At 43.6% G+C, this 57,671-nt stretch carries 51 protein-coding genes (2 of these 51 running past the window's edge); 28 read left to right on the top strand and 23 right to left on the bottom strand.

What is annotated here, in order from left to right; translation table 11 throughout:
* Together ACXAGK_RS15750 and ACXAGK_RS15745 are read left to right on the top strand one after the other, a co-directional pair.
* Window positions 1-3,854, top strand: partial view of an EAL domain-containing protein gene (locus ACXAGK_RS15750; RefSeq protein WP_474856953.1) — the 3' portion only. The gene continues 319 nt to the left of window position 1, outside the view; the window shows 3,854 of its 4,173 coding nt (coding positions 320-4,173); the start codon falls outside the window, past its left edge; it ends in the stop codon at window positions 3,852-3,854.
* Window positions 3,855-4,071: 217 nt separating this feature from the next.
* Entirely contained in the window at window positions 4,072-5,751 is a 1,680-nt protein-coding gene (locus ACXAGK_RS15745; protein ID WP_474856952.1) for an AMP-binding protein, read from the top strand.
* Between the two features lie 211 nt (window positions 5,752-5,962).
* On the opposite strand, the gene ACXAGK_RS15740 is transcribed toward ACXAGK_RS15745, so the two are convergent.
* Complete coding sequence (locus ACXAGK_RS15740; protein ID WP_474856951.1) at window positions 5,963-6,616, bottom strand: dUTP diphosphatase; 654 nt, start codon at window positions 6,614-6,616, stop codon at window positions 5,963-5,965.
* 638 nt (window positions 6,617-7,254) lie between these two features.
* On the opposite strand from ACXAGK_RS15740, the gene recC reads away from it, so the two are divergent.
* From recC to recD, 3 genes are read left to right on the top strand one after another with little or no spacing between them, the layout of a single operon-like run.
* Window positions 7,255-10,872 carry an exodeoxyribonuclease V subunit gamma gene (gene recC, locus ACXAGK_RS15735; RefSeq protein WP_474856950.1) on the top strand — a complete coding sequence of 1,206 codons (3,618 nt, stop codon included), beginning with the start codon at window positions 7,255-7,257 and terminating at the stop codon, window positions 10,870-10,872.
* Window positions 10,869-14,705 carry an exodeoxyribonuclease V subunit beta gene (recB, locus tag ACXAGK_RS15730; protein WP_474856949.1) on the top strand — a complete coding sequence of 1,279 codons (3,837 nt, stop codon included), beginning with the start codon at window positions 10,869-10,871 and terminating at the stop codon, window positions 14,703-14,705. The genes recC and recB overlap by 4 nt, the downstream gene beginning before the upstream one ends.
* Window positions 14,706-14,757: 52 nt before the next feature.
* Window positions 14,758-16,932: an exodeoxyribonuclease V subunit alpha gene (gene recD / locus ACXAGK_RS15725; RefSeq protein WP_474856948.1), complete on the top strand. Its 2,175-nt coding sequence runs from the start codon at window positions 14,758-14,760 to the stop codon at window positions 16,930-16,932.
* Window positions 16,933-16,986: 54 nt separating this feature from the next.
* On the opposite strand, the gene ACXAGK_RS15720 is transcribed toward recD, so the two are convergent.
* Window positions 16,987-17,382 carry a hypothetical protein gene (locus tag ACXAGK_RS15720; RefSeq protein ID WP_474806277.1) on the bottom strand — a complete coding sequence of 132 codons (396 nt, stop codon included), beginning with the start codon at window positions 17,380-17,382 and terminating at the stop codon, window positions 16,987-16,989.
* Window positions 17,383-17,666: 284 nt separating this feature from the next.
* Between ACXAGK_RS15720 and ACXAGK_RS15715 the strand changes: the two genes are divergently transcribed.
* Together ACXAGK_RS15715 and ACXAGK_RS15710 are read left to right on the top strand one after the other, a co-directional pair.
* Window positions 17,667-18,047 carry a VOC family protein gene (locus ACXAGK_RS15715; RefSeq protein ID WP_474856947.1) on the top strand — a complete coding sequence of 127 codons (381 nt, stop codon included), beginning with the start codon at window positions 17,667-17,669 and terminating at the stop codon, window positions 18,045-18,047.
* Between the two features lie 29 nt (window positions 18,048-18,076).
* On the top strand, window positions 18,077-18,412 hold the full coding sequence (locus tag ACXAGK_RS15710) for a hypothetical protein (RefSeq protein ID WP_474856946.1): 336 nt from the start codon (window positions 18,077-18,079) through the stop codon (window positions 18,410-18,412).
* A gap of 40 nt (window positions 18,413-18,452) precedes the next feature.
* On the opposite strand, the gene ACXAGK_RS15705 is transcribed toward ACXAGK_RS15710, so the two are convergent.
* The 3 genes from ACXAGK_RS15705 to ACXAGK_RS15695 form a co-directional block, all read right to left on the bottom strand.
* The gene (locus tag ACXAGK_RS15705; RefSeq protein WP_474856945.1) at window positions 18,453-19,094 is read right to left on the bottom strand and encodes a DNA-3-methyladenine glycosylase; all 642 of its coding nucleotides are present in this window, start codon (window positions 19,092-19,094) and stop codon (window positions 18,453-18,455) included.
* 18 nt (window positions 19,095-19,112) lie between these two features.
* A complete protein-coding gene (locus ACXAGK_RS15700; protein WP_474856944.1) occupies window positions 19,113-19,331 on the bottom strand; it encodes a hypervirulence associated TUDOR domain-containing protein in 219 nt (72 codons plus the stop codon).
* 164 nt (window positions 19,332-19,495) lie between these two features.
* A complete protein-coding gene (locus tag ACXAGK_RS15695; RefSeq protein ID WP_474856943.1) occupies window positions 19,496-20,380 on the bottom strand; it encodes an EamA family transporter in 885 nt (294 codons plus the stop codon).
* Between the two features lie 277 nt (window positions 20,381-20,657).
* Here ACXAGK_RS15695 and ACXAGK_RS15690 point away from each other — a divergent pair, with 277 nt between their 5' ends.
* Both ACXAGK_RS15690 and ACXAGK_RS15685 read left to right on the top strand, forming a co-directional pair.
* Window positions 20,658-21,107 carry a GyrI-like domain-containing protein gene (locus ACXAGK_RS15690; protein WP_474856942.1) on the top strand — a complete coding sequence of 150 codons (450 nt, stop codon included), beginning with the start codon at window positions 20,658-20,660 and terminating at the stop codon, window positions 21,105-21,107.
* 198 nt (window positions 21,108-21,305) lie between these two features.
* The gene (locus ACXAGK_RS15685) at window positions 21,306-22,160 is read left to right on the top strand and encodes a hypothetical protein (protein WP_474856941.1); all 855 of its coding nucleotides are present in this window, start codon (window positions 21,306-21,308) and stop codon (window positions 22,158-22,160) included.
* Between the two features lie 17 nt (window positions 22,161-22,177).
* Here the strand turns inward: ACXAGK_RS15685 and ACXAGK_RS15680 are convergent, their stop codons facing one another.
* Both ACXAGK_RS15680 and ACXAGK_RS15675 read right to left on the bottom strand, forming a co-directional pair.
* Window positions 22,178-22,666, bottom strand: a complete 489-nt coding sequence (locus ACXAGK_RS15680) for a hypothetical protein (RefSeq protein ID WP_474856940.1) — start codon at window positions 22,664-22,666, stop codon at window positions 22,178-22,180.
* A 107-nt stretch (window positions 22,667-22,773) separates the two neighbouring features.
* A complete protein-coding gene (locus ACXAGK_RS15675) occupies window positions 22,774-23,964 on the bottom strand; it encodes a DUF3500 domain-containing protein (RefSeq protein WP_474856939.1) in 1,191 nt (396 codons plus the stop codon).
* Window positions 23,965-24,268: 304 nt separating this feature from the next.
* Between ACXAGK_RS15675 and ACXAGK_RS15670 the strand changes: the two genes are divergently transcribed.
* Genes ACXAGK_RS15670 through ACXAGK_RS15660 form a run of 3 tightly spaced genes read left to right on the top strand, consistent with a single transcriptional unit; the run spans window position 24,269 to window position 26,408 of the window.
* On the top strand, window positions 24,269-25,153 hold the full coding sequence (locus tag ACXAGK_RS15670; RefSeq protein ID WP_474856938.1) for a YHYH protein: 885 nt from the start codon (window positions 24,269-24,271) through the stop codon (window positions 25,151-25,153).
* 12 nt (window positions 25,154-25,165) lie between these two features.
* The gene (locus ACXAGK_RS15665; RefSeq protein ID WP_474856937.1) at window positions 25,166-25,771 is read left to right on the top strand and encodes a toxin-antitoxin system YwqK family antitoxin; all 606 of its coding nucleotides are present in this window, start codon (window positions 25,166-25,168) and stop codon (window positions 25,769-25,771) included.
* A complete protein-coding gene (locus tag ACXAGK_RS15660; RefSeq protein WP_474856936.1) occupies window positions 25,722-26,408 on the top strand; it encodes an SCO family protein in 687 nt (228 codons plus the stop codon). Before ACXAGK_RS15665 ends, ACXAGK_RS15660 begins: the two co-directional genes overlap by 50 nt.
* 154 nt (window positions 26,409-26,562) lie before the next feature.
* Here ACXAGK_RS15660 and ACXAGK_RS15655 read toward each other — a convergent pair whose 3' ends face one another.
* From ACXAGK_RS15655 to ACXAGK_RS15625, 7 genes are all read right to left on the bottom strand, one after another.
* The gene (locus ACXAGK_RS15655) at window positions 26,563-29,403 is read right to left on the bottom strand and encodes a TonB-dependent receptor domain-containing protein (protein ID WP_474806291.1); all 2,841 of its coding nucleotides are present in this window, start codon (window positions 29,401-29,403) and stop codon (window positions 26,563-26,565) included.
* Window positions 29,404-30,006: 603 nt separating this feature from the next.
* The gene (locus tag ACXAGK_RS15650) at window positions 30,007-31,749 is read right to left on the bottom strand and encodes a GGDEF domain-containing protein (RefSeq protein ID WP_474856935.1); all 1,743 of its coding nucleotides are present in this window, start codon (window positions 31,747-31,749) and stop codon (window positions 30,007-30,009) included.
* A 300-nt stretch (window positions 31,750-32,049) separates the two neighbouring features.
* Complete coding sequence (locus tag ACXAGK_RS15645; RefSeq protein WP_474856934.1) at window positions 32,050-33,090, bottom strand: methionine synthase; 1,041 nt, start codon at window positions 33,088-33,090, stop codon at window positions 32,050-32,052.
* 152 nt (window positions 33,091-33,242) lie between these two features.
* Window positions 33,243-34,232: a DUF1852 domain-containing protein gene (locus ACXAGK_RS15640; protein ID WP_474856933.1), complete on the bottom strand. Its 990-nt coding sequence runs from the start codon at window positions 34,230-34,232 to the stop codon at window positions 33,243-33,245.
* Window positions 34,233-34,403: 171 nt separating this feature from the next.
* Window positions 34,404-34,766, bottom strand: coding sequence for a DUF6768 family protein (locus ACXAGK_RS15635; RefSeq protein WP_474856932.1), 363 nt, complete (start codon window positions 34,764-34,766; stop codon window positions 34,404-34,406).
* Between the two features lie 5 nt (window positions 34,767-34,771).
* A complete protein-coding gene (locus tag ACXAGK_RS15630; RefSeq protein WP_474856931.1) occupies window positions 34,772-35,293 on the bottom strand; it encodes an RNA polymerase sigma factor in 522 nt (173 codons plus the stop codon).
* 250 nt (window positions 35,294-35,543) lie between these two features.
* Window positions 35,544-36,086, bottom strand: coding sequence for a GrpB family protein (locus tag ACXAGK_RS15625; protein WP_474856930.1), 543 nt, complete (start codon window positions 36,084-36,086; stop codon window positions 35,544-35,546).
* Window positions 36,087-36,401: 315 nt separating this feature from the next.
* Between ACXAGK_RS15625 and ACXAGK_RS15620 the strand changes: the two genes are divergently transcribed.
* Window positions 36,402-36,944 carry a hypothetical protein gene (locus ACXAGK_RS15620; RefSeq protein ID WP_474856929.1) on the top strand — a complete coding sequence of 181 codons (543 nt, stop codon included), beginning with the start codon at window positions 36,402-36,404 and terminating at the stop codon, window positions 36,942-36,944.
* A gap of 188 nt (window positions 36,945-37,132) precedes the next feature.
* Here ACXAGK_RS15620 and ACXAGK_RS15615 read toward each other — a convergent pair whose 3' ends face one another.
* Window positions 37,133-37,396: a DUF7218 family protein gene (locus ACXAGK_RS15615; RefSeq protein ID WP_474856928.1), complete on the bottom strand. Its 264-nt coding sequence runs from the start codon at window positions 37,394-37,396 to the stop codon at window positions 37,133-37,135.
* A 374-nt stretch (window positions 37,397-37,770) separates the two neighbouring features.
* Between ACXAGK_RS15615 and ACXAGK_RS15610 the strand changes: the two genes are divergently transcribed.
* Window positions 37,771-38,952 carry a pyridoxal phosphate-dependent aminotransferase gene (locus ACXAGK_RS15610; protein ID WP_474856927.1) on the top strand — a complete coding sequence of 394 codons (1,182 nt, stop codon included), beginning with the start codon at window positions 37,771-37,773 and terminating at the stop codon, window positions 38,950-38,952.
* A gap of 196 nt (window positions 38,953-39,148) precedes the next feature.
* On the opposite strand, the gene ACXAGK_RS15605 is transcribed toward ACXAGK_RS15610, so the two are convergent.
* A complete protein-coding gene (locus tag ACXAGK_RS15605) occupies window positions 39,149-40,324 on the bottom strand; it encodes a saccharopine dehydrogenase family protein (RefSeq protein ID WP_474856926.1) in 1,176 nt (391 codons plus the stop codon).
* Window positions 40,325-40,460: 136 nt separating this feature from the next.
* A complete protein-coding gene (locus ACXAGK_RS15600; protein WP_474856925.1) occupies window positions 40,461-41,684 on the bottom strand; it encodes an aminotransferase class I/II-fold pyridoxal phosphate-dependent enzyme in 1,224 nt (407 codons plus the stop codon).
* Between the two features lie 160 nt (window positions 41,685-41,844).
* Between ACXAGK_RS15600 and ACXAGK_RS15595 the strand changes: the two genes are divergently transcribed.
* On the top strand, window positions 41,845-42,072 hold the full coding sequence (locus ACXAGK_RS15595) for a type II toxin-antitoxin system CcdA family antitoxin (RefSeq protein WP_474806310.1): 228 nt from the start codon (window positions 41,845-41,847) through the stop codon (window positions 42,070-42,072).
* A gap of 47 nt (window positions 42,073-42,119) precedes the next feature.
* A complete protein-coding gene (locus ACXAGK_RS15590) occupies window positions 42,120-42,365 on the top strand; it encodes a hypothetical protein (RefSeq protein ID WP_474806312.1) in 246 nt (81 codons plus the stop codon).
* Window positions 42,366-42,436: 71 nt separating this feature from the next.
* On the opposite strand, the gene ACXAGK_RS15585 is transcribed toward ACXAGK_RS15590, so the two are convergent.
* A complete protein-coding gene (locus ACXAGK_RS15585; protein ID WP_474856924.1) occupies window positions 42,437-42,679 on the bottom strand; it encodes an HP1242/YdcH family protein in 243 nt (80 codons plus the stop codon).
* Between the two features lie 222 nt (window positions 42,680-42,901).
* Between ACXAGK_RS15585 and ACXAGK_RS15580 the strand changes: the two genes are divergently transcribed.
* Window positions 42,902-45,349, top strand: a complete 2,448-nt coding sequence (locus tag ACXAGK_RS15580; protein WP_474856923.1) for a zinc-dependent metalloprotease — start codon at window positions 42,902-42,904, stop codon at window positions 45,347-45,349.
* A 15-nt stretch (window positions 45,350-45,364) separates the two neighbouring features.
* Window positions 45,365-46,021, top strand: coding sequence for a hypothetical protein (locus ACXAGK_RS15575; protein ID WP_474856922.1), 657 nt, complete (start codon window positions 45,365-45,367; stop codon window positions 46,019-46,021).
* A 118-nt stretch (window positions 46,022-46,139) separates the two neighbouring features.
* Here ACXAGK_RS15575 and ACXAGK_RS15570 read toward each other — a convergent pair whose 3' ends face one another.
* The 4 genes from ACXAGK_RS15570 to ACXAGK_RS15555 all read right to left on the bottom strand — a co-directional run bounded on the left by ACXAGK_RS15570 (window position 46,140) and on the right by ACXAGK_RS15555 (window position 49,425).
* The gene (locus ACXAGK_RS15570; RefSeq protein ID WP_474806320.1) at window positions 46,140-46,436 is read right to left on the bottom strand and encodes a type II toxin-antitoxin system RelE/ParE family toxin; all 297 of its coding nucleotides are present in this window, start codon (window positions 46,434-46,436) and stop codon (window positions 46,140-46,142) included.
* Window positions 46,433-46,663 carry a type II toxin-antitoxin system ParD family antitoxin gene (locus ACXAGK_RS15565; RefSeq protein ID WP_012518842.1) on the bottom strand — a complete coding sequence of 77 codons (231 nt, stop codon included), beginning with the start codon at window positions 46,661-46,663 and terminating at the stop codon, window positions 46,433-46,435. The genes ACXAGK_RS15570 and ACXAGK_RS15565 overlap by 4 nt, the downstream gene beginning before the upstream one ends.
* Window positions 46,664-47,012: 349 nt before the next feature.
* Window positions 47,013-48,131 (bottom strand): peptidase M14, encoded by a 1,119-nt coding sequence (locus ACXAGK_RS15560; RefSeq protein ID WP_474856921.1) that lies wholly within the window; start codon window positions 48,129-48,131, stop codon window positions 47,013-47,015.
* 511 nt (window positions 48,132-48,642) lie between these two features.
* Window positions 48,643-49,425 carry a HesA/MoeB/ThiF family protein gene (locus ACXAGK_RS15555; RefSeq protein ID WP_474856920.1) on the bottom strand — a complete coding sequence of 261 codons (783 nt, stop codon included), beginning with the start codon at window positions 49,423-49,425 and terminating at the stop codon, window positions 48,643-48,645.
* Between the two features lie 124 nt (window positions 49,426-49,549).
* On the opposite strand from ACXAGK_RS15555, the gene moaB reads away from it, so the two are divergent.
* From moaB to ACXAGK_RS15520, 7 genes are all read left to right on the top strand, one after another.
* Entirely contained in the window at window positions 49,550-50,056 is a 507-nt protein-coding gene (moaB, locus tag ACXAGK_RS15550) for a molybdenum cofactor biosynthesis protein B (RefSeq protein WP_283645963.1), read from the top strand.
* Complete coding sequence (moaC, locus tag ACXAGK_RS15545) at window positions 50,053-50,532, top strand: cyclic pyranopterin monophosphate synthase MoaC (protein WP_474856919.1); 480 nt, start codon at window positions 50,053-50,055, stop codon at window positions 50,530-50,532. Before moaB ends, moaC begins: the two co-directional genes overlap by 4 nt.
* A 153-nt stretch (window positions 50,533-50,685) precedes the next feature.
* Window positions 50,686-50,934 (top strand): MoaD/ThiS family protein, encoded by a 249-nt coding sequence (locus tag ACXAGK_RS15540; RefSeq protein WP_269918022.1) that lies wholly within the window; start codon window positions 50,686-50,688, stop codon window positions 50,932-50,934.
* Window positions 50,935-50,936: 2 nt separating this feature from the next.
* The gene (locus ACXAGK_RS15535) at window positions 50,937-51,410 is read left to right on the top strand and encodes a molybdenum cofactor biosynthesis protein MoaE (protein WP_474806332.1); all 474 of its coding nucleotides are present in this window, start codon (window positions 50,937-50,939) and stop codon (window positions 51,408-51,410) included.
* Window positions 51,392-52,618 carry a molybdate ABC transporter substrate-binding protein gene (modA, locus tag ACXAGK_RS15530; protein ID WP_474856918.1) on the top strand — a complete coding sequence of 409 codons (1,227 nt, stop codon included), beginning with the start codon at window positions 51,392-51,394 and terminating at the stop codon, window positions 52,616-52,618. Before ACXAGK_RS15535 ends, modA begins: the two co-directional genes overlap by 19 nt.
* Window positions 52,619-52,620: 2 nt before the next feature.
* Entirely contained in the window at window positions 52,621-53,316 is a 696-nt protein-coding gene (gene modB, locus ACXAGK_RS15525; RefSeq protein ID WP_474856917.1) for a molybdate ABC transporter permease subunit, read from the top strand.
* A 1-nt stretch (window position 53,317) separates the two neighbouring features.
* Complete coding sequence (locus ACXAGK_RS15520) at window positions 53,318-54,559, top strand: ATP-binding cassette domain-containing protein (protein WP_474856916.1); 1,242 nt, start codon at window positions 53,318-53,320, stop codon at window positions 54,557-54,559.
* Between the two features lie 2 nt (window positions 54,560-54,561).
* Here ACXAGK_RS15520 and hemN read toward each other — a convergent pair whose 3' ends face one another.
* Window positions 54,562-55,938, bottom strand: coding sequence for an oxygen-independent coproporphyrinogen III oxidase (hemN, locus tag ACXAGK_RS15515; RefSeq protein ID WP_474856915.1), 1,377 nt, complete (start codon window positions 55,936-55,938; stop codon window positions 54,562-54,564).
* Window positions 55,939-56,018: 80 nt separating this feature from the next.
* Between hemN and ACXAGK_RS15510 the strand changes: the two genes are divergently transcribed.
* From ACXAGK_RS15510 to ACXAGK_RS15500, 3 genes are all read left to right on the top strand, one after another.
* Complete coding sequence (locus ACXAGK_RS15510) at window positions 56,019-56,813, top strand: SGNH/GDSL hydrolase family protein (RefSeq protein WP_474856914.1); 795 nt, start codon at window positions 56,019-56,021, stop codon at window positions 56,811-56,813.
* 101 nt (window positions 56,814-56,914) lie between these two features.
* On the top strand, window positions 56,915-57,583 hold the full coding sequence (locus tag ACXAGK_RS15505) for a DsbA family oxidoreductase (RefSeq protein ID WP_474856913.1): 669 nt from the start codon (window positions 56,915-56,917) through the stop codon (window positions 57,581-57,583).
* A gap of 27 nt (window positions 57,584-57,610) precedes the next feature.
* Window positions 57,611-57,671, top strand: partial view of an XdhC family protein gene (locus ACXAGK_RS15500; RefSeq protein ID WP_474856912.1) — the 5' end (the start) only. The gene runs 932 nt beyond the window's last position; the window shows 61 of its 993 coding nt (coding positions 1-61); it begins with the start codon at window positions 57,611-57,613; its stop codon lies beyond the right edge, outside the window.

Raw genomic sequence — 57,671 nt, 5'->3', positions numbered from 1 at the left:
ATCTAGATTTAGCTACTCAAAAAATCGTTCAAATAGAGCCTACGAGTTACTACGATATTGAAGGTGTGGTTCAACACGCCCAGACATTTCATTGGTACACCAAAAATAAATTGGTCATTGCGCTTCAAGAAGAAGTTCAGCTTTTCGATACTGAAAAAAATAAATTAACGAGTATTGCTAAGCTACCTACCGAGCTTTTAGAAAATAACCATATCATTCGCGCTGCTATTACTATCGACGACATTTTGTTGATAGCAACATCCAAAGGCGCTTATATAAAAAATATACACGATACAGAACAGCCGCTGGTTAGCCTAGATTACTTAGGTGAAACACTACAGAATATTGACAATATTAACGCAAAATTTCTGCTGTTGGATAAGCAAAATAGAGTATGGATTTCGACGGTGCTTGGCGTATTCGTCACACAGAAAGAAGACTTTTTAGCGCAAGTGAATGGCGTTAAAAGGAATGTATTTGAACAGGTAGTTCCTGATAGGAATGTGTGGACTATGGTTCAGCACAAAGACAATGCGTTCTGGCTGGGAACTAATAAAGGCCTGTATCAACTAGTCAAATCTTCAGAAGGTTGGGAGAGCGAACACATTTTAGAGCCTAACAACGGGTTCACTGAAATCTCAAATAAAAAAATTTCAGCAATAGCGAAAGATGAAGCTGATAACTTGTGGATGAGTTCCGTCTACGCAGGCGCGTTATATTTTGGCGTTAAAAGTGCTGACATGTTTACTATTCAGAACGAGCGAGCGGGAGCAGACAGCACATTAACCAGTCATATAGTGTGGACCTTCGCGGAAACCGAGCCCAATAAAGTATGGATAGGTACTGACAATGGGCTAAATCATTATGACTTCACAACAAAAACATCTGACAAATTTCTTTATTCTGACAACAAAGTTTATGGTAAGGGAGTGGTAGATAAACTTATTCCGCTGCAAAACGGAAAGTTATTCGTAAGTACTTATGACGGCATCCGACTCTTCAACCCGAAAACAGAGGAATTGTCTCGCCCAGAAGTACTTAGTGGAGGAGATAATGCTGTTTTTGATACTTATGTCCCTGGCATGGTTCTATCTAATAACGATGTTTTATACTTTATTGGATATGAGGGCTTTTTTAAGTATGACGTAAATAATAAAGCAATCTCTCCACTTAATTTAGACTCACGAGTTTTCGATATCAATTTCTCTTACGGCTTTATAGGGCAGTCTTCCTATCACAATAATAGGTTGTTCTTGGCTACCAAGGGAGGCTTGTGGTTAATAGATCCTGAGACTTCGCAACATGAACTTGTTTATCGTTTCCCAGAGTCGCAGCGCGGAAACGAGCGCTCAATATCATCTTGGGTCATTGACGATATGGGCGTACTATGGCTTGCCTATAGTGGGGTCGGTTTAATTGGCGTCGATGCCGATACATTCGAACCCCTATACAATTTAAACGACACCAATATTCTGTTATCAAACATAGTTTACGGGCTTCAAAAAGATGAGTTTGGGAACATCTGGTTTAGCTCGCATAAAGGCCTTCACCGGTACGATCCTTCCACTGCACAAATCAAGAATTTCATATACGGTCGTGAGTTAAGTGTTTCTGAATTTAATCAAGGTGCTTCATTGAAGCTTAATGACGGAAGGCTCGCCTATGGCTCAACAAGTGGTGCCGTAGTATTTTCGGCCTCCCAGCTTGAAAGTTTAGATACAGAGAGGAGTTTACTTAGCAAACAAACGGCTATAACTGAAGTTGCCGTAGACAATCGCGTTCTTAGCCAGCCCTTAAAAAACTTAAGTGGTCACCATTTTAATCTAGATTATGAAGACTATGGCTTAACCATTCACTTTTCTTCACTCGCGATGTCTGGAATAGGTAAAGTTAAATATTACTACAAGCTTCTTAATGGTGAGCGTGTAGTAACAGAAGGTGTTACCGACGATGCGAAAGTAACCTTTACTAATATTGAGCCTGGAGATTATGTGTTCACCGTGGCGCCGACGCCAGGTAGCTTCGAGTTTAACGTATTGCCGGCAGAAATAACGCTCTCCATGCCTTATGCTCCACTTCGTTCGCCACTGGCTTACTCCTTATATGCCACGCTTGTTTTTGGCCTTTTAGTGGCTTATTTGCTCTCTAGACAACGTCATTTGTTTAGGCTTCAGAAGGCGCAGCAACAGGTTACCCTATTTAGCGATGCGTTTAGACAAACTCGGGACTGGGTACTCATTTTTGATAAGAATAAGCGTTTGGTTGCCGCGAATCCCGCCTTCGAGCAAGTGTTTGGATTTAATAGCAGGGAGCCACTACCTAAACAGTTATCTCGTCTATACCTGCGTTATCCCAACCTTAATCGTCACCTTTCGGGCAAGTTGCCGGAAATGCAAGGCGGTGATTTTTGGAAAGATGAAACCGTTATTGATGGTGCTGACGGTAAGCGTTACGACGTTTTGATAGATATAACAGCGGTAAGTGGCGAAACTAATGACGCAGAACACTATCTGATTGTTATATCTGACATCACCGAGCAAAAAAATGCAGAACGCAAGCTGCTTAAAATTGCCACCTACGACAGCCTTACTGGTTTGGTCAACAGGACGTTATTACTCGATAGACTTGAGCACGCCATAGGGCTTGCGCGTCATCATGGGCATCGTGTAGCTGTGATGTTTGTCGACCTAGACAGATTTAAAGGCATTAATGATAGCCTTGGTCACGATTATGGTGACAAACTTTTGCGCATTGTTGCTAATAGAATGCGAAACCTGGTGGCAGAGTCGGGTACGGTTGCGCGTCTTGGTGGCGATGAGTTCGTGATTGTTATTGAAGAGGTGGGCGCCGACGATGATTTAAGTTCATTTGTAGCGCAAATTATTGAATCGGTAGAAACACCTATTTCATTGGCTGAAGAAGTGCTTCGTGTATCTTGTAGTATTGGTGTTGCTTTTTACCCAGAAGATGCGTCTGAACCTGCCGAGCTTATCAAGCAAGCTGATGTTGCTATGTACAGCGCTAAAAAAGATGCGTTGAGCGGTTTTACTTATTTTACAAGTGATATGAATGAGCGAGCAAAAACACGCTTGCAGATAGAAAACAAAGTAAAACGCGCTTATTCAGATGACTGCTTCTTTAATCACTACCAGCCCATCATAGATGCAAGAACTAATAAAACAATTGGGGTAGAACTACTGCTTCGAGGAAGATTAGACGAGGAGCCGCTATTCCCCGACCAGTTCATTCCTGTTTTAGAAGAGCTTAAATACATCATTGAAGTGACCCGGCAAGCCATGCGCCGCGCAGCTGAAGATTTGTCTTTGTGGTATGAAAAAGGCTTTGACGGTTATGTGTCAATAAACCTATCTGCCCTGCACTTTAAAACTGAGTTCGACTTAAGCGGGGTACTAAGCCTGTTAAGCGAGTTTGGTTTACCAAAAGAGGCATTTAGATTTGAGATAACGGAAGGCGTATTGATGGACGATAGCGATAATGCTTTGCGGCAGATTGAGCGGTTCGTAAAAGAAGGCTTTGTTTTAGCGTTAGACGACTTCGGAACTGGATACTCATCGCTAAGCTATTTAAAACGCTACCCGTTATCGGTACTAAAAATTGATAAAAGCTTCGTTAATGAAATGGCACCGGGTAATGCCAACGAAGCCCTAGTAACAACGACCATAGCGCTTGCAACGAGCTTAAAGATGAGTTGTGTTGCAGAAGGCGTTGAGACGCAGGCACAGGTTGACGAGCTTATTGGAAAGGCCTGTTACTTCCATCAAGGCTATTTTTACGCAAGGCCATGCACGGCAGATGAAATAGTGCCCATTCTGTTTAAAAAATGGGCTGAGTGACCGTATCTAGTTTCGGCTTTTAGCGTTAAACAATCATAAAGAGTGAAAAGCCGAATGTATAAAAAAACTAAATTTAGCGCTCAAATTGTTGTTATTCATCGCAAATAATGTAAACGCTTGTTTAAAAAGCTTGTTTTTCAATAAAAAATAAGGCTTATTAGAAGTCTGTGAAATCATTGTAAAAATGAGCTACATTATAACAACATATGAGTGACTTATGCCGCTAGACATGACAGTAAACGCAAATACCACGGAAGTAATAACATCGCCATTAAGTATGTTGTACCACTGGGAAAAAGAACGTGGCAACGACGTATTTCTTACGCAGCCAATTAACGGTGAATATCACGACTACACTTGGAAACAAGTTGCGGAGCAAGCCCGAAAGGTGGCGGCACGTTTACGTGAGCTAGATTTCCCACAAGGCAGCCGTATTGGTATCTTTTCTAAAAACTGTGCAGAGTGGTTTATTGTCGACCTGGGCATAATGATGGCAGGTCACGTGTCGGTACCTATTTTCTCTACAGCCGGCCCTGATACGGTTCAGTATGTGCTGAAACACGCTGATGTAGAGTTGCTGTTTGTAGGAAAGCTTGATAATACTGCTGAACAGGTAGCTTCAATTCCTTCAGAGTATCTTACTGTTGCCTTCCCTTATCCAAACATTGCTACCAAACAGCAGTGGAAAGAGTTCATGGATATAGCGCCAATTTCTGATTTGCCTGTACCTGACATGAACGACATGATGACAATTATCTACACATCAGGTAGTACGGGGCAGCCTAAAGGGGTAGTCCATAGCTATAATACGGCTTGTTGGGCAGCGCGACGTTCACTGGATCAGTTAGGCATCAACGAAAACGATCGCACTATGAGTTATCTGCCCCTTGCACATATTACAGAGCGCGTGCTTGTAGAACTTTCAAGCTACTATAGCGGTGGAAAAATTCATTTTGTGGAAGACTTAGCGACCTTCCAACGAGATGTAGGTCATTGCCAGCCAACGCTGTTTATTTCTGTGCCTCGCCTATGGACGAAGTTCCAAATGGGCGTATTAGCGAAAATGCCGCAGAAAAAGCTAGATACCTTACTTAAAATACCTATTTTAAACAAAATCGTTGCCAAGAAGATTCGAAATGGATTGGGCATCAATAATGCGCGCCTATGGGCGAGCGGTTCTGCACCATTAGCGCCAGCTGTTATTGAGTGGTTTGCGAAAATCGGTATCTATATTTCTGAAGGGTGGGGGATGACTGAAAACAGTGCCTACGGTACTGGTAGTGTACCTTTCAGGCACGACAAAATTGGTTGTATCGGTAAGCCTTATGACGGTGTTGATATTCGCACATCAGAGGAGGGCGAAATTCAGGTCAAGTCGCCGTGCAACATGCTGGAATATTATCTAGAGCCTGATAAAACCGCTGAAGTTTTCACCGAAGACGGTTACTTGCGTACTGGCGACAAGGGTGTCATAGATAACGATGGCTACGTCAAAATTACCGGACGTTTGAAGGACATCTTTAAAACGGCGAAGGGTAAATACGTAACGCCAGCACCCATTGAAGCTAAATTTATGGAAAACCCTGTCGTTGAACAGGTGTGTGTAACGGGGACTAACTTACCTCAACCGGTTGCGCTTTTGGTATTAAGCGAAGAAGCGCAGAAGAAAGATAAAGCAAGTATTGAAGCGAGCCTTAAGAAAACCTTTGAAGCTATTAACGCTAAATTAGAGAGCCATCAGGTAATGGATCGCGTTGTAGTAATGAAAAACGAATGGAGTATTGAGAACGATTTGTTAACGCCTACACTTAAGGTTAAGCGTCATGTGCTGGAAGACCGCTTCGTTGACATTATACAAGGTAACTACAGCGATAAATTGGTGTGGGTTGACGCGTAAATCGCCCGTTTAGCTATATTTTTCTGACTAGATTAAAAAAAGCTCTGTCCTTAGACAGAGCTTTTTTGTAGTAGCCTTATAAAAACAGTCAGGCGTTAAACAGGCTATTCCTTTCGCACCTCTAGCCTCGACACAGCACTCTCTATTGTAAGCGCCACACGCCAATGCCTAATACACTACTGGGGTTAAGCATTATCGGGCTATAGGAAGTTTAAGAAGGGTAGCGAGCGCGTAAACCTTCGTAGACTAAGTCGCTAAAATCAGGTTTCGTTAAGTCAAGGGCATCCATAACTTCTACTAGGTGCTCATTGTCTTCGCGGCCTTCCCATACTTTAACGTATGTTCCTTCTTTGTAACCGTTATCTTGACGGAAGAAATTAAGAACATTTTTGCCAACATATTGCCGATACAACTCGTCAGCGGTCATTTCGCATTGGCTTACGATAAACATAAATAGTGGAACGCTGAATCGTTTAGCAGCGCACAGACCTGTCATTAATTCTAAATTATCAAGAAGGGACTGGTTAGATGCGTCGTAGTCTTTGCCATCGAAGGTTACTTGGGTATTGCCACTTGCCAGCTCAGACGCAATGCTTTTGGCAGACTCAGTGATATCACCTCTATATTCAATAATGCAGGCACTCAGCGCAAAATGCCAAATATCAACCAGCTCCATTTGAAGCTGCGGCAAGTCTTTCTTCTGTGCTTTCCACCATTTCCAGCCGTGATGCTCAATGGCTTCAACTGACTCAACCATAGCTGCACGCAAGTATCCATATCCTGCATTTAGCCAGTCTGGGTTTACTTTGGCGTTCATTTTATCTTGAAGAGAAAGCATGGTGGCGAGTTGTTGGGCGGTTAACATTGTTGCTCCTGACCGTGAATGTGTAATGCATCTTTTAAAGGCGAAATTGTACTTGAATGACGATGAAGGAGAAACTGCTAAATTTTAGCCAATAATAGTGAAGCATCTTCTTTACTAAGTGCTTGCTTGTGGTGCACTTGCACCAGAGTAAAACCATGACTGATTAGTCATATTTTCGAAATAACTCTAACTTATTGAATTGTATGCATTATAAAGTTGGCATTCTACCTGCAAAACCTAAAGAGTTAACAGTGCTGCCCAGTAGCGCTAACGTGAATGAGTGCCAGGCAACGCTTATTCACGTTGTTACTGAGTAGACCGTAAACCTTACCCATACAGATTTTTCGTGTCCTGAGGTCTGTATGGGTTTTTTTTGTCTAAAAAACGATACTCTTAGTTTTCTCGTACATCCGATACCTAGCTTTCTCCATTACTTGTCACTGAGTTGTTTGGATACGGTTGTTTATACCAATGCTTTAGTCCTTATTTTTATCTTCATAATACATTTGCTTATCTATTTTTTTTGAGAAATAACTTAACTACTTGGCCTAATGCGATACACTTAATTGATAAGTTCGACGATGCGTGCATAGTCTTTATACAGAACCTAATTGCACGTTTTACAAAGGATTTTTCGATTGCTTGCGTTATATCCCTCTAACAAATTAGAACACTTGAGTTTTCTTCTTACCACGCTTTTACGTCAGCAACCCTTGGGGGTATTTACGCCAGAAACTATTCTGGTTGAAAGCCCGGGTATGCAGCATTGGGTTAGTATGCAATTAGCCACCGAACATGGCGTGGCGATGAATATTGACTACCCGCTGCCTGTACGCTTTATGTGGAATACAGCACGCTCGGTACTAGGACAAGATAAAGTACCTAAGCAGTCTCCTTATCGTCGTGAAGTGCTGACTTGGCGCATTGACAATATTCTCCAAGATGACTCACTGATGAACGGTGAAGCTTTTGAGCAAGTAAATAGATATTGGAAAAATGCTGGTAGTGAGCAAGAGCAGGGCCTTCAGCGTCTCCAGCTCGCTACTGCTTTAGCTGACGTGTACGAACAATACCTCTTATACCGCCCCGACTGGCTGTTTAAGTGGGAAGCGAATGAACGGGCTGTATTCGATGATATGGAATTATGGCAAGGCGAAATTTGGCGTATTCTTGCCAAAGAGGAACCGTTGCATCCTGCCCGTTTGCATCAAATGACTATAGAAGCGTTAGGGGCAGGTGACATACCAAATGATCCCGTCAGTCATTTACCTAAGCGCGTTATTGTTTTTGCCATTAACACCATGGCGCCGCAACTAATAGCATTCTTTGACGCCCTCGCACAGCATATTGATATTCATATATTCCACCTAAACCCCAGCGTAAATTATTGGGGGGAAGCGAAAAGTAGTAGCGAACAAGCCAAGCTATTACGCCTGGAAGGGCTTAAAAAATGGATGGAAGAAGACCAGTCCAACCCATTACTTGGCAATCTAGGTAAGCAGGGCAGAGAGCTATTTAATCTTCTTACCGAACTAGACACGTTTGAGATAAGCGCTTTTGATTCGCCAGAATTTGACGAAGAGGTTGGAAACGGTGAGATAGAGCCTACCCGCGGTCTGCTGGACTATATCCACAGAGATATTTTACAAGCCGCTCAACCTGCGCCATTCACTAGCGAACTAAAACAAAATGATGATAGCGTTACTATCATGTGCACCCATTCCGCGCTTCGCGAGGTGCAAGTGTTGCACGACCACCTGCTCCATTGGTTATCCCAAGATAAAACGCGTACCCCTTCAGATATTCTTGTGATGTGCCCGGCGATTGAAAACTATGCGCCATTTGTTGATGCCGTATTTCACAGGGTTGGTACTAAAACCTTAGCTGGCACCGGGCAAGTTAGACTCCCCTGTACCATTGCAGATAGAAGCCCTATGGACGCGGAGCCTCTTATCGCGGCGTTTATGGCGCTTTTGCAGCTACCTGATAGCCGCTTTGGCGTATCGGATATTATGGATTACCTGCAGCTGGATTCTGTACAAAAAAGATTTTTAGTGTCCCAAGACGACATAGAGCAAATGGTGGTGTGGCTAAAACAAGCCCATATCCATTGGGGTCTTAATAGTACCCATAAAACCGCCGTATCAGAGGGCGTTAAACTAGATGAAACGTACAGCTGGTGGTGGGGCATTCGTAGGCTGCTAATGGGCATGTTGGCGCAAGACGCCGAAGTGGTTGTGAGTGACCTACTTACTATTCCAGACGTTGAAGGGCAAAGTGCGCTAACCCTGGGTAAACTTATTGATATAGTGGCAATGCTTGGAGAATTCGCACAAGAGTTAACTGCTCCAAGAACACCAGAGCAGTGGGCTAAAGCGTTAATCGACCTTCGCGATGCGTGCTTTATGCCTATAAAAGAGCAGCAGCAAAGCTGGGATCTTATTGCTAACGTTGCAGCCGATCTTGCAGCACGATGCGAAGAAGCAGATTACCAGCATGAATTATCCTTGCGCCAAGTCCGCGACCTTTTACTGAATCGATTCTCATCACCAGACGCAGGTAACCACTTCATGACCGGTCAGGTCACGGTATGTTCAATGTTGCCAATGCGAAGTATACCGTTTAAAAAGGTATGTATTCTTGGCCTAAACGACAGTGAGTTCCCAAGAAAATCAAGCCCGTTAGGCCTAGACTTAATGGCAGGTGCGAACCGTAGGGTTGGTGATCGTTCAAGGCGTTTAGAAGATAGATATTTATTCCTTGAAGCCATTATTTCAACGCGGGAAAGCCTGTACTTAAGCTACCAAGGCAACGATGTTACCAATAACAGTGAGCGCCAGCCTAGCCTAGTACTGGCTGAGTTTATGGACATGCTTGAAAATAGCTACGCTCTGGCCTTGTCTAGATATCGAGTACATGCGCCGCTTCACCCCTTTAGTGAAGAAGGATTTACTGGCCAATTGCCAAGCTACGAAACCGGTTGGCTTAGACTGGCCGATGCGCTACAGCATACAAAGTCACAGTCTGATAAGGCAGGTGAAGATAGCGACGGTTCTGACCAACTAGCGATGCCTGAAGAGTCATCTAATACGCTTTCAACACAGGTACTTCGACTATCAAATAGCCAAATTGCAAGGGCCTTTAAAGACCCTCTTGAGCACTTTTCTATACAAAGGCTAGGTGTAAACTTGTCACAGTCTTTTACGCTACTGGAAAACAGCGAGCCATTTGAAACCAATGCCTTGCTGCGCTACCAGGTGCTTGATGCCATCTTCTCATCACCTGAACGCAAAATGTCACAAGAACACGACTCAATGTCATACGGTGAACAGGTGATCACTTTTGCGTCACTTAGGGGCGATATTCCCAATAACCCCGTTGCCAGAGATGAAGTTGAAATGTGGAAAGAAGGGGCGTTGGCATTAAGTCAGGCTATGGGGCCCCATGATGCTGAACCTGTAAAGGCGCAGTTCCAAGGTAAATTCATTACCTTTACTACAACTGCCCTCGTTGGTAGCGACGCGTTAGTAGAGCTTTGTGCCGGTAAAATAGACGCCCACCGCGCACTGAGCTTTTTCATCTCTCAATTGATATTTTCATGCAGTGATGACGCAACAAAATACAGCAGTTATCCATTGGATATCTATTCGTGTTCATGGGAAAAGGGCGAAACGGTATTGAAAAAGCAGCGTTTCCCTTCTTATGGCCGAGAAACTGCGGTGAGGTTACTCTTGTTTATAGAACAGCTTTACATGGCTGTTTATACGGCGCCAACGCCAGTGCATTTAAGCTTGTTTGGCACCTTTATGCCCGGCACAAGAAACTCAGAGACTAAGCCCGTAGTTGAAAGCATAAAACCGGATATGTTTAACCATATCCTGTATGCACTACTGCATAGTACAGACATTACTTGTGAAACTGACAAAGCCATTCTTGAGCAAATTCAACAGGTAATTGACGAAGTCTGCCCGTTTGCTGAGAAAGACAGCGACACTACTAGCGAAATAGTAAATGACAGAAACGAAAAAGCGAAACAGATAGTTGGTCAATCTGCCGCACTTTTTAACACCATTGAACTACAGCGTGCGCTAACCGATTGGCAGCAAAGTAACGGTCAGTACAGTGCGGATATGGCAAGCAATCCTTACCTCAACTGGCTATTCCCGCAAGGTGTAAGCTGGAACGATGTCCCGCACTTGAGTGCCTTTGTAATTTTTTCCATGGTCAATAATGCGTCTCAGGAGGAGAAGTTATGAGCCAGAATTCTGTATCCTCTGAAAATTACAAGAACGAGCGACCCCATGCCGAGGCGCAATTACTTGACGTGGTAGCTATGCCGCTAAAAGGGCGACACCTTATCGAAGCAAGCGCAGGTACAGGCAAAACCTTTAACATTACGCGTTTGTACTTACGCTTGCTGTTAGAAAAAAAGCTTAACGTTAAAGAAATATTGGTGATGACCTTCACCAAAGCCGCTACCGAAGAGATTAAGGGGCGGATTGCAGCCACGCTAAGAGAGGCATTGCTTATTTGGCAGCAAGCCAAAGACAACGGCAACGAAATAGACGCTAGCTGCGACCCGGTTTATCAGAGCTTGTTTAATAGCTGCGATCCTGATGAGAGTTTAGCCCTATTAAAAGCAGCGCAGCTGGAGCTCGATGAGGCGTCGGTGTTCACTATCCACGGTTTTTGTCAGCACGTTATTACTCAGCTGGCGTTCAACAGTGGCTTTGCTATGTCGCTCAACTTAGGTAACGATACTAGTGACTTATATCTTCAAGCTGCCGAAGATTTCATTCGAAAAATAAGTAAAAGCGAGGACGATTTCAGGCTGTTGGCAGAGTCTGGTTGGCACACACCTGAAAACCTGCTGCGTGAATTTAACGCCAGCATAAAAAGTACTCTGACCCCATTAATGCTAACTGAGGACGACATTGAAGCTGCTTTTAACAAACAGCTGGATGACGCGCCAAACACGTCTTTGACCTATGCGAAATCTTTACTGCAAAGTGTGGAAGAAAACGAAGGGTTAATCGTAGAGCAGCTTATTAAAACACCGGCTCATAAAAAAGAAAGACCCCAAGAATTGGCTGCGCTTAAAGCATGGTTAGGCTCTTGCGTAAGTGAGCAGCAGTATTATCTCGCACCACCAGAAGCAGAGGCTTTTGTTAAGGGGAATCGATATGCTCGGAATTCTTCAGGCGTAAAGGAAATTTTAACGCCAATTAAGGAATTTGCTGGCGCGCTTAAAAAAGCATTTGCCGAGAAAGATAAAGCACTCGGCAAAGTACCTGTTTTCGAGCTGGTTATCGAAGCTATTGCCTTTATTAAAGAGCGAGTAGAAAAGCAGAAAAAGCAGCTGGGTGTTATCGACTTCGACGACCTTATTCGCATGTTAGCTGATGAGGTTATAAAACCAAACAATACCCTTGTGCCAGAACTTCGCAAGAAGTTTCCAGTCGCGCTCATCGATGAGTTTCAGGACACTGATGCTAAGCAATACGCTATTCTAGACTCGGTATATCCTAATTTAGCTGAAGCTGATGAAAGTGCGCTGCTAATGATAGGCGACCCGAAACAGGCTATATATCGCTTTCGGGGAGGCGACATTTTTACCTATTTAAAAGCCGGTAGGCAGGCGGATTACCGCTGGGTGATGAACACCAACTGGCGTTCAGTGGAAGGTATGGTGAGGGCCTACAATCGACTATTCTACGGTGCGCCGGTGGCATCAGGAGCGCCCACTGATGTATTTGGCTTTGGCATTAACTACAACCCTGTTGAATTTACCCCTAAAGCAGCTGCGGCTAAGACCCCCTTGGTAGACCCTGCTGAAGAGCATAGTGTACCGAAACGCAGTGCAATGAATTACGTGAGCATGTGTTTAGAGGAGAAAGAAAACACTAACATTATGCGGCGTAAAATGGCGCAGTGGATTGCGCAAGAAATTTATCGCTTGTTGAATGAAGCGCATTTTAAAGCGGCGGACGGTCAAACTACGCCAGTAAAACCTCAAGATATCGCCATTCTGGTCAAAGACAGAACCGAAGCAGGCGCTATCAAAAATGTATTACAGCAAAAAGGGCTGGCCTGTGTTTATTTAAGCGATCGCAGTAATCTATTTGCCAGTGCTGAGGCGAAAGACGTGCTTAGGCTGCTTAATGGCATTTGGCATGCAAATGACACCAATAAAGTAGCGTCTAGTTTAGCATCTCCGCTTTGGGGCTATAGCGCAAATACCCTTATCGAACTGCTTTATCACGAAGATGATGCTCAGTGGGATGCTGCTATTGATAAAGTACTGTCCCTGCGCGAGATGTGGCTTCAAAAAGGCTGTATGAGCGTACTGCTGCACTTAATGCAAGACAGCTATCAGCCCCATGCCGACAGTGTGGAGCGGGCGTTAACTAACTATCAGCATTTAGCGGAAGTACTGGAAAAAGCCAGCACTACACATCAGCGCCCTGAGCAACTACTGGATTGGTTGAATAAGCAAATCCACAAGCCAGAAAGCGACGAAGAGCTAACGCTTCGCCTTGAGAGTGATAGTCAGCTTATCCGTCTTATTACTCAGCATGGCTCAAAAGGCCTTGAATATCCTATCGTTTTTGTACCCTATGCCACGGGCTATAAAGACGCGTCAAAAAATGGAAAGGCGACATCGCAAATCTTTACCTATTACGACGAAGAGAAGCAAGACTTGCAGATGCAGCTGGGACAAACGCCACAAGCAATAGCTCGGGTTCAACGTGAAAGCGAAGCGGAAGATATGCGCTTGGCCTATGTGGCAGTAACCCGTGCAGCGCACCGCTGTTACATGGGGGTTGTACCTCTTGCCAACAATGAAAAAAGCGCTTTGGCACGAGCATTAGGCGTAAGTGGGGATAGCGGCGACAACGATTGGCCAAGTGTGTTAAGCAGGGTCGCCGCAGAAGATGCGTCTCATGCAAGCCACATCGATGGAGACGATTTCGAAGAAGTGTATTCAGGCTTTGAGCAAGAAGACGAGCTGCCACAGCTTAGCGCGTTGCAATTTACCGGCACAGCGAGTGAAGAATGGCGGCTGTATTCATTTTCAGCGCTGAGCCGTTTAACTACGGTGAGTACGAGCGTAAACACAACACCAGTAGAAGCTTCAGGTCAAGTACTTCCAAGTGTGCCCGTACTTCAAACCATTCGTGACGAAGAGGTGTACGCGACGGATTCACTTGTGGGGGGAGAAGAGCTGTTAGGCTCAAGCAATACAGATCCTTCTTTAAGCACTACAGCTACAATCAGTAAAAGTGACTTGCGTTTTACGTTGGAAAAAGGTGCAAGCGCAGGTAACTTGCTTCACGATATTCTTGAGAATAGTGATTTTAGTGAGCCCGAATGGGAAGAAGCTGGCAAAGAACTCGTTAAGCGCTTTGGCCTAGATGAAAAGCGCACGCCACTACTTTACGAGTGGCTTGAAGAAACGTTACAGACGCCCTTGTATCCTAAAATGCAACTAAGCATGAGTGATTTACCGTTAGCACAAACCCTGCGCGAAGCAGAGTTCTACTTTCCCATGAACGATACGCAATGGGCTCAGCTTCGCGATGTTCTTGCTCGCCACCGCCAATCTGTAGCTGACGCCATTGGTGGTAAGGCTGAAGCCGCGCCTCAGCTAATTACAACGAAATTACAGGGAATGATGCACGGTTTTATCGACTTGATTTTTGAACATGATGGTCAGTTTTTTGTAGCGGATTACAAATCAACTTGGCTTGGAGATACCTTAGATAGTTACTTACCCGCTGCGCTGTTTCACAATAATCAGCACCACCTATACGATCTTCAATACTTAATTTACTGCTTGGCGTTACATCGCTATTTAAAAAATACCCTGCCTGATTACGACCCTGATGTTCATTTCGGCGGTGTGTATTACCTTTACTTACGCGGTATGCACCCAGAGAACGAAAGGGGGGAAGGGGTGTTTTATACCGATATTCCTTCGTCTTTGCTCATGCAAATAGATTTAATATTTGAAAGTGGTGCTAATAGTGAGCAAAGCGACAATTTAAAAAGTGCAGGCACTACTCAACAGCCTTCAGAACAGCAGTAGTTTAGTTTCGATGACAAGTAGTGGCATCAAGGACAATATAGTTAGGAAAATAATGAACAACAATCAACATTCTGTATCGTCGTTTTTCGATAACTTGTTTGGCATCGAAGCTATCGACAAATTTGTCGCAAAAGAATTTGGCTTTATCGATGAACTCGCACAAGAAGAGAGGTTTATCTGGGCAGGAGTACTGGCGTATTTGTCATATATGCAGCGTAATGGGCATAGCTGTATCTATCTTAAAGAAGTAGCTGGAACAACCCTGTTTAAGGAAGACGACACCGGGCAAACCGTTGGTTCGATGACCGAAGTGCAAGAACGCGAAAGTGCATCATCTATTCACAATTCCCAAGCGGTCATATATCAACAAGAGCCAGAACAAGCCCTTAAGACAGGTTTAGTACTACCTCAACTTACGCCTTTACTAAAAATTGTAAAAAGCGCTTTGGAGAACGAACAAGTTGCTCAGCTATTTGTTTATGAAAACGGCAGGCTGTATAGCCGTCGCTATTATGAGTTTGAACAAGAGGTAGCGCGAGACATAGTGAAGCGAGCGGCGCTTACGCCGTTAACAGAAGACGCAAATGATAAAGTAAAGCAGCTGTGGCCCACTATATTCCCTACCGAAACTACAGATAAACAAGATTGGCAGCAAATTGCTGTTGCTAAAAGCTTGATGCAGGGGTTTTGTGTCATAAACGGTGGGCCTGGAACGGGTAAAACCTATACCGTGTTACGTCTATTACTGGCGCTACAGGCGTGTGACAAAGACCTAAATATTGTATTGGCTGCCCCCACCGGTAAAGCGCAGCAACGTATGACCGAGTCTATCGTTAACAGCATTGAAGGGCTTCGTGGCAAGGTGGAAGATGCTGCGCTTGATAACGTGCCTACTGATGCTGTAACGCTGCATAGATTGTTAGGTTTGCGGGAATACGGTGTATCGACCAAGTACAACCAGCACAACCAATTAGCCGCCGATGTGCTCATCGTCGATGAGGCAAGTATGGTCGACCTAGCGTTAATGACGCGCATTGTTCGCGCATTGCCAGACCATGCACGACTGTATTTTATCGGTGATGCCGACCAGCTTCCAGCCGTTGAACTTGGCAATGTGTTAGAGCAGCTAGTTAGTAACACAACACGCTTTGACGTAGAAGAGAATGCATCGCCGAGCGACGAAAGTAGCTTACACATTGATAGCGACCCACTTTCATTGGGGGGCGTACCCTCGTTAATGCGCCAGCATATTGCTACGCTGTGCCCTCATCTTCCTATGTTACCTGTTAATGAGCAAGCCAAAAGCTACGTGGCAACATTACAGGCACCGCAGCGTTTCAAAGGCCAAGTAGCAAAAGTAGCAACGGCAATCCAGAAAGGGGATGCTGGTGGAGCGATCGCTGCCATCACCGAAGAAAGCGATGAAAGTAGTAAAACCGCAAACCTAGCTGCCACCACTAAGTCACGCTTAAAAGAAGGCGTACGTTTATGGTCAGAAGGTGAAGTTGATAGTCGTGATTTACATGAATTGGCTAAAGAAAGTTTCTTTCCCATATTTGATGCCGATAGTGCTGAAGAAGCGCTTAACCGCCTAAACTATGTTAGGTGGCTCACACCGGTTCGCAAGGGTGCAATGGGAGTAGAGGGCCTAAATAGCTTGGTGTTCGATGCCATCAAGCACAAAATTAAAAAGCGAGAAGGGCACTTCTATCAAGGTCAGCCCATTATGATTGTAAAGAATCATCATCCACAGCGGTTATCTAACGGTGAAGTAGGCGTAATCTGGCCTGATAGCACGGGTAAACTGTATGCATGGTTTTACCAAGACGCCAAAGGTGCAGACCAACAAACCTCGTCAGGTACGGTCGAGAATGCTACTGGCGTACAAAACCAAATGCAAAAACAAGCGCTACGCAGCATATCGTTATCTAGAGTGCCGCAGTTTGAAACCGTATATGCCATGACCATTCACAAGTCCCAGGGCTCTGAATTTAACCACGTTGTACTTATACTGCCTAAGCCCGATAGTGAGAAAGCCGCCAACCTATTTCATCGGGGGCTAGTGTATACCGGCTTAACCCGAGCCAAAGATGGTTGTTTGATCATTTCAGACAATACGACATTTAGCCACATGGTTCAGCGAGTAGATAAGCGCTATTCAGGGTTGTCAGAAGCAATCAGCCTGCACTTAAAGAGCACATCAAACGCCACCGCAGTAATCGAGTAGATGAAAATGTACTCTGACCCCAAAATTTGGGGGTCAGAGTACATTTCTGCATTGTTATTTCACAGGCGTAAAAAGACATAGGCCGTGTTTGTTGATTTCGATAGGGGTCTTGCTAATTAGGTAAATGCGGGTTGGGGCGGTTACGCGCAAAATGCCGCCTTCAGCGTTTAAAAACTGTGAAGGAAAAAGCACAGAAATGTCGTCATTTTCTAGGCGGTTAGTTTCGGCTTTTATGGAGAAGTGCGACAAGCCGAAGTGATCTAGCCAACCCAATATATTATTGGGTGTCGCAACAAAATGGTCGTGCTTTAAAAAGCTGCTGTGTAATGTAATGTTCGCACCGAAAACAGGTTTGTTTTCTATCGCCATCTGCGTATTCGGCTTTATATGCAGCCGATATAGCCCATGTGACTCCGGCACAATATCATCATTTGCATCTGTATTATTCACTAGCGTTAGCATACAAAGTTTCACGAGGTAATTCTGATGACTTTATTGTGGAGGAGTTACGTTTTTCCTGCGTTGATGTGGATCAAGCGGAAGCAATGCTAGTCTAAAGCGTTTACAACTGCGCCAATATAGAGGTATGAACAAGTGATTGTTCATAAGACAGCAGACTCAATGAAGTTTTCTAAGGTATTATTAGCTTTGGCTTGTGACGACCTAGCGGTAGCTTGAGGTAATCGCGACTATGCTAACGCAGTTTAGATATCTTACATAAGGAGCAAGTGCTCATGGAATTGAATCAAGTTACACTGCCTGTTACCAATATGACTGAAGCGGTTGAGTTTTATCTTACACTTGGGTTCACCCAAATCGTTGATACACCACATTACGCAAGGTTTACTTGCCCTGAAGGCAGCTCTACGTTTTCACTCTCTTTAGAAAGCGAAAGCGTACAAAATCACAGCGTGATTTATTTTGAGCATGAAGCGATAGACGAGCTATATGCATCGCTTGTAGAAAAGGGTATTCATTTTGAGCAGGCGCCAACCGAACAACGCTATCTGTGGAAGGAAGCTATTTTAAACGACCCATCTGGCAATAAAATAAAGCTTTATTGGGCGGGGGAGAACAGAGTAAACCCGCCTTGGAAAGTAGACATTAAGCGGTAACCGTTAAAATTAAAAACCCGAGATAACCAGTGACAAAAAACCAAATAAGCGTGTACTTTCGCTTAACAAAGTTAGATGCCATGCAGGCCTATACGCTAAAAAGAGAAATTAATGGCGCTTATTTTATCAAGCGCGAAGGAAATGTTGATGATCAAGAGATTGATGTTTTTGTCGGTATGGTACCTTTAAAAGAAACGCTGTTCGACGAACTCAACGACTATGTTATACGCCAGCAAATTCAGTACGATGACTGTGATATTTTTGTAGAAGCGAAAAATGCTAATGGGGATATCGCCGTACCAAGAGTAGTAAACAAACTGTTGAAGTATATAGACTGTAAGCTTACATATGCCCTAACTAACTAGGCTTGAGTAAAGATAGTGCGAAGTGCGGTATTAAGCCTGTTCATACACCCGATTTCAGTGTGAAGCGCCAAGGTAGGCTTGTATCATCCCGTGTGGCATGCGCTTCGCTTTTATCGTCTTTTCTATCTTCGTTTTTATCTTCTCTGGCGTAATCTATGCCTATGCGGGGTGCGCTGGTAATACTTTTGGCGGCGTTAAATTCGGCGTTGCTCTCAAACCAGATAGTATTGTTGTTTACCACGGGTTCGCCATTTAGCGCTGGTGTTAACGCTAAAGCTTGTGAAAGCTTCGCTGGGCCAGAACATAAGCTACGCACGGCAACGTTTGGCCCTCGTCTTTCCTGCATTATATCTAAGCCCACGGTAGGACTGATTGCTCGGATAAGCACAGAATCAGTATAGCCCACCTCGTTAGTGACAATATTGAACATGCTGTGGTAACCGTAAACCGTGTAGATGTAAGCGATGCCGCCCCTTTGTTCTAGCGTTGCTATAGATGAAGGCCGGCGCAATAAGTGCTTTTGCATGGCGAGATCCCGTTCACCGCAATAAGCTTCAGTTTCTGTAATCATTCCTCCGGTAAGTGAATCACCGACACGACTAAAAAGAAAATTGCCAACAAGTGACCTAGCAATGTTGACCACATCACTGTCAGTGAAAAAAGAAAGCTGTATCTTTTTCAAAGTAGATTGAAAAGTAAGTTAAGACGACTTTTTGATTTCGCTGTGAGATTTTAAAACCTTACTGCCGTCGTCTTGTTCAATAAGATAGGCTGGGTCACTATCGCTCGCTTCACGCTTTACCGATGAACCTTTAATAGTGCGTTCAACATCGCTAGTGAATTTCTCTCTTATATTGCCTGTGGCACTGCCATTACCCCATTCCCATTCAACTTCTGTATTTACCGCGTAGTGCTTCATCATCATTCCCTGTTGCGTTAGTTTTACTACTTACACAGTGTTAAACGGTGAAAATAGCCGCTTAGTTCATAAAGCAATACAGCGGAAAGGCGAAAGGTAAAAACAAAGCCAGGTAAGGTACAGGTAACTATGGTAAAAAGAGCTAATAAACAAAGCTTGAAACCCTAAGAAAGCGTTTCAAGCTGCTTTTGTTTGGGCACTTGTTTTTGAGTAGCAGAACTTCCAGCGGTAGCTATGACCACTAAAGCTACTGCAAGCCACTGAGTCAGTGTAAGGGTTTCATCAATAATGACAAACGCTGCTACCGCTGCAACAGCAGGCTCTACACTCATCATTATGCTGAAAGTTTGCTTGGGCATATTGCGCATTGCACTCATTTCTAAGGTGTAGGGAATAGCGGATGAAAAAATTCCTACGGCGCAGCCTATGAGGACCGCCTCTGAAGATAGCAAAGCACTACCTTGACTCGCTATACCAATGGGTACCACACAAATGGCGGCTACTAGCATACCTAAGGTAACCGTAACGCCGCCTGAACCTTCATTGCCTGTTTTATTACCAAACACAATGTAGCCGGCCCAAAAAGCTCCTGCGGTTAGCGCTAGCATTACGCCGATAGGATCTAGGCTTTCTGCTGATGCACCGAAAATATCCGGTAGCAGTAAACAAACGCCAACAACGGCCAAAATGGCCCACGCAAAATCACGTTTTTTTCTTGCGCTAAAAAAGGCCACCGCCAATGGTCCTGTGAATTCAAGCGCAACGCCTATACCTAAAGGAATACGCGCAATGGCAAGGTAGAAGATGATATTCATTGCCCCCAAACAGGCGCCATAAATAATGACGTTTCGCCATCCTCTTGCACTTAAGTTTGCTTTCCAAGGTTTGAAAATTACTGTTAACACCAAGGCTGCGAAGAATGCGCGCAGGGCGCTTGTACCTTCAGGCCCCACGATAGGAAAGAGTTGTTTGGCAAATGATGCTCCCGATTGGATCGTTATCATGGCCAAAAGCACTGCGAGTATGGCAAGTAAAAAACGTCGATTCACAATGTATTGCAGTTTCAAAGAGTTAAAACAGGATTATATTTGTTCTGAAGGCGAAATGCTCGTTGATAAGCGGGAAAATTCGAAAAACTAGGTTTTATAACAGCTTAAACTACAGTTTTACCAAGGCGTTTATATCTTCTTGAAAAACAACTTATTTCACTTTCCGCGTGATGAACGAGTTGTTTATTTTCGACAATGCAAAGTAGTGGCGTAATATACGTTTATTATGCAAGTAACATCATTGTATTACCTAAGCAAATTATGAAGGAATATTGATATGGAAATAAGACACCTTTCTGCTCCATTATACATAAGCGGTTTTTCGGTGGTAACGAATAACGAAGCTGAGTTTTCTCAAGACGGAAAAATTCCCGCACTATGGCAACGCTTTGACAACACCATACCTGTGGATTATGTGGGCGGTGAGCGCGTGTATGGGGTGTACTTTAACTATGAAAGTGATCATGCTGGCAATTTTTCAGTGTTAGCAGGCTATGATGGTGAGAAAGAGCCAGAAAATATAGAAGTCGAAAACATCACTATTCCACCGGGGAAGTATTTTGTTTTCACGAAGCAAGGAGAAATGCCGCAAATCGCTATTGATGCATGGACCGATGTTTGGAAATACTTTACCCAAGAAAACGCGAAGTATGAAAGGACGTTCACGGTAGATTTCGAGCACTATGTAAACGGCAATCACATTGATGTATATATAGCGATAAAGTAATGCTTTTTAGCGGACTTGTAATAATCCGCATGAAATTGGAAGTAGAAAACTAGTTGCTATCGCTAGCGTGCTTTATACTGGAATGTAGATTACGGCGTGAAGTCGTCGATATCCACTTAATTTCAATGATTTTAAATACACGAGGTTTGTGTCTAATTACTAAAGAATCAGTTGATGTTCCTCTTTTAAGGAAAGCAATTGCATAAGCTTACCCAATTACACATAGACATCGCTCGAAATGCCACGGACGATTTCAATTTATTTCACGACCCTATGCGTTGGCAGTGCATTTCGGGTAACCCCTTTCAAGGCACCATAGCGCTGGGGTTTCAACTTGGCCTTTATGTAGAAACTCAAATTAATCAAAGTGCCCCTGCCATCGAGCAAAGACAATATTCAGTTTACGAGTTTACTTTCGTTAACCCAGCGAAAGTGGGAGACGACCTCAATCTAGTATTAAAACGCGCCCGTGTTGCTCAAACGGAAAAGGGTGATCAAGAATCGCAGCGTTTAATTTTAAAAGCCTCGGGCAAAACTTGTTTAATGGGCTTTTATCGTCAGTCCGACTACCAGTCGATTACTTCCTCGTTATTGAAATATAGCAAAGACCAAGTTTCAAAGAAGGCTGACCGAACGCTGTTAGATGAAGGCGTTTTTTTAAAACGAAAGTGGATGATTGTTGGCAACGTTAAAAATTATTTATTAAGCGCTTTCGCTGACCAAGCACAGTATGTAGATGAGTTTGCGAATAAGGTCCATTTCCCCAAATTTTACCCGCTTTCTTTGATGTCATCGGCGATGTTAGAAAGGGCGCAGGCCCTTGATTACGACTTAATACAAAACCCTATGATCTATGTTTCGCAAAACATGTGCATCGACAACCAGCAGTTAGCACAACTTAAAAGCAACGACTGTCTAAATATATTGGTTACGCCTGTTGATACAGATCCCTGCCATCTTACCTGCGCAGGGTGGGTGAGTAGTGAATCTCCGCTGTTCTGTGCAGAGGTAAAGCTGATGCCGTTGTCTGATATGCTACAGTCAAATAAGTAACCACTAAGTGCTTTCGTTCAACTAGCCGGGGAGAGGACATGCACGGTAGGATTACCATTAACTTCGCTGTAAACAAAGTCTGTAAGTTTCGTTTTACCGCTTTGCGCACTCTCAAAAAATACCGCTACCCTGTGGCTTCTTATCTCATGCATAATCGCGTCATAGCGCAGGGCTAGCGGGAACAAATCACGCTGTAGTCTTCCGGTATCTAATGAAAATTGCACTTTAACCCGTTTATAGTTTCCTACATGCTCATTAAATGCTTCAGTAACTGTAAGGGAGTACAATGAGGGCGATAAGAATGCGTGTTTTGACTGATCATTGACGGGTTTAAGTTGAATATGCTGGCTGAAATACTGATTTAATTGTGACTTCTCTACACTTGTTAAATCGCCGAGATTGGAAGCACGCTCTATGAAGTCTAGTTCTGGCGCTGCAATTATAAACTCTTCTAAAGGAAAGCTTAAAGATAATGCCGCTTTCGGATCTACATCCTTGAATACCAATTCACTGCCCGGTAATGAATGGGCATTTACGGAGCATGTGAGCGCGGTTAAACAGCATAATAAAGCGCGCAAAAATAAGTGAAAGCCCTTCGATGTTTTTGAGGTTATCACTGGTCTTGCCCACCATAATCGGTTTGTCTGTCACGCCAAACCGAGTGAGGGTGGTTACCTGGTTTATTTGTAGACTTATTAGATTGCATTGAGAATTCTATCCAAAGAGAAGGACCGTGAACGCGCACATAATCATCCTCAGAGTTCAGCGCTGTCGTACCAGAGAATCCAATAACCGTACTATCAAACTCATTTGCATATTTCTCCATGTACTTAATAGCTTCGGTTTCATTGATATCACCGACATAGGTATAAATGGCTTCTTTTAGCAAAGAGACTTGTTCCTTAGATAAAGAGGACACCGCTAAGCCTTCTTGGATACTGGGTATGGCATCATCGAACTGCGGGCCTGCAATAATGTCTCTGTAAGTCCCTTTTAAGGTCGCTTGTTCTTGCTGTTTGCTGGTGAGTGAGGTGAGCAATTTTGCAAACGCATCGCGTTCTTGCAAAAGCGGTTTATTTTCACGCCCGTTCATTTCGAAAGAAGGGAAGGGCTCAATTCCCCGAAAGGAAGGCGTAGCGCCGATAAGCTTTCCGTTGTTATAAGTATTTGAAAAGGCGAAATGGTGACCGCCGTAATATAGTTCCCAAAGTCCGTCTAATGTGGGCTCACCTAAAAAAGCGAGTTTACCGTTGTAGGACGAATACGCCGCCTTATAGTCGGTGCTAATGGTGCCAATGTAGTCATCGGCATTAAGTGTTTGCACCATCTCGTCAAAACCTTCATCCATGGTTTCACTAGCGGCCTCTTTCAAAATCGCTTTAACAATGCCCCTTTGCTCAATGGAAAGTTCACCCAGAAAGATACCGGGGCGCTCGGGGAAAGCACCGGCTGGTAAATTACTCCAGTTTTTCGCCTCTTCCACAGAATATTCGGTTTGTATGTGTGATAACGCGTCTTCAGATAAGGTTGATTTTAGCAGTGAGGTGAGACATATCAGCGACGTAATATGATCATCATTCTCGCATTCGTCTGTTGAAACAGGAACACTAATATCACCCATAAGCGTACCTGTATCGCCCATTCGAGCTTTTATGGCTAAGGTCTCAGGCGTGTCGGGGCGCGGAGGCGGTGGACCATCCGGATGCGGGCCTTTTGGGTGACCTTGAGAAAATGCAAAAGGTGATAACGCGAGGGCGATAGCAAGAATACTGGTAGAGACTTTGAATCGATTAGATACGTTCATGGGCAAGTGTTCCTGCTTTATTAGGGCTACTTAGTGACTTTAATACTTCATTAAAGTAATTCAATCTCTTTACTATTTCATTGAGAACAATATGGATCAACGCCGACCACTTTGTGACTCTGACAATGTGTTTACCTTTATAGTTATCAACGCTGCGCTACAAATAATGATAAGTAGTGCCATTGCAGTTTTATTGGCGCTATTTTCATTACTATTTGTGCACTTTCTGCACATTCTCTGCACAAACTTTCAGTATCGTTCAGTTACAAATTAATAAAAATTACGGTTACTGAGGTAGTCAGTTATGAAAAAGTCTATTTCTTTGGCGCGTCCATTAATCACAATGGCGATGGTTGGAGCGCTCGCCGCTTGCGGGGGCACAGACGATAATAGTTTAACCGCCGATGCCGACTCATCTACAGACAGCGGCGTAGATTCAGGCAGCACTGGTAATAGTGGCACCGATAGCACTGCCGGTACCTGCAATAATCCGGCAGCAACCTTACCCGCCATTTTCTTAGAATTTAACGCCTCACCAAACGTGACTGCTGTACTTTCCTCAGACGGCTGTACTGTAACCGTTGAAGCGAATGGCAAGCCTAACCACACTTCTTCCTATTGGGATTCAGGAAATGAAAGCGGCCTTTACGTAGCGCCTGAAGACGCAGATTTATTCGATCAACAGCGCTCACCCGGAGATATCGAGGATTATGTTAATTTGTTTCAACTTACGGTACCGGTAAACCCTGAGTTGGCTGACTCTTCTTCTGCGACTCCGTTAGGTGCAATAGGCATTGCTACCAGTGGTGCGCCTATTTTTAATGACTCTGAAGGTAACGGCGATGTCTCACTGGGCGTAATTCAAGGTTTTGATAGAAACGGTGCACATACCGGCCCACAAACCTATCATTATCACCTTGAACCTAAAGCCATTACTTATGACGACGATAGCTTGGTAGGTATTATGTCAGACGGCTTCTTTATTTACGGTAGACGTTGTTATTCAAGCTCCGACTATCCCACCGATCTCGATGCATCAAACGGCCATGTGGGTATCACTCAATTCACCGACCCGTCAAATGAAGAAGGCGAGTACCATTACCATGTCTCAACTGAACAATACCTAAACGGCGATTATTACCTTATTTTTCCAGGCGATTTTCAGGGTACGCCAAACTCAGTGAATTAAGCTGCGCGTTTTATGAAGTATTTAATCGCTTTAATCATAGGGATGTTTGCATTAAGCGCGGTTGTGTATTTAAAGCCCCTTTTTCATGGGAACGAAAAGCAGCCTGTGTCTAATAGCGACATTTCGATAAGTCGCGAAGGTCTTCGTATATTTCAAGGTAAGCCTTTTACTGGAGAAGCTGTCACACGATACCCGAACGGGGCTATTGCAGCTCGTGAGCAGTTTAAAAGCGGCCGACGTCACGGTGAAACGAAGAAATGGTTTAAAAACGGCACACTTGCGTTTAGCGCCACTTTTAACGACGCGAAACGGGAAGGGGAAGCAACTAGCTGGTGGGCTAACGGCAATATACGTTCAAAGCGTTACTTTGAAAAAGGAAAAATTCAAGGTGTTGCTATGGAATGGTATCGCAGTGGCGAAATATTCAAACTCTTTAATTTCAAGTCAGGGCAGCCAAACTGGCTACAGCAAGCGTGGCTAAAAAACGGCAAGCTGTTTAGTAATTTTGAGTACAAAAATGGCCGAATATTCGGCTTAAGAAAAGCAAATAACTGTGTTGGATTAGAAGATGAAGAAATTTCTATTGATTACTATCGCCTGCAATCTGCTGGTCTGTAGCGGTTTTTCCCATGCTGAAAAGCCCGAAGGATTGACCGAAAAAAACAACAGCGCCAATGTTGAAGAGTTGCCATACTACCAAGATGCCTCGTTTTCGCCTTATTGGTTATCAGAGGGTGAAGTAGACTTAACCTCTTTTCACAGTATTCCAGCCTTTAGCTTTACCGACCAAAGCGGTAACATGATTAGTAACGAGGATCTCGATAACAAAATTTACGTCGCGGGTTTTTTCTTCAGCACGTGCCCAGGTATTTGCCCTACAGTGCGTTCGAAACTTATACGAGTACAAGAAACGTTTAAAGGAAATGATGACGTAAAAATAGTTCAGCATTCGATAAGACCTTCAACAGATACTATCGAAGTACTGCAAGCCTATGCTAGTAAAAACAAAATAAATAACGAGCAGTGGTATTTGCTAACCGGTGATAAAGGCGAAATTAATACTATTGCCAAACAAGCTTATTTTGCCAGTGAAGATTTAGGTAATGTTCAAAAGAACAAAGATTTTTTGCATACAGAAAGCCTGTTACTTATCGATAAAAACAAACATATTCGGGGAATATACAATGGCTTAAATGCCGCCTCTGTTCAGTACTTGATAAAAGACATCAAGACCTTACAGAACGACAGGTCTTAGTGGGTAGGTTAAAGGGCAAAGGTAGGCACCGAAACTACCACTATAACAAGTTTTAAAAGAGCCCAAACTTTGCTACTTATCTCAGGTAAGAAAAGCTCAAATAAAAAAACCGGCGTAAAAACGCCGGTTTTTGGTTTACGTACTAAATCGTAAATTACATTTTGTACGCTACGGTTACATAGCCAAAGCGACCGATGTTGTCATAGGCAGCATCGGTTGAGCCAGTACCGGTTGTACCCGTAGGTAGTGCACGGTTAAACAGGTTATCAATACCCACGGTTAGGCTTACACCATTCTTAAAGTTGTAACCCGCAGTTACATCAGTTACTGCGTATGAAGGCAGTTCCATACGGTTACTTGGGTTAGGGTTACGTGCTAGCTCTTGATTGTCGTAAATGCTTGCGCGCTCAATATAGCGCGTTTTCCAGCTTGCTTCCCAATCGCCACGGCTGTAGTTAACCGTGAATACACCTTGCCAGTCAGACTCACCAGCAGTGCCAGCGTTTTGATAAAATAGCTCTGGGTTGTCTTGGAATGGAAACTCTTTACGATCTTTAAGGTAAGTTGCAATTAGGCTTGTACGGAACGCACCTTCAAGTGCATCAAAGTCATAGCCTAATTCGAAATCTACACCTTTTGCTTCTTGACCCGCAATGTTTAGCGCGTAGCTGCGAATTTGGGTAATTTCGCCTGATTCTGAATCACGGTCGATAAGACCACAGTACGGATTATCGATGCCTGTTTCAGAGTCAACGCAACGGTCCAGAATAGTTTGACCATCAATGTTGGTGATCGCGTCAGTAAGTTCAATTTCCCAGTAATCGACTGTCGCCGTAAAGCCTTCAAACCAAGCTGGGGTATAAACTAAACCTAGGGTTTTAGAGATAGACTGTTCTGCTTGAAGGTCGATGTTACCACCGTTTACGCCTTCCAACGTTGCCGCATCATAGTCAGAGTTGAAGTCTGCCGGAACGCCAAGTGCTGCGCAGTTAGCAATACGTTGGTCGGCATTAGCTAGGTTTTCTAGGTTATCTGTACGGCATGGATCGTCAACATTGAAGAACGTCTGGCTGGCTTCACCGTAGAGCTCGCTAATGTTCGGTGCGCGAAGGGCAGATGACTTAGTTGCTCTAACACGTAAGTCTTCAAAAACCTGCCAATCTAAACCAAGCTTCCAGCTTTTCGCGTTGCCAATAGATGAGTAATTAGCAATGCGCGCCGCTGTGTCGAACGTAAGCATATCTACGCCTGGTAAACCTTCAAGAAGCGGGATAGTAACTTCAGTAAATACCTCAGAGACGTCGTATTCGCCCTTGTCTTCGCCTAGCGCATTGAAGAAGGTGCCTGCAGCGTTGTCTGGCTCATCAATTTCACTTTTTTCTTTGCGGTATTCAACACCTGCTGCGAAACCTACATAGCCTGCTGGCAGCTCGTAGATACCTGAATTTGCGATTGTTGCACCTGCGTTGTACTGCTCAATTTTGCTAGTACCTACAGACGTGGTATTTACATAGTCGATAGCTGCTTGTGAGGCTTGACCGTATCCCATAATATTTAGAGGTACACAGCCATCTTCGCTACCTGATGCACAAACAATGTTACCATTGTCATCTTCGACGGCATCTATTGCGTTGTAGAAGTTTTGCAAAATCAGGTTATTGCGGTTTTCACGCTCCAGCTCTGTTTTACCGTAGTTTACAAACGCTTCGTAGTTCCATTCATCATTGATATAGCCTTCTACACCTAACACGTAGCGATAGGTTTCACGCTCATCAGCTTCCGTACGAACACCTAAATCGGTCATCATGCGGTTTAGTACAATGCTATCAAGACCGTTTGCGTCCATGTACTCAGCAACACTGTCATCCAAGAATGCATTGTTGCGCGTTATAGTTGTTTCGTCGCTGTAGAAAAAGAACGCTGGTTGCGCCATAGAAATAGCACGTGTGCGTGCGTATTTAGCTTGCGCATATACCGTAGTGTCGTCATTAAGTTCGTAGTTACCTTTAACGTTTAGGTTAGTACGGTCAAATTCTGGCTGTAGCTGTGTGAACTGGCGAAGGTTGAAAGAGTCACAGTTTGCGCAGAAAACACCATCTACTTGGTCACCAATATAGATGTCTTTAATTGAACCGTCGGCGTTGAAGGTTTTCGTGCCATCGCCGAATACACCTGCATTGTTTATTACGTAGTAACCCGCGTTAGCAGTGTAAATATCATCTGGGTAGGCCGTTGAATCTAGCTGATCTTCACTGCGCTCGTAACCCATGATGCTTTCAAAGCTCATGTTGCGATAGGGTGTAGCAGTCCAAGGGTTGTCTAAAGCATCTAGTGACTCTTGAGAGCTGTATTCAGCGGCAAAAGCAATATTGCCGCGATCGTTGTCAAAGTTAAAACCATAAGACGCTTGGTACTTATCATTTTTATAACCGTTTTCCTGCGCAAAGCCTTGTGTTGCGCTGATATCAAACCCTTCAATATTCTTTTTAAGAATGAAGTTAACTACACCGGTCACAGCGTCGGCACCGTATACGGCAGATGCACCGCCGGTTACGATTTCTACGCGCTCAATCCATGACGTTGGAATAGTGTTGGTATCGACAGCAGCAGTACCCGCTGATGAAGACACGTGGCGCTTACCGTCAACCAAAACAAGCGTGCGGTCGGTGCCCATACCGCGAAGGTCTAAAATGTTTAAACCCGCAGTACCGATGAATTGACTTGAGTTACCTAGCGAGAACGTATTCGCCAATGAAGGCAGTTCGTTAAGCACCTCTCCAATGTTCATCGCGCCAGAGTTAAGTAGTGACTCGCCAGAAATAGCGGTAACAGGCGAAGGTGCGATTGCGCCCTGACGAGAAATACGTGAACCTGTAACTTGAATTTTTTCAACATCAGCGCTAGCTGTCGTTGAATCTTGCGCTATTACGTTGCCAGATGTCAGAGCGACACTACCAGCCAATGCTAACCGAACAGCAGTTGCAATGTTTTTCATGGATTGTTCCTAATGAATTAGAATGTATATGCTTGTTGTTAAATAAGGCCCAAAATTGTAGGCAAGCCTTACCATGTCGATTTGTATTCGGATTTATACTTACGTCTAAGAGGGCGCGCATTCTAATGAGCAGGAACAAGCGAAATCAATTTTTTTCGATGAAACAACGCACTCCCTTTAGGTGGTTAACATTTAATTAATTTCTGATTAAATAGTAGGGTTTTGCTATGTATTGCGGGTATTGTTTTAAACGTGAGCAGATCTAGTTTCTTTCATAACCAATTGTTCAAATTGTGGTGTGAATGAGCGCTTATTAACCTAATTTCACCTTGAGCTCACTCCAATAAAAATACAGATATTGCAACCGAAATTTTGGGGATCTGGTTTGGCAGGTCAACTATTGGTCATATGAAAATTAGTTTTGCATTTCAGCGTAATAATTTGTGCTTTTATCGACGCGCTGAGAGTGTTAATTAAATTGTTGCGAATAGGTTAATTATGGGCGGCTTCTTCTTAATTTTGACCACTCACTACCACCCTAATTACACGCGAGGGAAATGTGTTGCTCACCGTCGTGCTATTAATTGAGGATAAACAATCAGACTAAATATTAACTCGGTTTTTGCCCGAGTTTTTCGATTGGTAAAGTGCTTTATCTGCGTTTTCAAACAAAGCTTCAAAGTCGTAAGCGACCTTAGGAGCGCTCGCTACGCCAAAGCTTGCTGTAAGTTTGAAGTGTTGTGAACTTGATTGGTTCGTGAGTTCTATTTGTTTCCGGCAGCGCTGGGCAACTGTCATAGCTTGTTCTAAATCACAGTTAGGTAAAATAATGCCAAATTCTTCACCACCCAAGCGCCCGATGTAGTCATCTGGCCTGCAACCTTTTAATGCAGCATTAACCGCACTCAGAAGCGCTTGATCGCCTACCTGGTGTCCATAGGTGTCGTTTATTTTTTTAAAATCATCTAAGTCAAAAATAATTAGACTAACAGGCCTTGCATGCTGATCAGCATAATTTATAAGCTCAGCTGATATTTTCGTAAAGTATGTGCGGTTGGCTATACCCGTAAGTCCATCTCTCTGCGAGATTTTTTTTAGTGCAATGTAATGGCTTCGTTTTTTGTACAGCCAAAAAGCTATTACTAAAAACGCCATAAATAGCACAAGATAAATAAGCCTGCGTATATTGCTTTCCTCCTGCGCTAGCTGTGCCTTGGCTTTTAACAGGGAGTTTTCCGCATCGAGTAGAGTAATTTTGTTCGATTTTATTAAACTATCTTGTTGTGCTTTATGAATGCTTAACATTTTATTGCTCATACTAGATAAATTAAGCGATCGCGCTTTTGCATAGTCTTTATGTAACTGCAGCGCCTTTTCATAATTTTGCTGTTTTTCTGCGATTTGATATAAGACTTCATAAGCATCTATGTCAGAGATGACTGCATAACCCGTATCTTCTTCCTCGCCTAGTACTTTGTAAGCGTATTCTTGTGCTTTCTCATACTCTTCGCGTAAAAAATAGATTTTGCTTAATAATGCGTAATACTCTTCTAACAATGGTGGATATTTAGTACTTTCAACTTCGTTTAGATGCGAATTTAACACCGCTAATGAAGCTTCAATTTCGTTTTTGTTGTACAGATAAGTAGCGTAGTGTGTGTAAATAGCAATAAGCGCTATCTTTTCTTCTGCATTTTCACAGTAGTTTAGCGCCTTAGTAAAACTGTCTTCAGAGAGTGAATCATTCTGTGTAGAGACTAAAGCAACGATAAGCTGCATGTGTAAAAAGCATGTGAATCGGGGAGAGTGTTGCCCGTTAATCAACGAGTTTCCATAACTAATCACCGTTTCTTTCTCGTCAATAGAGTTGTAAAAGTTAATTATCGCATTGTGGGCTTGTTCCTTAACTAAGGGATCAGTGACCTTGTCTAAATTCTCAGTTAAAAAATCCATAGCAGAGAATGCCTCAGCCCAATTTTGGGTTGCAGCATTGAGCGCAGCAAGCGCTGCGTATGATTGAAACTGATAGCGAAACGAATAATCACCGTTTGCAATGTGTTGATACGCTTCTGAGGCACCCAATAGGTCTCCAGCTACAAGCTCCATATAAGCTGCAGTAAAATCATAAAGCTCCTTATCATCTTCGCTTAAGCTTGATTTATCTAAGCTTTGAAACAGCTCTTTCGATTTCTGAGGGTTTGAACTTCGTATCTCATAGGCTTCTTCTAAAATGCTATTACCACTCTCAGCTGCAAATGAAAGAGAAGAGGAAATTGAAAAAAGTACTGTTAAGATGCTAAAGGTTACTAATTTAACTTGGCTTTTTATTAATAGTTTTAACGTCATTATCGCTTTGAACAGTGGAGTTAGCTACAACATGTAATCTGCAACTCCCTTTCTGTCAAAATTGACGTTACATAAATGCGTCTTCTGATATCGGGAGCGAGGCTATTGTTTTAGTTTAGACAAAAAATGAATAAATGCTTCTGATGCCTAATAAAAATTATATAAACGTTAACCGATTAGACGTTGGTCTGCAAAAAAACGGGGGAGCAGTGTTTAGTTAGCTTATGAAAGTAAAGGGGAGCAAGTTTGCCTTATTCCAAACTTGCTTTAAAGATATGAAGGAAGTTAATAAAACTAGCGTTAAGCAGAGCGCTTAAGGGTTAATTCTCGTCTTACTATCGCAGCACCAGCGCTAAGGGCTTCAAGTTTCCCTCTGGCAACATCTCGTGAAAGGGGAGCCATGCCACAATTAGTACAAGGGTAGAGCTTATCTGCGTCTACGTACTTCAATGCTTCGCGCAAAGTAGCGGCGACTTCTTCTGGCGTTTCTATGGTATCAGTGGCAACATCAATGGCACCTACCATCACTTTCTTTCCTTTTAGCAAGGAAATGAGTTCAATGGGTACGTGGGAGTTGTGGCATTCCAATGACACCATATCGATGTTCGACTTCGCTAGCTTAGGGAAGCTTTCTTCATATTGACGCCATTCTGAGCCTAGCGTTTTCTTCCAGTCGGTATTTGCTTTAATGCCGTAACCGTAGCAAATATGTACCGCAGTTTCACATTTTAGCCCTTCAATAGCGCGCTCTAGCGCAGCAATTCCCCATTCGTTCACTTCATCAAAGAATACGTTAAACGAGGGTTCGTCGAACTGAATAATATCAACGCCAGCAGCCTCTAGTTCTTTCGCTTCTTGGTTTAGAATCTTGGCGAATTCCCACGCGAGCTTTTCGCGGCTTTTATAGTGATCATCATACAGGGTATCAACCATAGTCATTGGACCTGGTAACGCCCACTTAATAGGTTGATCAGTTTGGCTTCGTAAAAACGTGGCATCTTCAACGAATACCGATTTTGGTCGTTTAACTGCTTGCGTTACAACAGGTACGCTCGCGTCGTAACGATTGCGAATTCGTACAGTTTTACGATTCTCAAAATCAACACCGTCGAGGTGTTCAATAAACGTGGTTACAAAGTGTTGTCGGGTTTGCTCACCGTCACAAACAATATCGATGCCAGATGCAGCTTGCTCTTGAAGCGTAACGCGAAGCGCATCTTTTTTACCTTCTTCTAAGGCATTATCTTTTAGTTTCCATGGCGACCATAACGTTTCAGGCTCAGCAAGCCATGAAGGTTTTGGAAGACTGCCAGCAATAGAGGTGGGGAGTAATTTTTTCATGTGATTCGTATTCTTTAAGTCAGTATTTATTGTGAATGCCTGTGGGGCAGGCTGCAGCGCCCCATTAAAGTTTAGAGGCTCGCCTAATCGAGATGTCGATTGCATCTGGTAAACTGCAATTCACAAGTTTCCAACCGCCAGTTCCAGAGGATTTATCTAGCGTAACTTGCTGTAAATTGCTGTAGCTTATGTTGATAAGGCTTAATAAAGTTCTCTTCCACGAACTTGCCTTGCTCTACGGCGAGGTGACTGCGTTCGTCGCGGTCGTACACAATGCGTGTTAACGAGTGATCGCTATTTTTCAAATTTGGTTTGTAGCTTAAACCTGCTTGCGCGTTAGCGTTATAAATTTCAGGACGATAGATTTTCTGAAACGTTTCCATTGTCGCGATAGTGCTTATAAGCTCTAAGTTTGTGTAGTCGTTTAGTAAGTCGCCAAAGAAGTAAAAGGCGAAGGGGGCGGCACTGTTAGGCGGCATAAAATAGCGAACGTTTAAGCCCATCTTTTTGAAATACTGCTCGGTCAACGAGGATTCGTTAGGTTGATATTCAACGCCTAAGACAGGGTGCTGGTTTTCCGTTCTGCGATAGATTTTGTTGTCAGAAACACTTAAGCAAATAACAGGGAGTTTTGAAAAGTGCGCTTTATAGGCTTCAGAGTTAACGAAATACTGAAACAGTTTACCGTGTAAATCGCCAAAATCGTTAGGAACGCTGAATGACGATTGGCCACGATTATGATTAGAAAGACGAACGCTAAAATCATAATCTCGAACATAAGACGAGAAGTTGTTGCCCACAATACCTTGGGTGCGCTTCCCCGTTTTTTTATCGATAATGTTAGTTTGCAAAATCTCAATCGTAGGGAAGGTTTTGCCGTTACCCTCTACATCAATATCTACCGATACTATTTCTAATTCAACAGCATAGCGATCGCCACGCTCATTGTCCCAACTAGCCAACGCGTTAAACCGATTGTTAATCATGCTCAACGCATCGCGTAAGTTTTCTTTTCGGCGCTCACCTCGCGCTAAATTAGCAAAGTTAGTGGTAATGCGCGTGTTGTCTGAAGGGCGATAATCTTCATTAAACTGAACGCTGTTAATAGTAAAAGAGAAATTTGTATCCACGATATTGTTCATGAGAATGCGCTTCTATTCCTAAAATTAAACCGAGTAATGTAAATGCTGTAAAAGCTATGAGTACGTTATACCTAGGTTTAACTATGAATAAAAATGACTTAATTTCATTTTTTTATGAATTAATCTCATTATTTGGTGGTGCTAAGTAATTGGCACCTTTGATTTGCCTCACTAGTTATTTTTTTGTGTAGATAGACGCAGTTCCATCATGCGTAACTCACGAGACAGGATATTTCGGTTTGTCTGCATAAAAATCCACAACTTAGTTGCGACCTGCGCATTGAAAGAAAGGATTAGCAATACTCCCCAAAACAATTGTTCTTCTGGCATAACGGTAAAAAACTTAAAACCTGCCCAAAACATTACAATCGATAATACTATTGCAATGGCATAGCCTAGCTTCATGATGCAAGAAAAATTTTTGTCAAAACCATATTTCAAATAGTTAAACATACCGCCGTCGAGCATAGCGTCTAACTCCTGTGCTTGGTTTTTAAGGGTTTGCGAAATTTCTTTATCAAAATCGTTTTTCATTTCAGTTACCTTTCTTCTGTTTGTTCTAATAATTGCTTGAGTTTCTCGCGCGCTCTATGCAATCTAGATTTCACCGTACCAAGCGGAGAGTCGATAATAAGTGCTATTTCTCGCACGGAAATATCGTTTAAATAATACAGTGCTATTACCTCGCGCTCCTCATCTACGAGCTTTTCTAGCAAAGGAAGCACAAAGGTGTCGTCGTTTTTACTAATACTGTTAGATTTTTCTGGAATCGTCGACGACGAGACTTCTTTTGCGGTTTTTCTGTGCCAGTCGGTAATTTCCCAACGCAGTGCTTTAAATAGCCAACTTCTAAATAGTGATACATCTTTAAGTCGCATTACACGTTTTGAGACTTGCAGCCAAACGTTTTGAACTAAATCTTCTGCGACCATAGCGTCACCTATTCTTATCGCTGCGTACTTACGCATGCTTGCATGTAATAGTGTGTATAGTTCACCTAAAGCCTCTGTTTGTCCGGCTTGTAGCTTTAATACTAATATTTCAATCTCTGCTTCTTTCATACGCCTAGCATTAATTCAATAAGTGCTAATAGGAATTTCATCACCAAATAAAGTATTTCTATAAGCATTTTTGTTAGTTTCCTAATAAAAACAATAGAAAGACGAAGCTGGGCCTAATTTGGTTCGCGACTTTTTCACGTTTCTGAAAAAAATATGATTAAAGAGAAAGAATGAGTTCATTTTCAAAACATAATTAATGGAAACGTCGTGATAAATCGCTCATGCCATAAATTAGGAAGACCAACCATTATTAGTCAGATATTGAATGCTGTCTGTCCTCCCAACGCCTAGCACTAATCATGATTAGGTCACAGACCGGATCTTTCAGTTGTGAATATAAGTCTCTATCGTTAGGAATTCGAGAGGCGAGGGTTTGCTTGAAGAACGCGTAAGACTTTGCGGTATCGTCATCAATTCTAAGATAATCTCTGAATAAAAGAGCATACTTAAAGTTTTTTGCGCCTACCTTTAGTATATGAATATTCGCTTTAAACGACCATTGGTCTGTGACCCCTTGCAGGTAAATTTTACGCCAGTCCGCAAGACATGATTCGTTAGGCGGTAAATGATCTTGACTCATGTGAGCGTTAGGCAAGTTTAATTGACTTATTCGCTGGTTTATCGTGTCGCAAATAGCAGGAGATATTTCACTAACCCCAATTTGAATATCGATACGATCTTTCGCTGGCATGTTATGAATAGAAGTAGAGCCAATATGGTCAATACAAACGCAAATATCGCCCAGCGCCGTTAATAAGCAGCGCTTAGCGATTCCAAACTGCTCAAGCCACACTTTTTAATAGGGGACAATTTCAACTTTATCTCGCTCTTGGCGTTTCATAGTGCAACCTTTCTGCGTTAATTAACAAACTCGGCGCGTTTTTCATTCAAGAAGAAAAAGGTAGCAACTTAAACCATTTCGCTGGTATCAATAACGACTTTAATGCAAACAAAAACGCATTGGGTTAACAAATACTTACATTGAATAAATTAGATGCCTTGACTTACTTAATTTACAACTTAATACTTGAAACCAGTCATTTAATACTAGAAGTTATTAAGTCTAGTTTTTTTATTTTTGTCTGATAGGACCGCAAGGAGGCACCCAGTGAATCTCATCAAACGTATTAATTTTGTTTCGCCCTCGCGCTTTTCATTACTTTTAGCTTCTGGGTTATTTATTAGCTGTATGGCTAATGCAACACCACAAACTAGCGACAAAGAAGAGTTCGTTGAACCCAAAGATATAGAAGTCATTGAAGTAAAAGGTAAAGTTAATAAAAATAGTGGTTTTTTCCTACGTAAAATTCAGCGAACGGAGCTGGATTTTTACAGACGATTTAACGCATTAGCGGACAACAAAAAGTTCAAAGTAAGATGTAGAAAAGAATCATCCGTAAACAGCCGAATTAAAAAGACTGTCTGCTATCCCCAGTATGCGCTTGATCGGATGTACAAGGAAACTCAGCAGGCACTTAGGCAAAACATGCCTAGACCGACGATGAAAGATATCGAAGACTTAACAGTTAGCGACAGAGAAGAGTCTTTTGCCTATATGGAAACAGTCATTAAGAAAGATCCTGAACTAACTAAGTTATTAATAAATATGCGCAAAGCCCAACTTGAATACGAAGAGTGGAAGTCGCAATAGTTGCGCAATTGTATCGTTCTTTTAATTGTATCTGCTGGATTTTGTGCCACAGATACTTTCGCTGTGCCCTGAAAGTTCGGCCAATCCCTCGGACTTTTAATTAGGGTTCAATAATAACTGTGCGCTGACACTTAATAATGGCCGTATATGCGTTCCTTTAACGCTGCGTTGTAACGGCCAAAGCCCCCTCAGTGATTACGCAGCGCATCAATTAACTCGTTTTTACTCATGTTTGAACGCCCATCAATGCCCACTTCTTTGGCTTTTTGATAGAGCTCATCTTTAGTGCGATCTTCGTACTTATTTGCTTTGCCGCCGTCTTTTGACGGAGTTTGTTTACTATTGGCTTGTGCATTGGCAATGCGCGCTGACTTCTCCTTGCTATAGCCTTCCTCGCGAAGGGCCTCATAGGTATCGTCGTTCTTAATTTGGTTACCGTGGTCCTTAGCCATTTTAAAACTCCTGTTGTGAATGGTGAGAGAAGCTGAGATGTTTATAGTATTTCATACTTGGTATTCGCCTAGATGGTTTAGGTTAGGTGAGCGACTTGGTGATTCAATCCAGAGAACAATGGGTTTAGTCAGTAATAGTTTTGCTGCTAATACGAGAAAAAATGTCATTCATCGCAAACGTCTAAATGGGTAAAAGGGCGCTGCACCGCAATGTAACCCCTTAACACATTAAAACTACTTACATTGTCAATTTTAGTGCGTTTTGTGCACGGGAAAAGTGCATTTGTGTCAATGGTTTAGCGCTTTTAGGCTATTGCGCGTTTAAAACCGAGCCTTTAGTCTAAAGACATTGTAGATGGAAGGCTGAGCGAAATATGAATAAAAACGTAAAACAAACCACGATAAATTCTTCACGTCGTAATTGGTTAAAATCGGTAGGTTTAGGGGCTGGTGCCGTGGCACTAACCACGAGTGTCGACAGTATAATGGGCGACCTGCATGCGGCGGGAATGCCCACTGAACATTTTCCGTCGGCTACACCTAACGTGAACGATGGTCTTATTCGCTTATCGTCAAATGAAAACGCCTTTGGACCTTCGAAAAAAGCGGCAAAAGCGATGCAAAGCGAGCTTTTAAACCTAGCACGCTATACCGATGCTACGGTTGAAGTTTTAGCGCAAAAAATTGCTGAGCAAGAAGGCGTATCTGCTGACCAAATTGTTATCACAAACGGTTCTTCACCTATTCTTTTTGGCTATGCCGACTGGATCACGAAAAATGGTAATAAGCTAGTTACCTCTATGGCAACCTATGAAGGTGTGCCGAGAGGCGCTGAGTTTATGGGGGCAGATGTCACTTATGTTCCACTTGCTGCAGACATGACTTTCGACCTAGATGCCATTGAAGCAGCTGTGACTGAAGACACTACTGCCGTTTATGTGTGTAACCCAAATAACCCAACGGGTAGCATGGTAGATGCCGCTAAACTGACCGCTTTTGCGAAACGTGTGTCGAAAAAAGCACAGGTATTTATTGATGAAGCTTACATTGAAATGTCTGACGCTTACCCGGCCAACGTTCAGTCGAAGCTTATTTCAGAAGGGCACAATGTAGTAATTTGCCGGACATTTTCTAAAATTCACGCCATGGCAGGCCAGCGTTTAGGTTACGCCATTATGCCAGCTGAGCAAGCTAAAACCCTGGGCGGAATGTTGCGCATGGGTGGCGTAAACTACTTGGCACTTGTTGCGGGTATGGCTAGCATGGATGACCACGCGAACCTAAACACCATGCGCTCACGGATTAAGACTGAACGTGACAAGTTAGTAAAAGTCGCGAAAGAATTAAAACAGCCCTATGCACCGAATCCACAAGGGAATTTCATTTACATGGATACGGGTATGCCGCACGACAAGTTTGCGCAGAAGATGAGAGCACAGGGTATTAAGGTAGTAGGGCGTACCTGGCCCGGTTACGACTCATGGTCACGTATTAGTGTTGGTACGCCAGCAGAAACCGATGCCTGCGTTAAAGCACTAAAAGCAGTACTTGCTTAGAAAAAAACAATAATAACACCTAGCGAAGAGAGAAAAGGCTGAACACTATTTGTGTTCAGCCTTTTTCATGGTAGTTGTGCGAAAATGCACGCTAGTTTTCTAAAGGTTAGACTAAGTTTAAACTTTACTTTAGTTCTTGCTTAAGCTTTTACTTAAGCCTTTATTTTAGGCCTTATTTCAGCCCTTATTTCAGCCTTTATTTTTCGATAGCAAACGTTAAGCCTGCTTTTTCTTCTAGGCGGCTTATTAGCTTATCACCAAGAGCTGCTGCTGGTGTGAAAAAGCCGCCAGATAGGTTTACGTCTTTACACAGGCAAAGCGCCGATTCTGAAATCATCTTGCTAGTAGAACCATAGCCAGGATCTTTATCACCTTTAACCGAAACGGCTAGCATGTCGCCATTGGTGGCGGTACCTACAAACATTACATCGTAAAAACCGTTCTCACGCTCTTCTTTACTTGGGCCTTCTCCAGGTTTAGGGCCATCATCGCTAGCTAGCGACTTATCTTTAGCGACGTGGTTTGCCATGGCTTCACCTTTCTCGCCAGGGCCGGTCATCATCATTTCATCGTACTGAAAGTTCTTACCGTAAGCATAGCCTGCTAGGTAGTTAGAGCGGTGAACGTTCTTAGTATTAATTGCCGCCATAATAAATGGCGCTACCCACGTACCTAACTGTTCGTCAAAATAAGGTTTGTTGCCATCTGGCTGTTGTTGGTTAGTCGAACCATCGGTTAGCGAAAGAGGGTTGATAAGCGCTGCCATTACTGACTTGTCTTTATGCGCTGCAGCCATGGTTGCTTTTAGGCTAGCAGCTGTACCACCAGAGAACGTGCCCTGCATTTTGCGAACGCGACCTTTTACATATTCGATTACTTCTCCGGTCTGTTTCTTCGCATGTTCTTGTAAATAGTGAACACCTAAATCGAAGGGCACAGAATCGAAGCCACAAGAGAACACAATGTTTGCACCGGTTTCCTTAGCTTTTGCTTCGTACTTGTTGATCATTTGGTGCATCCACGCTGGTTCACCACATAAATCTGTACAGCCTGTACCATTATCAACACACGCAGAAAGTAACTTTTCGCCGTAAATTTGATAAGGCCCTACGGTAGTCAGTACAACGGCTGTGCGCTTTGTCATGGCATCAAGTGCGTCGGCATCATCGCCGTCGGCTACAATACTAGCAACGCTATCGCTAATGCCTAGTTCTTGTTTTACGTCATTAAGTTTAGCTTCGTTACGACCAGCCACTGCCCATTTAACATTGCTGTCACTGCCATACTGCGCCTGAAAATACTCAGCCACTAGTTTGCCCGTAAAACCTGTAGCACCGAAGATAACTACATCAAATTCGCGTTCGTTACTCATTGTTTTGTCCTGTTTTATTCCGTTTCGACACGTGTCATCAATATGCACTTCCCAATATACGCACAAGCGCCCATATCTATCATTTTTTTAGGTAATATTTGTCTATTCACGAAATTAAACAGAGGATAAAAAACAACTAGCGCAATGATTTAACAAAAGTAGCTAGTCGAGCCAGTCCCTCATTCAAGCGCTCTATACTGGTAGCGAAAGAAAGCCTTACATAATGATCAGCATTGTGCTCGCCAAAATCATTGCCTGGTGTCAGCGCCACATGATACTGAGAAAGCAGGGCATCACAGAACTCGATAGCACTTAAGCCTGTATGCTTAATGTTGATGTAAGCGTAAAACGCGCCGTCGGGTTGAGCATCCAAGTTAAGCCCCATATTTTGAAGTGCGTTAAAAACAAGCGATGCACGCTCTATTAGCGTATTGCGGTTTTGCTCGCACTGCGCCAACGTTTCAGGGGTAAAACAAGAAAGTGCGGCTTTTTGAGAAAGGGTAGAGGGGCAAATAAACAAATTCTGCGCGAGCTTTTCGACTATTGGGGTCATAGTCTCAGGCACTACGCACCAGCCGAGACGCCAACCCGTCATACCGAAATATTTTGAAAAGCTGTTTATAACTACCACAGTGTCCTGCAGTTCTGCGTTGGCAAGCACAGTTTGGAGTGTTGCGCCTTTGTTCTCATTTGATTGAAACGCGCCAGCATCCACTTGAACATCCAATGAAAGCGCTAGGTCTAAATAAATTTCATCAACTATTAAAAAGCCACCCTTGGCTTTGCAGTATTGTCCAATCTTAATCAGCTCGTCTGTATCTATTGCCGTGCCTGTAGGGTTGGCAGGTGTGGCGATAAGCACGCCTTTCGTATTGTGTTTCCAATTATCGGCAACACTTTCGGCGGTTAGCTGAAAGTTATCCTCACTACGTGTTGGTACTAGCGTTACTTCTGCACCAAACGCGTTTAAAAATCGTCGATTGCACGGGTAAGATGGGTCGCCCAATATCACGTTGTCGCCAGGCTCTACTAAAGCGGCGCTTGCTAAAAGTAGCGCGCCTGAAGCACCAGCGGTAACTACGACTCGTGATGGGCTTACTTTTACATCATGTTTAGTATCATAAAAACTAGCGATTGATTGACGTAGTTCTGGAATACCCAATGCGGAGGTATAGGGAAAATCTGGGGTGTCCAAGCTTTCTTTCATTGCCGCAAGTACGGGCGCGGGGGCGCCGAAATCAGGCTCGCCTAGATTAAGCCTAATAACATCTTTACCTTGCAGTTCCAGTGCGGTGGCTTTTTCGCCATAGGCCATGGCAAGAAACGGAGAAATAGCGGTAGCGCGAGAGGCAAACTTCAAAATAAAACCCTTCATAGTTTGAGCTGGTTGAATCGATAACGCAATTAGGGCTTACTCTTGACTGTGATTCAAGTAAATCTTTGAAAAAGGAAAGGGGCTGCGTTTGCTATGCGCACAACTTTTGCGCATAATATTTTTAGTAGATTAGCTTGAGGTAGTTATGCGTCAAAAAGTTTCTTGTAATACATCGATAAATAGTGACCTTCTCAATGAGGCAAAGTCTCTCGATATAAAGCTTTCTGAGGTTTTTGAAGCCGCTTTAATTAGGGCAGTAAACGAGAAAAAAAAAGCAGAATGGTTCAAGCAGAATGATGGCGCCCTTAAAGCTCATAATGACAAAGTAATTAAGAATGGAACGTTTTCGGAGTCAATCGGTCAGCTATCGTGATAAGTCAGTTTTCAGTATGTAGATATTCATCCTCTATAGTTATCGTCTTGACTAACACAGTTTTTAACGAAGTGGAAAGCTTGTTAGTAGCGCCATTAAAGATACTGGATGGACAACCATACGTGAAAGACTTACAAATACCCTGTGAGGTGAATGGCGTCCTTTACTACATCGACTTACTTGATATTGCTACTGTTTCGAAGCGCGGCTTGAAGCACCTAGCCGAACAGCCTCTTAAAAATATGAGAAACGAAATTAAAGCTGGCATTGATTTACTTATCGATGGTTTTTAGAGATTGGTTCTAAAATGCTCGACTAAACGAATCACCCATTAAACCAGCAGCTTCGCATACTATATGGATGTCTACTTAACGTTTATCAACACCTGATAAAGCTCATCTTTCAACTCGGCGCGGTCGTGTTTCAACTGGTGTAATGTTTCATCGCTTGCGGGTGAGCCAAGCTCTTCAAGGTTTCTAATTTCATCATCTAAACTGTGATAGCGTTTTGCTTTTTCGGCAAAGTCAGTGCAAGTCGCATTTAAACGGTTAATCGTATCCTCGTGTTCTGGAAAGTCGCTTAGTAGTGAGTGCTTTTCACCTAACATAATAGTTCTCCTGATTGTCTTGTTTCATGCCAGCGAGGTTAGATTATCAATACTTTTATCAAGATATAATGCTCCGAGTACAGCAATCAGTTTCAAAAAATTATTGATAATGGCGGTCAATGTTAGAGTCGGGCGAGGAGTAGCGTTAAAACGACGAATTACCATGGGCAAAGCCCACCACATAGGGTAGGCTAGAAATTCACAATAATAAGGACTAACTGCATGCTGCAATTGAACATTTTTCACAAAGCCGCGCGACAGGTTAATGCATTAGGTAAATCAACTATTGCGTTTTCGGTATTGTTTGTCGTGTCTGCCTCTTCAGCTTGGGCAGCGTTACCAAGCATTGGTGAATTCACCAGCGACATGACCAAAAAAGATGGTTTAATTCCTGTTTACTATGACGATGAAAGCGACAAAGTTTACTTGGCCGTGCCTACAAGCGATGCCGAATATTTGTTCCAAAGCAGCTTGCCGTATGGTGTAGGTTCAAACGATATTGGCCTTGATCGCGGACAACTTGGCGATACGCGTTTGGTCAGCTTTGAAAAATTTGGTAACAAGGTTTTATTAAAGCAGCACAATACCAAATACCGCGCGACCCACGGCAGCGACGCCGAAAAGCAGAGTATTGATGAAGCTTTCGCAGATTCGGTCATTGCTGGTTTTACGTTGGTAGCTAAAAGCGATAACACTAGCCTTATCGACTATACGCCTTTTCTGTTAAGTGATATTCACGGTATCGGCAACCGTATGGCACGCACCAAGCAAGGTAGCTTCAGCGTAGATAAAATGCGAAGTGGCGTGTACTTACCAAAAACCAAAGGCTTTGAAAAGAACACTGAATTAGAGGCTTTAGTCACTTTTGCTGGTAAAAAGCCGGGCGAATACGTGCAGCAAGTTACGCCCGACCCAGAAAGTGTGACGGTTCACTTGCATCACTCGTTTGTAGCACTGCCTGACGATAACTACACACCCAGAGAATACCACCCATACTCGGGCTACTGGAAATTCAGTTATTTTGACTATTCCACGCCTATTAGTGAACCTACTGAACAGCGTTTTATTACCCGCCACCGTTTACACAAGAAAACACCTCATGCGGCGAAGAGCGAAGCAGTTGAGCCTATTGTGTACTACCTTGACCCTGGTATTCCCGAGCCAGTAATGACAGCGCTTAAAGAAGGTGCGAGCTGGTGGAACCAAGCCTATGAATCTGCAGGCTATAAAGACGCGTTTCAGGTGAAAGTATTGCCAGAAGGAGCCGACCCAATGGACGTGCGTTACAACGTCATTAACTGGGTGCACCGCGCAACGCGCGGTTGGTCTTACGGTTCGTCGGTTGTTGACCCACGTACAGGTGAAATTATTAAAGGTCACGTTACACTTGGCTCGCTGCGTGTAAGACAGGATTATTTAATTGCCCTTGGCCTCACCAGCCCGTTTAAAGAAGGCAACACCGACACTACTGCTCAGCAAGAAATGGCTTTGGATCGCATTAGGCAGTTGTCTGCTCACGAGGTAGGGCATACGTTAGGCATAGCACACAATTTTGCAGCAAGTGAAAATAACCGTGCGTCGGTGATGGATTATCCTCATCCCAAAATTAGTATTAAAAATGGCAAAATTAGCTTAGAAGGTGCTTATGACAAAGGTATAGGCGCATGGGATATACACGCCGTAGCATATGGTTATCAAGACTTTGCCAGCGATGTAGAAGAAGCCGAAGCCTTAGCAAAAATTATTGTAAAAGGTCGCAACGAGGGCTTAAGCTTTAAATCAGACCCAGATACCCGCAGCAGCCGTCATGCGTCAGCAAACGGCCATATGTGGGAAAACGGCAGCAACCCGCTAGATGCTTTTGATGAAATTTCACAAGTGCGCGAGCAGGCACTAGCCAATTTAGGTTTGGACACCTTAAGCCCGAACAGCAGTTTATCGTCCCTTGAAAATGCTTTAGTGCCTATTTACTTGCTACATCGCTATCAGCTAGAAGCTGTAGCAAAGCAAGTGGGCGGCTTAGTGTATGAATATGAGCGCAAAGGTGACTATACCCAAGCGCAGGGCCAGCAGTTTGTAGCGCCCGCAGTACAGCAACGCGCAATGCAGCAGTTGATTACTGCGACCACCGCTGATTATCTGACTATCCCTGAGTCGGTCCTCGCGCTCATCCCACCTACAGCATACGGTGACGACATTACTCGCGAGCACTTTAAGGGCAAAATGGGCTTAATGTTAGACCCTGTTTCTGCCGCTGCTTCGGCATCCAACTTTGCTTTTGAGTTGTTATTACACCCGGAACGCTTAAACCGCCTAGAGTGGCAAACAAGAAGCACTAACGATAAACGCAAAAAAGTGGGCGTTTCAATGCTAGTGAAGCAAATACTTAGCGTACATTGGTATAAAAACAAGTCGCAAAGCCCGCTAGCCAAGCGCTTACAGTTAGTGGCTTTAAATGCAGTGATGAAAGCAGTAACTAACGACAAGCTAGCACCCGAAGTAAGATTGGAAGCTGAACTCGCCTTGCTTGAATTTAGCGAATGGTTAGACGATGAAGCAGACAACAATCTGTATGAAATACTGAAAGAGCAGTTTGATACATATTGGGCGAGTAAGGCATGGCCAAGTAGCTTTGAGGTAGAGCCACTGCCGCCAGGTTCGCCGATTTAAGGAAGCTGATAATTAATGTTAGGGACAACGCAATTAGAGCAAAACCATAGCCCGAGTAATAAGCAAGTGCCGCAAAGAACCTTTGCGGCCTTGATCACTCCTTTACTTGCTGTACTACTTCTAATAATAGTTCCATTAGTAGAAAGTCTGTATGGCGGTGTGCTGTGGGACTTGAACTACCATTCCCCCAGGTTCATGTCTCAGGTCGGCGACGCGTTAGCCTTAGTTAAACTTATAGCGCTTTGTGCAGGTGTTTACCTGCTCTTTACGCAGCACGGTACATTGAGATATCTTGTTAAAAGTAAATGGTTAACTGTTGCTTTGAGCAGTGTTTTAGCAATAGTGGCACTCATTCAGATTGCGATAGGTCTATTAGGTGTTCTGATTGATGCAACACTAGGAGCTAACCGAGACTACTTTCATAAAGAATTTGCAATAGAAAATAACACTATTTACGTGTTTACCGCAGATCCAGGTGCAATGGGTACGGCCTACCATTATTTCTATTTAAAATGCCCACTACCTTTAAACCGCTATGAATTAAAGTTTATTGAAAAAACAAATTGGGTACGGGAGCTAGAGCTTAAAGCTTCTGATAATGGTTTTGACGTATTTAATCAGCGTGGTGAGTTTAAATATCGCGTTAGTTTGGGTGAAGTAGGGTGTGGTTAGTTACCTTGAAAATAGGGTAACTGTCAGATCAAGTCTGAGCTGGTACGATTTAGTGAGTAGTTTGTTTCTCTACTTGATTTGGCACTTTCGTCACAATACTTGGTCCTTCCTGTGTGTTTCAATCAGATAGATGCATAGCGTATTTCATTTGTTGATGAAGCACCCTAATGACGAAAATGCCGTCATCGACTTTTTTATAGAAGACCATGTGCCTATGAACGGGGAATTGTAAGTAATTCTTTCTAATGTCCTCCGCTGAAGTACCTACATTCGGGGTTTCCGCCAGAACAACTAGAGCTTCATGTAGGGCAACAAGATAGGCTTCAGCTTGAGTTACGCCGTGAACATTGGCTGAATAATCGTAAATGCGGGAGATATCTTCCTCTGCTTTGTTAGAGAGGATGTATTCGTTCATTCAGAGGCTCGAGTTTTCTTAGCTTGAATAATATCCAAAACATTCTTGTCACTTTTCCCACTCAACTCACCTTCTATGAGGGCTAAGCTAATTGCCTCACGCTCACTCTGATTGCGACGTACTAGATCGCGAATATAATCACTAGCATTAGCAAATTTGCCAGTTTTTACTTGCTCATCAATCCACGTACGCATTTCGTCAGGAAGTGACACGTTTAAAGTTGCCATTGTCTATTTCCGAATGTTCACCATTCAGAAATTATGGCAAATATTGACAAAGATTGCCAATGGGGCAGTGAGGGTTTGGTTTAACCGGTGTCCCCGAAGCACTTCGCTAAACGACCTATTTGGCGTCGCTCGAAACACTGCGCTTTATAAAAATTCGTCCTTTTGCTTTGCAAACAGAAGTCCTACGAGTCCATGGGCACCTTAAGGTACAACGCCGCCGTTCAATACAATAAATTGAACGGCAGGGCGCACTTTGAAGAATAAGTTCGTAATTTGCGAGAGACTATCTACGTACCCTCATCAACCATGTTGTAATAAAGTTTTAATCCATCAACCCGCGTACAAAAATCTACAGCTCCTTATAATTCGTAAACACCTTATACAACTGCGTTCCGCTTAATACCGAAGCTGACGGAAAGTGCAGAATAGGAATTAAATCGCAAGGCGCTTCCAAGGTTCTGCTGCCGTTGTCGGTATCCAGATCGTCTATATTTAGAATTTGTGCCAGTGGTTCGCCTTTTTTCACCGTTTGGCCTGGTTTTGCCATGTATTCCACCATGCCGCCCCAGTTTGTGAATAACGTTTTATAGTCTTTTAAATATACGCCTAAACGCTGCATTGCTTTCGGTTTAATATCGCATTCGTGCAGCACGCCTTTGGCGTTTAAGTAGCTAAGAATGCTGGTGGCATCTATATTACCTTCGTTAAAGTCGATCACTTCTTGGCTACCCATTTCAAGGGTAAAGGCTTCAACGTTAAAACTTACCTCACGCGCTAAATTAGTTTTTATGCTTTCTTGCAGTGTCCACCACGGGCAGAACGTCGCTTCATCGAGTGCACCTGCAAATACGTTTGGAATAAAAATACAGTGGGGGATGTTAAATAGCTTGGCGCTGTCTTTGGCATATTCGGGAATATAAACGTGACGGGTAGACACAGGGCCATTATGAAGGTCTAGTACAAAGTCGGCGTTCACCGCCATTTGTTGTAGTTTCAGGTTTAACTGTTGCGCCAAGCCTAACCCCCAGGGTTCGGCCAGTTTGTTGTCGATAGCATTAGAAAGGTGCGCACGAAAACGTTGTTTTATGCCTTCAATAGACTCTTCGCGTGTAACGGTTTTGGCGAAATGCTCTACTGCTTCTTTATCGAAGAAATAGCCGCGGTTCCAGTTTGTGCCGTTCACAGGGTCGAACCGGCCTAATGTGTACTCACCGGCTTTAATGTTAGTACCAATGGGATTACAGTTGGGTACTAAAATAATTTCGCCGCAAATATCCATGTTTTTCAAGCGCTGAATAAGATGATAGATAACTACATTACCTTGCACTTCAGCACCGTGAATTGAGCTTTGAATATAAACGGTGGGGCCAGGGCGCGCGCCCTTCATTCGATAAATTGGCACGTTCATATTACGGCCAGACGCGTTTTGCGCCACTACCATGTGTTTTTTTACTACTTGGGTTGTCATTTAAATCAACCTATTTTCTGTCTATTTTTCTAACGAAAACGCGGCAATCATATCGATAAGCGTATTTGCAAGGGCCCAAGCGTTTTCAGACGATTGCTCAAAATACATAAATCGTAACATTTTGATGATTGTTCAGTGAAACTATTTCCAAATAGCGCCGTCTCAAAAACTATCTATTTTCAGAATGAAACTGTAATGAAACTAACAAAAATAATTCCCTTAACTTTACTGCTGGTTATGGCTTCTGGGTGTACGTCAAAACAGTTGTATAACGCAGCGCAACAAAACCGGTTACAAAGCTGCAGTGAATTGCAGGGAGCGCAACGAGATGAGTGCGAGGCACGGTATCAAAAAGATTATGAAACGTACGAACGTGAACGCCAAGAAGTCTTAAACGATAAAAAGTGATTTTGCGAATGTTAAAGGGCAGGTCTCTATACCGAAATGGTTAGCAACGATTACGTTTAATAGTTACCTGCCATCTTAAATTTTATGGTTTGTTTAATTGCATTCAGCAAGCACAAAGCTCGCAGTCCACGCCTTTTGGTAGCTTCCAATTTCGCCATTCATGCGAAAGCGCATCAAAGGTCATTAACGTGTTTTTTGGGATATTATCGAAATCCATCAATACTTGCATAGCTAGCATGGCTTGGTAGGTACCAACAATATTTACTACAGGCGAGAATATACCTGCCTCTACACAGCTTAAATCAGGCGATTCAAAAAGCGTCCGCAAGCATGCATAGCAACGGCTCTCACCGGGTATAGCTACAAAAAGCTGGCCTTCAAAGCGAATGGCTGCGCCCGACACCAGTGGAGTATTTAGTTTAAAACACAATAGGTTTATTAAATCTCGCGAGTCTGTATTGTCCGTGCAATCTAGCACAACGTCAGCACGCTCTATGGCCTGTTTTAACGCTGGTGACAGCTGAGTAGTGCCCTTAGTTCTGCCGGGCGCCGCAAACGGTTCTGCCATTACGGTAATGTCGCAGTCGCTGTTGATTGCACTAAGCCGCGCTTTAGCTGCCTCTACTTTACTTGTGCCAACATCTTGTTCGCTAAACAAGGTTTGCCTTGGCAGGTTGGTGGCCTCGACTGTGTCGTGGTCGATAAGCGTAAGAGAGCCCACGCCACTGGCGCAAAGGTTAGTGGCGGCCGCGGTGCCAAGCCCGCCAATACCAATAATACAAATATTGGCGTTTAGCAGCGCTTCTTGACCGTCTAGGTCCACTTTGGGAAGCACGATATGGCGGTTATAGCGCATAGCCTGCTGATTAGTTAGGCTTTTAGACATAGTTTATGGCAACTTAGTTGTTGAATTCATGGCATGCACCCTTATAAAGTGATTACCAAATAGTATTTTGGCTGGTACTTTATCAAAAACCGCCAAAATGTCGCATATCAAATTAGGATTTCATATGTCAGCTGTCAGCCAACCCCTTAATATTGCCGTACTCACTATTTCAGATACGCGCACCCTCGAAAACGACAAGTCGGGAGACTACTTGAAAGAGGCGCTTACCTCGGTTGGCCATAACCTTTACGATCGCGATTTGGTGAAAGACGATATTTATCAGCAGCGCGCCGTGGTGTCGAAATGGATTGCCGACAAGAACATTCACGCGGTATTAATTACCGGTGGTACAGGTTTTACCCACCGTGACTCAACGCCAGAGGCCATCAGTGTATTGTTCGACAAAGAAGTGGACGGCTTTGGCGAGTTATTCCGTCAAATTAGCTATGAAGAGATTGGTACATCAACCATTCAGTCTCGCGCGGTTGCGGGTTTTGCTAATAATACGGTTATTTTCTGCTTACCAGGCTCAACAGGCGCGTGTCGTACTGCGTGGGAAAAAATTATTTCTAGCCAGCTTGATGCAGACTTCAGACCGTGTAACTTCGTAAAGCATTTGGTGGAAGCATGAGTACGTTTAGCCATCTAAATGCTGGCGGCGAAGCCAATATGGTAGATGTTAGCGACAAAGATGTTACCAAGCGAGAAGCCACAGCAGAAGGCTTCTTGTACGTAAGCGAAGACGTTATTCGCCAAATTTCTGAAGCAAAAATTGCAAAAGGGGATGTCTTCGCCGTTGCCCGAGTAGCTGGTATCCAAGGGGCGAAACGCTGCGCCGATCTTATTCCTCTTTGTCACCCATTGGCACTGTCAAAGGTTGATATAAACTTCGACATTCAGGCCGACCAAAACCGAATTAAAGCCACCTGCTATTGTAAGCTAAGCGGTAAAACCGGCGTTGAAATGGAAGCGCTCACTGGTGTAAATGTGGCGCTGTTAACCTTGTTTGATATGTGCAAAGCCATCGACCCTGGCATGCATATGGAAGGGGTACGGGTACTGGAGAAAAAAGGCGGTAAGACAGGCCATTGGCAGTCCGACACCTAGTTCACACAAAGTAGCGATCTTTAAAGCAACGTACATAAAGTGCATGCCCGCCTAATGAGTAACCTACTCTAGGTTCAATGCATTTCCGAGGCTTAAAAAGATTAATCAGCGAGCGCACAAAGCGACGTTAACAAAGTAAATAACAGGCAAAGCATGCAGGTAACGGTAAAAACATTCGCACAAACCCGAGAGATTACGGGAGAGGACAATATCGCGCTTAATTTAAGTGATAACAGCACGATTGAAGCCGTAATATCTCAGCTTAAGACGCGCAGTGACAAGTGGGCATTAGCCCTAGAGGGCAGTGTACTAACTGCCTGCAACCAAGAGCTCTGCGACCTGCAAACCGTACTTAGCGACGGCGATGAGCTGGCGCTGTTTCCACCTGTGACAGGGGGCTAGGTATGTTTGCACTAGTTCAAGTAGAAGATTTCGACCAAGGCGAGCTTTACGCTAGGTTAAAACAGTCGGCAGACGAAAAGGCGTGCGGCAATACAGGCGCGATTGTTACTTTTACTGGGTTAGTGCGGGATTATAATAATTCTGGCGACATAGACGGCATCGAATTAGAGCATTATCCCGGTATGACCGAAAAAGCGTTGATGCTGCTACTTGAACAAGCAGTAGAGCGTTTTGAACTTAATAGCGCTGGCGCACTGCACAGAGTAGGGCGCATATACAACAACGAACAAATTGTATGGGTGGGTGCCGCTGCTCCCCATCGCCAAGCCGCATTTGACGCGGCCAGCTATTTGATGGACATGCTTAAGCAATCTGTTCCCCTTTGGAAGAAAGAGTTCAAGGGCGATAAATCTGAATGGGTTGCCGCAAAAGCGTCTGACGATAAAGCGGCACTTAAGTGGATGCAAAAAAAGTAATGTTTTTCTCTTTTGCAATGCGACTTTCAAGCTTGGTTAGCTTGGCCATGCTTATTTTGGTAAGTGTTATTGCAAGCGCAAGCCCAAGTGTAGCCACAGGCATTACGACTTCTGCCAGTTCTGTGGCACGGGCGAGCAGTTTTGAAGCGGCGAATCATGCTGTAAATGAAGGGAGTACTATTAGTGCCGATAAACAAAACCAGTCAATCAATTTCAAGCGCGACGAAAAAATTAATGTAGCCGTAGCGGCAAACTTTGCAAAACCGCTAAAGGATATTGCCGAGCAGTTTACTGAGCTTACCGGCATAGAAGTCGCGGTAACCGTATCTTCTAGCGGTACTTTATATGCGCAAATTCAACATGGTGCTAGCTTTGACGTTTTTCTATCTGCAGATCGCGCCAGGCCGCAAGCCTTAGTTGATAACAACCTAGTGCATCACGGTAATTTACTGGATTACGCTAAAGGCAAGCTTGCGTTTGTTTATGCTGGCGACTTATCAAGTGAGGCATTCAGTGAAATATCTAGTAAGACATCTAGTGAAAGAGATTGCAGGGAAATCGCGCGCTCATCTACTAAAGACACAACTGCACAAATAAACGTTCAGCTTACCGATTGCTTGTCGAAGCAGCTTGTTCAATTAATGGAAAGCCCACAAAACAAGATAGCTATCGCGAACCCTAAATTGGCGCCCTATGGTGAAGCAGCACAGCAAACGTTGCAAAACTTATCCTTATGGCAACAGTTTTTACCTCACAGAGTGATGGGTAAGAACGTGCTACAAACCCTGCAGTTTTATACCACGCGCAGCGTGAAAGGGACGTTCGTTGCCTACTCATTAGCTTTAGATTTACCTTCAAATTTCCCAACTACCGGTAACACCAAGGTTGCTGATACCACCACGGTTATCGTTCCAGTACCAGAAACCTTGTATCAACCCATTGTTCAGTCGTTGGTGGTTAACAGTAAAACGGTAGCTACACTATCACCGAATCTGTTCGAACCGCTTCCAATTAAAAATGCGACAGCGCCAGTTGATGAGCCTGTTTACAAAGGCGCCAATGAGACAACCAGAGCGTTTCGTTTGAGTGACGCTAGTGGAGTGTCATCACCCAGCCTTTTCGTACAATATTTAATGTCGCAAGGGGTGCAGCACAGCTTAATTGAATGGGGCTATGAACCCATCATTGCATCGGGCGTTGGTAAATAAGTATGTTCACAGAATTTTTCGGAGCATCGTCACTAGAGGCCATACTACTAACCCTGAAGCTGGCCTTTATCACGAGTGGTTTGCTGTTGTTAATCGCACTTCCGCTGGCGTGGTTTTTAGCAAACTGGCAGAGCAAAGCTAAGCCCTTGGTTATGTCTGTGCTTGCATTGCCTTTAGTGTTACCACCAACTGTGCTGGGGTTCTATCTCCTTATTGCTTTTTCGCCGCAAAGTGCATTGGGGCAGGGATGGCAAAGCCTCACCGGGAGCAATTTAGCATTTAGCTTCGAAGGTTTAGTATTGGGCTCTGTCATCTACTCCCTTCCATTTGCTCTACAGCCTTTATATAGCGGCTTTTCGCAATTGGATAACCGTTATTTAGATGTGGCAAAAACACTAGGGTTTTCGGCCTCCGAAGCTTTTATAAAAATAGTGCTGCCCTTAAGCAAAGCGCCCATCGTGGTGGCATTAGGCTTAAGCTTTGCCCATACCATAGGCGAGTTTGGCGTAGTATTAATGATAGGCGGCAATATTCCTGGGGAAACTCAAGTGCTGTCTATTGCGCTATATGAACAGGTAGAAGCGCTCGAATATAACAGCGCACACAACCTTGCGTTGGCCCTTCTGATATTCTCATTCGTGATGCTCGCGGCGCTCTATCGTTTTAACGGTATCAAGCAAAGTAGTGAGGCGCGTTAATATGCAAATATCTGCGCTACTACCAAATCGCATTAACGCAAAAATCTCATTGCAGCATCAAAGCCGCTTCATTGGGGTTACTGGTCCATCAGGTGCAGGAAAAAGCAGCTTGTTTCGCGCCCTAGCTGGCGTAGAAAAAAACGCAACAGTTCAAACACCGTGGGCTGATAAAAAAGTCGGTATCGTATTTCAGCAGGCCATGTTATTTCCCCATACCGATGTTCGTGGCAACTTGGCCTTAGCACAGCGCCACGCAACCTCGACTGCGCTGTCTATTGAGAAGAGCATGCTCGGATGCTATTGCGAGCATTTAATCGATAAGCCAGTTCAGGCGCTTTCTGGTGGAGAAGCTCAGCGGGTAGCGATCGCGAGAGCCTTGGTAAATGGCCCTGATGTGTTATTGCTAGATGAATCATTAAGTGCAATCGATATTTTTACCCGCCGTAAAATTTATCAATTTTTAAATAATCTATGTATGACAGGGCAGCTTACCTGCTTTGTTATTTCTCACGATTTAGACGACCTTGCCTTGTTCAGTGACGAACTAATTTATATTGATAAAGGCCGCACCGAGCTTTGTGGAAAAACGCGCGATGTGTTGACTCAAGTATTCGAAAAAGAAGGGGGGGGAACGCCGTCTAGCGTACTTGAAGGGGTTAAAGTTACTGAGCAATGCGAAGCACACGACAGCAACCGGTCACAAAACGCCGTTGTCAGCTATAAACACGGTAGCGAAACGCAACAAAGTCAAAGTGTTTTGCCCTTACAAGACAATGAGCAGTGCCAGTCGGAAAACGGAATTGAGCGCGTTAAGGTAGCGGGGCAAGAGATATTCGTCACTGCAGAATCGGTCTCCTATTTGCCTAAGCAAAGCGGTGACCAAGTATCTGTTCGTTTTGCAGTTAAAGCTTGTGATGTAAGTATCGATACCAATACTGCTGACTTTGGCAATACCAGCACAATCAGTATTTTAAATGCGTTGCCATGTGTTATATCTAGCATCGAACCCGTGGTGAATCCACTCAGTCCCCTGAACGAGCCAGAAAATAACGCCGATACAAAACTCACAGATACAAAGCTAACCCCTAAAAAGCTAGCGACCGTAAACAGCGCGAAAATGTTGTTAAAACTTGATGTACTAAACAGTAACCAAACCCTTTATGCCAGCATTAGCTGTATCTCTTTATCGCGTCTTAAGCTTGATGTTGGGATGCAAGTAATTGCGCGTTTCAAATTACCTTAATTTTAGATGGCCTTGGAGTAGCTACTCAGCGTTTCGCTTCTATTCAAGTAGGCGTCGAATCGCGCACAAATTGCACGTATATAAATTCGCGCCGACTCTGGCACTCGAATATACTCGGATGTAATTTCAATAAGCCCATCTTGCTTCATCTCTGCAAGATTATCCAAAGCTGAAGCAAAATATTCATCGAATTTGATGTGGTGTTTGCTTTCAATAGCTTGTTTAACAACCACTAGATTGCACATCAGGCTAGAAATTACGTCTCTGCGTATAAGGTCGTCTAAGGTAAGTGAAAGTCCAACCTTTGAGCAGGGTAGGTAATTGTTTAATCGACTATAGTATTCCTTTAGGTCTTTAGCATTCTGAGCGTATGCATTACCTATTGTGCTAATGGCTGACACGCCGAACCCTATAAGGTCTGCGTCACCACGTAAGGTATATCCTTGAAAGTTACGGTGAAGCTCACCTTTATTCTTGGCAATGGCCAAAGAGTCCTTGCTTAAGGCAAAATGGTCAAGGCCAATCATTTCATAACCTATGCTCGTAAAGTTTTTAACGGCAAGGTCGTATAACGACGCTTTTTCTTCACTGCTTGGCAGTGTTTCTTCAGCAAATTTGCGCTGCGCGGCAAACCGTTCAGGCAGGTGTGCGTAGCTAAAAAGCGAGATGCGGTCTGGCATCATAGCTTTCGTAGCGGCAATGGTTGAAGAAAAAGTATCTAGTGATTGGTTTGGTAGACCGTATATTAAATCCAAATTGACTGAGTCAAAACCAAGCGAGCGTGCTTCAAACACTAAGTCGGCAATGTGCGATGTGCTTTGCACGCGATTAATCGTTTTCTGTACGTTATAGTCGGTGTCTTGCAAGCCAAAGCTGATACGCGTGTAACCTAAACGTTTTAAATTTTGAAGGTAGCATTTATCTATGTTTCTAGGGTCTAATTCAATAGATAGCTCGGCCCCTGCCTCAAACGTGAAATGTTTTTTAAGCAGATACATTAAATAGGTATGTTGAGTATTGCTTAGAAAACTCGGGGAGCCGCCTCCTAAATGGAGTGAAACCACGCGCCTACCTTCTGTTAAATAACGTTTAGACAGAATTTCTTTTTCTATGTAGTCTAAATATTCGTCTGCTTTTTCGTTGTGACGGGTTACCATTTTGTTGCAACCGCAGTAATAACATAGTGTTTTGCAAAACGGAATGTGCACGTACAGGCTCACCGCAGGAGCTTTAGAAATGTTTAATGCTTGCGGCAACGGGTCGATTTGCAATGGCTCAAACTTAAGTGCAGTGGGATAAGACGTATAACGAGGAGCATTAAGCGCATACTTGGTAATAGTTGATGCGGCTTTTTGTTGTAAATTGGTAATGTTAGTCATATGTTTGCACTTGTCTTTAGATGAATAGGCGCGAATTGAGCTTCATGGTTTAAGCTTATGTGATTGCTAAGGTATATGATTTGATCTACTTCAAGGTTTTGGCGTTAAACCTAGCTATTGTTTTACTTTCCCCTGTTGTATTGATGCAGGCGCTGTGGGTGCGAAAAAAGACCGCTGTGCTGCCAGAACCTGAAGGAGATCGTGTACTACCTTCAGTAGAAGGTTCGTTGTTACCACTTACTAATCTACTAGTGGTGGGTGATTCTGCAGCGGCTGGCGTAGGCGCTTTAACCCAACAGGGCGCGCTAACTGGTTTATTGTATTCTAGCCTCAGTCAAATTGGCCCAGCCCGTGTATCGCTGCATGCCAAAACGGGATTTAAAAGCGAAGATGTGCTTAGTCTTTTACACAAACTCCCCGCCGAAAACTTCTCGTCTGCGCTTATTTCTATAGGTGTTAACGATGTCACTAAATTTGTGTCACTAAAGCGATGGCAGCAAAATATTGATGCTATCAGTACACTTTTAACGCACAAATTTGGCTGTAAAAGAATAGTGTTTACTGCACTTCCTCCTATTCATTGCTTTCCAGCGCTACCGCAACCTTTGCGCGCACTGTTAGGCTGGCGAGCATTACTTTTAAACCAAGCTTTGGTTAAATCCGTAACAGCATGTTCTAACGCAGAAATATTGTATGTTACCGCGCTCAACCTAGGTGGTACTGTTGCCGATATTCGGCGAAGCGGCTTAATGGCTGAAGATGGCTTTCATCCGTCTTCTAAGGGCTACGAGATTTGGGCGCGCCTGGCTTTAGATAAACTCACGCCCAGTCATCATGCCGATATAAACGGTTCAAAAAAGACGTTTTTAAACTGACGGGTAATAATGAAAATAGTTGCTAAATGGGGTTGAAGTTTCTTTTAGTAACCTTATCTAAGCCCCTATAAATTCACGACTTCAATAAAGCGAGTCCTATTATGGCAGCTAGTGAGAAAGGTACACAAGGTGTACATAAAGTAACGGTTAATATGGTATCTGATGTGGTATGCCCGTGGTGTATTGTTGGGTATCAGCGGTTGCAAGAAGCGATTAAAACCCTTGATGACATCGAAGTAGATATCAAGTTTCACCCGTTCGAGCTAAATCCAAACATGCCTGCAGAAGGACAAAACCTTCGCGAACACATTATGGAAAAGTACGGCATTAGCGAGCAGCAAAGTGTGGAGAACCGAGCGAGGCTTGTACAAGCTGGTGAAGAGTTAGGTTTTGCATTTAATTTCACTGACGACTCCCGTATGCAGAATACTTTTAAAGCCCATCAGCTTATTCACTTTGCAGCACAAAACGACCTTGAAGAAGAAATGAAGCTTAGCTTGTTTAACGCTTATTTCACTGATGGTAAAGACGTGAACGATCTTGGCGTACTAGTAGAATTAGCTGAGTCTGTGGGCCTCGACAAAACCGAAGCTGAAGCAGTAATTAAAAGTGAAAAATACGCGCAAGTAGTTCGCGAGGAAGAAACCCTTTGGATGCAGCGCGGTATTCAAAGCGTACCTACTTTTGTCATTGGTAATCAGGGTGTGGCTGGTGCGCAGGAGCCTTCAACATTGGCTGCATTTATTGCCCAAGCAGCATCGCAGCAATAAGCAGGTTAAACGTATTTAGAGGTAGTTATGAGTAATCACGTTAACCATTTGTTGGCCCAGTGGCTTCCACTCAAAAACAAGCATAAGT

The sequence above is a fragment of the Alteromonas sp. ABM1_013 genome, from assembly GCF_056160505.1.
Note: the sequence above shows the minus strand (reverse complement) of the source record. Positions and strands in the feature narration are given on the sequence as shown.

Bases quoted from the DNA above. Each gene is read 5' to 3' on its own strand.
- ACXAGK_RS15700 (WP_474856944.1), bottom strand. From the start codon at position 19,331: ATGAAGCACTACGCGGTAAATACAGAAGTTGAATGGGAATGGGGTAAT.
- recD (WP_474856948.1), top strand. From the start codon at position 14,758: ATGAACAACAATCAACATTCTGTATCGTCGTTTTTCGATAACTTGTTT.
- ACXAGK_RS15570 (WP_474806320.1), bottom strand. From the start codon at position 46,436: ATGAACGAATACATCCTCTCTAACAAAGCAGAGGAAGATATCTCCCGC.
- hemN (WP_474856915.1), bottom strand. From the start codon at position 55,938: ATGACTAACATTACCAATTTACAACAAAAAGCCGCATCAACTATTACC.
- moaC (WP_474856919.1), top strand. From the start codon at position 50,053: ATGAGTACGTTTAGCCATCTAAATGCTGGCGGCGAAGCCAATATGGTA.
- ACXAGK_RS15660 (WP_474856936.1), top strand. From the start codon at position 25,722: ATGAAGAAATTTCTATTGATTACTATCGCCTGCAATCTGCTGGTCTGT.
- ACXAGK_RS15650 (WP_474856935.1), bottom strand. From the start codon at position 31,749: ATGACGTTAAAACTATTAATAAAAAGCCAAGTTAAATTAGTAACCTTT.
- ACXAGK_RS15575 (WP_474856922.1), top strand. From the start codon at position 45,365: ATGTTAGGGACAACGCAATTAGAGCAAAACCATAGCCCGAGTAATAAG.
- ACXAGK_RS15690 (WP_474856942.1), top strand. From the start codon at position 20,658: ATGGAAATAAGACACCTTTCTGCTCCATTATACATAAGCGGTTTTTCG.
- ACXAGK_RS15585 (WP_474856924.1), bottom strand. From the start codon at position 42,679: ATGTTAGGTGAAAAGCACTCACTACTAAGCGACTTTCCAGAACACGAG.
- ACXAGK_RS15615 (WP_474856928.1), bottom strand. From the start codon at position 37,396: ATGGCTAAGGACCACGGTAACCAAATTAAGAACGACGATACCTATGAG.
- ACXAGK_RS15655 (WP_474806291.1), bottom strand. From the start codon at position 29,403: ATGAAAAACATTGCAACTGCTGTTCGGTTAGCATTGGCTGGTAGTGTC.
- recB (WP_474856949.1), top strand. From the start codon at position 10,869: ATGAGCCAGAATTCTGTATCCTCTGAAAATTACAAGAACGAGCGACCC.
- ACXAGK_RS15665 (WP_474856937.1), top strand. From the start codon at position 25,166: ATGAAGTATTTAATCGCTTTAATCATAGGGATGTTTGCATTAAGCGCG.
- ACXAGK_RS15520 (WP_474856916.1), top strand. From the start codon at position 53,318: ATGCAAATATCTGCGCTACTACCAAATCGCATTAACGCAAAAATCTCA.
- ACXAGK_RS15555 (WP_474856920.1), bottom strand. From the start codon at position 49,425: ATGTCTAAAAGCCTAACTAATCAGCAGGCTATGCGCTATAACCGCCAT.
- ACXAGK_RS15540 (WP_269918022.1), top strand. From the start codon at position 50,686: ATGCAGGTAACGGTAAAAACATTCGCACAAACCCGAGAGATTACGGGA.
- ACXAGK_RS15595 (WP_474806310.1), top strand. From the start codon at position 41,845: ATGCGTCAAAAAGTTTCTTGTAATACATCGATAAATAGTGACCTTCTC.
- ACXAGK_RS15715 (WP_474856947.1), top strand. From the start codon at position 17,667: ATGGAATTGAATCAAGTTACACTGCCTGTTACCAATATGACTGAAGCG.
- ACXAGK_RS15535 (WP_474806332.1), top strand. From the start codon at position 50,937: ATGTTTGCACTAGTTCAAGTAGAAGATTTCGACCAAGGCGAGCTTTAC.
- ACXAGK_RS15740 (WP_474856951.1), bottom strand. From the start codon at position 6,616: ATGTTAACCGCCCAACAACTCGCCACCATGCTTTCTCTTCAAGATAAA.
- ACXAGK_RS15505 (WP_474856913.1), top strand. From the start codon at position 56,915: ATGGCAGCTAGTGAGAAAGGTACACAAGGTGTACATAAAGTAACGGTT.
- ACXAGK_RS15580 (WP_474856923.1), top strand. From the start codon at position 42,902: ATGCTGCAATTGAACATTTTTCACAAAGCCGCGCGACAGGTTAATGCA.
- ACXAGK_RS15745 (WP_474856952.1), top strand. From the start codon at position 4,072: ATGCCGCTAGACATGACAGTAAACGCAAATACCACGGAAGTAATAACA.
- modB (WP_474856917.1), top strand. From the start codon at position 52,621: ATGTTCACAGAATTTTTCGGAGCATCGTCACTAGAGGCCATACTACTA.
- ACXAGK_RS15630 (WP_474856931.1), bottom strand. From the start codon at position 35,293: ATGAAAGAAGCAGAGATTGAAATATTAGTATTAAAGCTACAAGCCGGA.
- ACXAGK_RS15565 (WP_012518842.1), bottom strand. From the start codon at position 46,663: ATGGCAACTTTAAACGTGTCACTTCCTGACGAAATGCGTACGTGGATT.
- ACXAGK_RS15670 (WP_474856938.1), top strand. From the start codon at position 24,269: ATGAAAAAGTCTATTTCTTTGGCGCGTCCATTAATCACAATGGCGATG.
- ACXAGK_RS15610 (WP_474856927.1), top strand. From the start codon at position 37,771: ATGAATAAAAACGTAAAACAAACCACGATAAATTCTTCACGTCGTAAT.
- ACXAGK_RS15645 (WP_474856934.1), bottom strand. From the start codon at position 33,090: ATGAAAAAATTACTCCCCACCTCTATTGCTGGCAGTCTTCCAAAACCT.
- moaB (WP_283645963.1), top strand. From the start codon at position 49,550: ATGTCAGCTGTCAGCCAACCCCTTAATATTGCCGTACTCACTATTTCA.
- ACXAGK_RS15560 (WP_474856921.1), bottom strand. From the start codon at position 48,131: ATGACAACCCAAGTAGTAAAAAAACACATGGTAGTGGCGCAAAACGCG.
- ACXAGK_RS15635 (WP_474856932.1), bottom strand. From the start codon at position 34,766: ATGAAAAACGATTTTGATAAAGAAATTTCGCAAACCCTTAAAAACCAA.
- ACXAGK_RS15675 (WP_474856939.1), bottom strand. From the start codon at position 23,964: ATGAACGTATCTAATCGATTCAAAGTCTCTACCAGTATTCTTGCTATC.
- ACXAGK_RS15640 (WP_474856933.1), bottom strand. From the start codon at position 34,232: ATGAACAATATCGTGGATACAAATTTCTCTTTTACTATTAACAGCGTT.
- ACXAGK_RS15605 (WP_474856926.1), bottom strand. From the start codon at position 40,324: ATGAGTAACGAACGCGAATTTGATGTAGTTATCTTCGGTGCTACAGGT.